A 55,657-nucleotide genomic window follows, 5' to 3' on the forward strand; every position below is an offset into this window, starting at 1 on the left:
GCGCACGACGGTCGTGAACTTCGTCAGCAGATGCTGCTTGTGCTCCTCGTCGAGCGGCAGCGCGCGCCGCACGCGGCGGCCGATCTCGCCGCCGTCGCGCAGCAGGAAGAACACGAGATACAGCATCACGCCGAAGCTCACGACGAACTGGAACGTGTTTTGCCCGATGCTGAGCGCCTGTGCGGCGACGAACTGGCTGATCGCGGCCGCGCCGTCGGTCAGCTTCTTCTGGATGCCCGCGATGTCGGTGAGCCCGTAGTTGTGCAGCACGCGATGCACGGACGTTGGCAGCGCGTGCATGAACTCCTGGAAGTACTGCGTCATGTTCGGCTGCATCGTCTTGATCTGCTGATACGCGTACGCGATTTCCTGCACGAGCGTCGCGGTCACGAACGCGAGCGGCAGGATCACGATCAGGATGATGAGCGTCAGCGTGACGAGCGCGGCGAGATTGCGGCGCTTGCCCAAGCGTGCGGCGAGCCAGCGCTGCACGGGCTGGAACAGGATCGCGAGAATGGTCCCCCAGAAGATCGCGCCGAAGAACGGCGTCAATATCCAGCAAAGACCGACGGTGACGACGAGAAGCAGCAGGTGAAAGAATTTTTGGTGATCGTTCCCGCTATCCATGATGTGCTCGGGGGAGGATGGTTGATCGGACGGGCAAGCCGCGCCGCGGCGGCCCGCCGTGACGCAGCGATTATGCCTGACGCGTGCGGCGCGGCGACCGTGCGTTGCCTCGCCCCGAGCGCATGTCGTTCGGGCTGCGATCGAAAATGCCGCGATGGGGAACCGCGGCGCGCGGCGCAGGCGGCGCGCACGCGCGAGGCGCCGCGCCGCTTCCGCCGGCGTTTCAGGTCAGAGCTTCAGGCGCGTGACCTTCGTGCCGTTGACCGACAGATCGCCCATCAGGCCGGCGTTGGTCAGCACGATGACCTCGACCGGCGCGGTCGCCGTCGACGTGTCGACCGCGCCGTTCGCGCCCATCTTGACGAGCGCGACCGACGCGTCGGCGCCGGCGGCCCAGCCTTCCGAGCCGCGGAACCTGTCGAGCGCGTCCTGCGTCATGAACAGGAAGATCAGCGCCTTCGATTGCGCGCCCGCCTGCAGGCCGACCGACAGAGACGACGTGTTGTAGTAGCCGAGCGTCGCGCCGCCGACGCGCAGCGCGCCGTTGCCGCTTTGAGCGCCGACGATGAAGCCCGCCTGCAGCACGTTCGGGAACACGAGCACGCCGCGCGACTTCGCGACGAGTTCGCGCGAGCCCGGCACCGTCGAGTAGAGGCGCGTGAGCGTCGCGTTCACGTTCGCATCGATCGCTTCGCGGGTCGACGCATTGGACGCCGCGGTCGACGGCTTGTCGGGCGTGGTGGTGCAGCCTGCGAGCGCCAGGCCGCCGAGCGCGGTCGCGATCGCGACCTTCATGACGAGAGTCTTGCGCATGATGCTTCCTCCATCTTGATGGTTGAACGTCGGGCGTGAGCGCCGCGCTTATCGACGCGCAAGGAGGATGCCCGCCGCGAACGCGAGGCCGGCGACGATGCCGGCCGCCTGCCACGGGTTGTCGTGGACGGCCTGCGTCACGCGCTCGGCCGATCGCCGCAACCGGCGCGACGCGTGCCACGACGCGTCGTCGAGCGTGTCGCGCGCGGCTTCGAGCCGCCCGCGCAGGCGCTTGCGGAGCGCGTCGGCGTCGACGTCCTCCTTCAGCAGCGCGTCGAGCTCGTCGACGAGCGAGCGCATGTTGTCCTTCACCTCGCCGTTCAGGTCGCGCGCCGCGGAACGCGCATCGCGCGCGAACCGGTGGCCTGCGCGTCGTGCTTCGGAGAGGCCGCGATCGAGCTTGTATTCGACGGTGTCGGTAAGAGCCATGATGGTCGTTCTCCTGATCGTTGAAGGGAAAATGTATGGATGCTGCCCTGATGTGATCCGTTATCAGGCCCTGAGTTTCACGCGGCGGTGGCGGCAAGCCACCGTGGCGGGGCCAAAGCCTTTGCGGGGCTTGGCTCGGCGGAAAATGCAACAGTTTGTGTGGCGGGCCGACGCAGGCGCGGCCGCGTGCTCGAATCGACGGCGGAATTTTTTACGTTTCGTTGCGTCGGCGTTCGGTCAATATGACGTCCCTCACGCTCCGACGGGCGGCACGCCTTTTTTCGATTGCTTCATTTTCTTCGCGTCTCGCTTGGCCGTTTTCCACATCGTGGCGAAGCGGCCTGGAGCCGGCTTTGCTTCGCGGGCGATCGACGAGGGGCGCGCAGCCGACGGTGCACGCGCCCGATGCCGGACGTCGCATCAGCGAACGCCCGGCATGGGTGAGTCGTCAGGCATCGCGCGCGGCGCGGCGCGTCGTGCGTGACGGCTCATGCGCCACACGTCGCCTCTCGCGCGGCGCATGGCTCACGGTGCACGGCTCGCGGCGCATCGGCGCGCGACGCGCCGCCGGGCGCGTCATCGCAACGGGCGACGGCTGTGCGCGGCAGCCATCTCCGCGCCGCGGCGCGACGCCGCGGCCGCATATTCGTCGGCGAGCGCGATGTCGATCAGCACCGGATCGTGATCGGACGAGCGATACGCGTCGGGCGCGTAATACGTGCGCTGCTGCTCGGCCGTCTTGTACGCGAGCGTGTATTGCAGGGCGATCGGCTCGTCAGCGTTGATGTGCCAGTCGTGCACCGCCTTCACGCGCCATGCGAGCGCGTTCGTCGCGAGCGCGTGGTCGAGGTAGCCGGCCTCGCCGTTGTAAACATAGCTGTACGCGGGTGCGCCGATCTTGCTCGACACGAGATTCACGTAGCCGCGCGATTCGAGCGTGCGAACCGGGTCCTCGTACGTGTAGCTGTTGAGGTCGCCGATCAGCAGCACGCCTTCGCTGTGCGCGCCGGTCGGATTGCGCGCGAGCCAGTCCGCGACCTTCGCCGCCGCACGCGAGCGCGTCGCGTTCCAGCAGCCCTGGCCGTCGCCCTGGTCGAGATCGTCGCCCGTCGCATTCGGGCAGTTTTTCGATTTCAGGTGATTCACGGCGACCGTCACCGCGCGCGAGCCGCCGAACGGCTGGAACGTCTGCGCGATCGGCTGGCGGTTCTTGTCGTCGATCGCGAGCGTCGCCGCGTTGCCGACCGGCTTTACCTTGCGGCTGTCGTAAATCAGCGCGACCGCGATCGCGTCGCCGCCGAGCCGCGCGCTGCCCGGATCGACGACGCGCCAGCTGTCGCCGAGCTTCGCCGCGAGCTGGCGCACCGCGCTGAGCGGGCCGTAGCCGTCATTCTCGATTTCCATCAGGCCGATCACGTCGGCATCGAGCGCCTTCAGCGCGCTGACGATCTTCGCGTCCTGCCGGGCGAACTCCTCATCGCTCTTCGCGCCGCGGTTGTTCGGATCGTCGAAGCCGCCGCCCGTGCCGTCGCCGTTGAAGTAGTTCAGTACGTTGAACGAAGCGACTCGCAGGTTCGCACGCGAATCGCGTGCGGGTGCGGCCGTGCGCGGATTCGCGCTCGTACCGAACGAAGGTGCGCGCGCGCCCGGCACCGGTTGCAGGCGCCATGCGCCGTAGCGCATCTCGAGCACGCCTTCGACGTTGGCCACCGTGTAGCCCGCGCGCAGCGTGTTCGAGGCGGAGAGCGCCGGCGCCGGGTACGGGACGGCCGCGGGGTTCTGCTTGTTCGAGCCGTCGTCGAGGATCAGCCGGTTGCGCGCGTTCGCGTCGGCCACCGTCTTCGCCTGCGCGGGCGGCACGACGCTCGTCGGCGTGCGCAGACGCCCGTTGCTGAGCAGCACGCTGCCGTAGCGGCCGAGCTCGTAGACCTCGGTGACGGTCAGCGTCTGCGGCAGCCGCACGAGCATGCCTTCGTACGCGGCGAACGCGCTTGGGCTGTCGACGGGCAGCGCGAGCGTCGCGGGCGTGACCGACTGGCCGCTCGCGCAGACCGCGACGGCGCCCGACAGCGTGAGCTGCGTCTGCCCATATTTTTCTTCGACCTTGCCCGTCACGTGCACGAGGTCGCCCGCTTGCGCGCGCGCTTTCGGCGAGTAGACGAACAGCCCCTCGGACACGCCGGGCTGGTTGCGGCGCTGCGGATCGGCCTGCTGGACGAAGAAGCCGCCGAAGCCGTCGGCGCCGCCGAAATCGGCCGTGACGACGGCTTCGATCGACACGTTCTGGCCGGCGAGCGGAGAAGGCGAGCTGGCCCCCTGGATTTCGGCGATCGGCGTCGCGCTGCCGCCGCAGTTCGCGCTGACGGGGGCGGCGGTGGCCGCGAACGCGGGAGCGGCGGCGGACAGGAGCGACAGCAAGGCGAGCAGAGGGGACGGAGTGCGCATGAGGACGATCCTTTACGTGGGAATCCTGAAAGCTTAGTGGCGCATGTTGACAGTTTCGCGTAAAAAATAGATGTGAATCTGTAATCTGGCCAGGTTTTTTAGGCCGAGCCGGCAGCGCATCATCGAGGCGGATCGAGCGGCGCGTGACTGAACCGTTTCCACGGCCCGCGCCGGACGCGCTCGCGCGCAGTTCGCGCGTAATTCCGTGCGAGCGGCCGCGCGGCCTCGCGACGCTCGCGCGGTCGCCGATTCCGATGGACCGCCGCCCGCCGCCCGCTCAAAATGGAGGCGCAGCCGTTCCGCGATCGGCGGCGCGACGTGGTTGCATCGTGCAGATCGGGAAGGCGTCGTCATAGGAGGTGACGCAAATGAGCTATATGTTGTTGATCGTCGAGCCGCGGGGCCAACGCGCGGCTCGTACGCAAGCCGAGGGCGAGGCGCTGTACGAGCGGATGCGTCACTTTGCCGGCGAGCTTCAGTCGCGCGGCGTGCTGATCGGCGCCGAATCGCTCGTGTCCGACGACAAATCGACGCGCGTGCAGGTGCGCAACGGCGAGGTGCGCCTCGTCGACGGGCCGTACGCCGAGGCGAAGGAAATGGTGGGCGGCTTCTTCCTGCTCGACGTCGGGACGCAAGGCGAGGCGCTTGCGATCGCGAAGGATTGCCCCGCCGCCGAATGGTGCTCGGTGGAGGTTCGCGAGATCGGGCCGTGCTTCCGGTAACCGCTCGCGAATCGACGCGACCGGCGGCCGCCGGGCATCGCGCGCCCGGTTTGGGTAGGGGTTTCCCCTGATTTCGCGCGCCGCGTGTCGAGCGGGGATCGTGCCGCACGTCGTTGTGGCAGGACGCCGGATCGCGCGTCCTGCCATCCGCGAAAGGAGAAAGCGATGCGTTTCATGATCATGGTGAAGGCCAATGCGACGAGCGAGTCGGGCGCGATGCCAGACGAGTCGTTGATCGCCGCGATGGCGACTTATCACGAAGAGCTGGCGAAGGCGGGCGTGCTGCTCGATGCGTCCGGCCTGCAACCGTCGTTGAAGGGCTGGCGCGTGCGCTACTCGGGCGGCAGGCGTGCCGTCGTCGACGGTCCGTTCGCCGAAACGAAGGAACTGATCGCCGGCTACACGTTGATCCAGGTGCGCTCGCGCGACGAGGCGCTCGAATGGACCCGCCGCTTTCCCGCGCCGTTCGGCGAGCACGAGGACGGCGAGATCGAGGTGCGGCAACTGTTCGAGCTCGACGATTTCGAGCCGGGCGATGCGGTCGAGCGGTTTCGCGAACTCGAGAGCAAGCTCGGCTGACGAGCGCGACAGGAGACGGCAATGAGCCAGATCGTGGTGAGCGCGGGCGCCGTGGCGGCTGCGCTCGCGCTGCTGCTGATGCTGTATGCGGCGTCGCGTCCGGGCACGTTTCGCGTCGAGCGCCGCGCGCGGATCGATGCGAGCGCCGCGCGCATCTTTCCCTACCTGGCGGACCTGCGCCGCTTCAACGCGTGGAGTCCGTACGAGCGCAAGGACCCGGCGCTGCGCGGCGAGTACGGCGCGCTGACATCGGGCGTCGGCGCGAGCGATGCGTGGACGAGCGAGAAGGCTGGCGTCGGCCGCTTCGAAATCACCGAACTCGCCGAGCCGTCGCGCGTGACGATGCGGCTCGATTTCGTGAAGCCGTTCGATGCGCACAACGTCGCCGAATTCACGCTGCGCCCGGACGGCGACGCGACGGTCGTCACGTGGGCGATGCATGGGCCGTCGCCGTTTCCGTCGAAGCTGATTCAGGTGTTTTTCAGCATCGACAAGATGGTCGGCGCGGACTTCTCCGCGGGGCTCGCGAACCTGAAGGCGCTTGCCGAAGGGCGCGCATGACGGACGCCGTCGTCCATCGCGCGATCGACGCCGTCTGGCGGATCGAGGCCGCGAGAATCATCGCGCATGTCGCGCGGCTCGTGCGCGACGTCGGCGTGGCCGAGGAACTCGCGCAGGACGCGCTCGTCGCGGCCCTCGAGCACTGGCCGAGCGACGGCGTACCGGAGAATCCGGGCGCGTGGCTGATGACGGCCGCGAAGCGCCGCGCGCTCGATCATCTGCGGCAGAACGTGCTGCATGCGCGCAAGCGCGAGCAGATCGGCCTCGATCTTGATGCGCTCGGCGCGCACGTCGCGCCGGACGTCGCCGATGTGTTCGAGGCGGCGCGCGACGACGACATCGGCGACGATCTGCTGAGGCTCGTGTTCACCGCGTGCCATCCGGTGCTGTCGACCGACGCGCGCGTGGCACTGACGCTGCGGCTGCTCGGCGGGCTGACGACGGGCGAGATCGCGCGCGCGTTTCTCACGCCCGAGCCGACGATCGCGCAGCGGATCGTGCGCGCGAAGCGCACGCTGTCGGCGGCGAAGGTGCCGTTCGAGGTGCCGCGCGCGCCGGAGCGCGCGGCGCGGCTTGCTTCGGTGCTCGAAGTGATTTATCTGATCTTCAACGAAGGCCATTCGGCGACGGCGGGCGACGACTGGATGCGTCCCGCTCTGACCGACGAAGCGCTGCGGCTCGGGCGCGTGCTCGCCGGGCTCGCGCCCGACGAGAGCGAGGTGCACGGGCTCGTCGCGCTGATGGAGATCCAGGCGTCGCGGATGCACGCGCGCGTCGACGCGCAAGGGCGTCCCGTGCTGCTGCTCGATCAGGACCGCAGCCGCTGGGACCCGCTGCTGATCCGGCGCGGGCTCGCCGCGCTCGCGCGTTCGGAGGCGCTCGGCGGCGCGAGCGGGCCGTATGCGCTGCAGGCCGCGCTCGCCGCGTGCCACGCACGCGCGCGCAGCGCCGACGACACGGACTGGGAGCAGATCGTCGCGCTCTACGACGCGCTCGCGCAGGTCGCGCCTTCGCCCGTCGTCGAGCTGAATCGCGCGGTCGCGGTCGGCATGGCGTTCGGGCCGGCCGCGGGGCTCGAGATCGTCGACGCGCTCGCGGCCGATCCCGCGCTCGCGCGTTATCACTGGCTGCCGAGCGTGCGAGGCGATCTGCTCGCGAAGCTCGGGCGGCGCGACGAGGCGCAGGCCGAGTTCAGGCGCGCGGCCGACATGACGCTCAATGCGCGCGAGCGCGAGATGCTGCTTGCGCGCGCGATGCAGCGGTGAGGCGGCGCGCGTGTTGGCGCGCGCGCCGTCGGCCGTCGACGGAGGATCGCGGGCGGAATGCGCGGTGTTCGGATGATGCGCGACGCATGGCACGCGATGCACGATGTGCGGCGCGCGTGACGCCATAGGGCGCATTGCGTTATCGACATGCTTTGGGCCGCAGCGCGACATGCGCGTCCCTATCCGTCGATCGGGCAGGCAACGAGCGCGGGAGCCGTGGCCGGCCTTCGCGATCCGATGGAATGACGCGGCTTGATTTCGATGCGCAGCGAGCCGATTGACATAGCCTTCCGCAAGCCGCAAGCCGCAAGCCGCAAGCCGCAAGCCGCAAGCCGCAAGCCGCAAGCCGCAAGCCGCAAGCCGCAAGCCGCAGGCTGCTCACGCGGAACGTCGACACGCTGCACCTCTTCATCGCGCCCTCGCCGCAACATCGCGTCCGCCTCGGCGCTTTCCCGCTTCCCGAAAATCCATCGCACTCCGAATCGGAACTTGCGCGCCGCCGCCGACTCCCACGCTCGCGCGTTGCGTCATCGCGCAACCTACTCGCTCGGCGCATCGCGCCGATTCTCAATCGCAAGTTACGATTCGAACGGAAGAGGGTATGGCTGAAGAACAACAAGCGAAAATCATCAACGAGGGCAGGCGCGGTTTTCTCGCGCGTTCGTCGGCATGGCCGGTGGGGATGCTGATGTTGCCGCTTGCCGGCTGCGGCGACGGCGACGGCGTCGTGCCGTCCGCGCACGCGCAGGATGCGCCGCAGCCGCCGGGCGCGGGCTACGCGATCGATCGCTCGATCCAGTCGCCGAATCAGGATTCGCGGGTGCGCACGCTCGTGCTGCATTACACCGCGCAGACGCTCGCGGATTCGATCGCCTCGCTGACGAGCCCGCAGCGGCAGGTCAGCTCGCACTATCTGGTGCCCGACGCGCCCGACGGCGGCGAGCGCTTCAAGGTCTTCGAACTCGTGCCGGAAGCGCGCCGCGCATGGCACGCGGGCGTTAGCTACTGGCAGGGCGACCGGATGCTCAACGCGGGCTCGGTTGGCATCGAGATCGTCAATCTCGGTTTTCCGCCGGAGGACGAAAACCTGCCGCTGATGAACCGGCGCTGGTATCCGTATCCGGACGCGCAGGTCGCGGTGTTCGGCGCGCTCGCCGCCGAGGTCGTCGCGCGGCATCAGGTGCTGCCGCACAAGGTCGTCGGGCACTCGGACGTCGCGCCTGGCCGCAAGACCGATCCGGGGCCGCTGTTCCCGTGGAAGAAACTCTACGATCAATACAAGATCGGTGCATGGCCGGAGACGGAGGCCGTCGATTACTACCGGACCAACCGGCCGTTCGCGGGGGACGTCGCAAGTCTGCAGTCGAAGCTGCTCGCGTACGGCTACGATGCGCCGCAGACGGGCACGCTCGACGTGCAGACCGTCAACGTCGTGTCGGCGTTCCAGATGCACTTCCGGCCGTCGCGCTACGACGGCGTGCCGGATGTCGAAACCGTGGCGATTCTCGATGCGCTGCTCGAGAAGTACTTCAACCGCGGCCGATCGATCAACAAGCAGGCGCTGCCGGGCGCGACGGCGCCGGCGGGCGAGAAGGGCAGCGACGTCTGGCCGCTCGCGCCCGCGTCGCCGCGCTGACGCGATGGGCACGCGCGCGCCGCGCCCGATGCGGCGCGGCCGGCGCCAGCCCTCGGCCGCTTCCCGCGTCGTCGTTTCCCGCCTCGCGGCTTTCCGCCTCGCCGCGACGGCTATCGGCGACATTGAAAAAGCCTATTGGGTGAGTCGCGCGCGAGCGCCTAGATTGAAATGCACGGTGCCCCAGCGGCGGCAGCCGAGCTGCGCATCGTTCCCCACAATCGTTCATCCGGCCCGGCGCCGTGCGCGCCGGCGTCGGACACGGAGGCGCAGATGGCACAGCTCAAGGGCAGCAAGACCGAAGAGAATCTGAAATACGCGTTCGCCGGCGAGTCGCAGGCGAATCGCCGCTACCTGTATTTCGCATCGAAGGCGGACGTCGAGGGACAGAACGACATCGCCGCGCTGTTCCGCTCGACCGCCGAAGGCGAAACCGGCCACGCGCACGGCCACCTCGAATACCTGGAAGCAGTCGGCGATCCGGCGACGGGTTTGCCGTTCGGCACTTCCCGCCAGAATCTGCAATCGGCGATCGCGGGCGAGACGCACGAGTACACCGACATGTACCCGGGCATGGCGAAGACCGCGCGCGACGAAGGCTTCGAAGAAATCGCGAACTGGTTCGAGACGCTCGCGAAAGCGGAGCGCAGCCACGCGAACCGGTACACGAAAGCGCTCGACGGGCTCGTCGACTGAGCGCGGCGCTCGCCGGTTCGCGCGCGCACGAGCGCTGCCGGGCCAGCCGGACGCGGCCGCGCGATCCGGCGCAACGCGCGCGGCCGCGCGCAACGTGATGGAGCCGCCCCATGTCCCACCGAGAAGGCAGTCTGGAGGCCCCGACCCGGCACCCGCTCGATTGGCGTTCGGAAGCGTTCTACGACCCGGCCGGGATCGACGCCGAGATTACCCGCGTGTTCGACATTTGCGCCGGCTGCAGGCGCTGCGTGTCGCTATGCGGCGCGTTTCCGACGCTGTTTGATCTCGTCGATGAAACCGATACGGGCGAAGCCCATGCGGCGGACCCGAAATCGTTCGGCAAGGTCGTCGACCAGTGCTACCTGTGCGACCTCTGCTACATGACGAAATGCCCGTACGTGCCGCCGCATCCGTGGAACGTCGATTTTCCGCATCTGATGCTGCGGGCGAAGGCCGCGCGCTACAAGCGCAACGAAGTCAGGCTGCGCGACAAGCTGCTGTCGAATACCGACATGCTCGGCCATTTCGCCGGCATCCCGATCGTCACGCAAACCGTCAATGCGGCGAACCGCACGCCCGCGCTGCGCGGCGCGCTCGAGGCGACGTTCGGCGTCGACCGGCGTGCGTGGCTGCCGCCGTTCGCGTCGCGCAAGTTCCGTCGCGCCGCGCGGCGCTCGTCCGTCTCTCCAGCGCGCGACGGCGAGCGCACGCCGGGGCGCGTCGCGATCTACGCGACCTGCTACGTGAACTACAACGAGCCGGGCATCGGCCACGACCTGCTCGCGGTGCTCGCGCATAACGACATCCCGTACGAACTCGTCGCGAGCGAGGCGTGCTGCGGGATGCCGCTGCTCGAGCAGGGCAATCTCGAAGGCGTCGCCGCGAAGAAGGCGGCGAACATCCCCGTGCTCGCCCGCTACGCGCGGGAAGGCCATGCGCTGATCGGCGCGATTCCGAGTTGCGTGCTGATGTACAAGAGCGAGCTGCCGCTGATGTTCCCCGACGATCCCGATGTGCGCGCGGTCGCCGACGCGTTCTGGGACCCGTTCGAATACGTGATCGCGCGCCATCGCGACGGGCTGCTGAAGACCGATTTCGAGCATGAGCTCGGCGTCGTGTCGTATCACGTGCCGTGTCATTCGCGCGTGCAGAACATCGGGCGCAAGGCCGCTGACGCGCTGTCGCTCGTGCCGGGCACGAAGGTGAACGTCATCGAGCGTTGCTCGGGCCACGCCGGCACGTTCGGCGTGAAGCGGGAATTCCACGCGCAGGCGCTGAAGATCGGCGCGCCGGTGTTCAAGTCGATCGCGGAGCAGACACCCGACTACATGTCGTCCGATTGCGCGCTCGCGGGGCACCATATCGAAGAGGGCATCGGCGCGAAAGGCGTCGAGCCGCCGCCCTTCGCGCATCCGATCACGTTGCTGCGCAAGGCGTACGGCATCTGAGCGCACCCCGGACGAGGACCACGACATGACGCTCACCCGCGATTCGCTGCTGACGCTCGAGGCGTACGCGAAAGTGCGCCGCGACGAACGTGCGCGCGTGATCGAGCACAAGAAGCGCCGCGCCGTCTCGATCGGCAATCATCTTCGCCTGCTGTTCGAAGACGAAACGACGATCCGCTACCAGATCCACGAGATGCTGCACATCGAGAAGATTTTCGACGAGGACGGCATCCAGGCCGAGCTCGATGCCTATCTGCCGCTCGTGCCGGACGGCAGCAATCTCAAAGCGACGCTGCAGATCGAATACGAAAACGAGGCGCAGCGACGCGCGGCGCTTGCGCGCCTGATCGGCATCGAGGGTCGCGTGTTTCTCGTCGTCGACGATGAGACGCCTGTCTATGCGATCGCCGACGAGGATCTCGAACGCGACACCGGGGTGAAGACGTCCGCCGTGCACTTCGTGCGCTTCGAACTCGGCCGCGCGATGAAGGCGAAGCTCAAGGCGGGCGTGCCGCTGTCCATCGGCTGCGACCATCCTAACTATCCGGTACAAACGACGAGAGTCGATCCGGACGTTGCCGCCTCGCTCGCCGGCGATCTGGACTGAGCACGCGAGCGCGCGGCGTGCGTGAACGGAGCTGGCATCGGTCGCATTCAATCAATTATGAGATTGCGTGTAATGAAAAGTATAACGATTGGAAAAGGATTTAATTACCGATCAATAAACAATTTGTCACGTATTTTCCCTTGATTTACCGATGTTGCAACGGCATCGGAAAATGCTGCCGCTCAGCGTGGGAGCTGGTGCAGAAACCCGTCTTTCGTGTAGTTTTCATCTTCCCTTCATCCTTGCTGGACGGTGCTTTCGAGCCGATGTAAATAAAACGTCATAAAAATAGAAAAGAAAAGCTGACCCTGGTTGGCGACTTTCTTGTTTCAGTGCGTAACATGATGCCGTTGTCATATTGAGATAAACCCTGATGATGGTATGCTTCATGCACAAAAAATATCGCATACGAGTGAGACAGTGGTTCGTGCGTCATCGTCGGGAGCCGCGGCACCTTGTTTGTGCTTAGCGCGCCGGCGTGCACAACCGAATAGCGTCCATGTGCAACCTGGCCGCGGTCATGAGCGCGATTCGCTCGCGACCGTGCCGCCAATCGCAGCCCGGCCTGGCTGCGTGGAGAGATCTATGTTCTTCGATGAGCTAAACGATGAGGAGTGGGCCCGTCTGTCGACGTTGATCGCCGATGAACCCATCCGACTGAACCGACGAGGACGTCCGCGTGCGGAGAATCGGGTCGTCGCGAACGCGGTGCTATGGATTCTCACCACGGGCGAACCGTGGTCGAAGCTGCCCGGCCGCTATCCGTCCGGCCCGACGTGCCGGCGCCGCTTCGAAGAATGGCTTGCGAGCGGCACGCTCGGCGAGATGGTGAGAGTGCTGTCCGAAGAGAGCGGTCGCGCGTTTGCCTACGTGCCGCCGCCGCCCGAGCCCGTCGCGCCCGTGCGGCGCGCGGAGCAGGCCGCCGATTGCGACCGCCTGCGCGGCGTGTTTTGGCAAAACCCCGAGTCGTGGCAATTGCCTGTCGCTCAGACGGACGTTTGCCGTCCGGGCGTGGGCGTGAACGTCCGCCGCTTCGCGAGCGAAGACGATGAAGACGGGCCGCGCGATGCCGAGACGCCGCATGACCGAGGCTTCACCGTGCCGGGCGCGGCCGTGCGCGATCATGCGCACGGCGGCCGCGCGCACGCCGCGTCGTTCAGCTTCGCGACGCACGCGCCGCAGACCGAAACCTATCGCGGCTATACCGTATACGGCATCGCGCAGCCGGTGCAGAACCTGATGTATCGCGCGTGGGCGGAGATCGTGCAGGACGATCGGCGCGTCGAGCGCTCGGGTCTCATCGGGCCGCGCTTCACCGATGCCGAATCGGCCGAGCAGTATGCGCTCGACTGGGCACGTCAATGGATCGATCGCCAATGCGCCGGCGCGCCGAGTGCGCGCGAAGCGTCGGCACCCGACGCCGGGCAGGCGGGCAAATCGGTGCCGACGATCGCCGGGCTGTCCGCGCTCGCGATGGCCGAAACCAACATCAAGCACTTCGCGGCCGAGCGGCGCCGTGCGCTGGCGGAGGGCCGCGGCGATGCGTCGCAAGTGCAGATCGACCGGCACGAGTACGCCTATCGCGTCGGTTGAGCGCGGCGCCGCGCCGAGCCGCGCGGCACGCTCGCGCGCGGGCCGCGCGGCCGCTTCGGCGCGGCCGTTTCGTCAGTGTCGACCATAGTTGTCTTCGAAGCGGACGATGTCGTCTTCTCCGAGATACGAGCCCGATTGCACTTCGATCAGCTCGAGCGGCATCTTGCCGGGATTCTCGAGCCGATGCGACACGCCGAGCGGAATGTAGGTCGACTCGTTCTCGGACAGCAGGAACGTTTCGTCGCCGCGCGTGATGCGCGCGGTGCCGCGCACGACGATCCAGTGCTCCGCGCGATGGTGATGCATCTGCAGCGACAGGCGCGCGCCCGGCTTGACGACGATCCGCTTCACCTGGAAGCGCTCGCCGCTGTCGACCGAGTCGTAATGCCCCCACGGGCGATGCACTTTCCGGTGTTCGGACGCTTCCGTGCCGGACTCCGCCTTCAGGCGCCCGACGATTTTCTTCACGTCCTGCACGTGCGCGCGATCGGCGACGAGAATCGCATCAGGCGTCTCGACGACGACGAGATTCTGCGTGCCGACGCAGGCGATCAGGCGTCCTTCCGAATGCGCGAACGTCGACGATGCCTGCTCGAAGCACACGCGGCCGCGGGCGACATTGCCTTCGTCGTCCTTGTCGCTGATCTGCCAGAGCGCATCCCATGATCCGACGTCGGACCAGCCGGCGTCGAGCGGCACGACGACGCCCTCGCACACCGCGGGCAGGTTCGACAGCGGTTCCATCACCGCGTAGTCGATCGAGTTCGACGGCGATGCGGCGAAGCTGTCGCGATCGACGCGGAAGAACGGACCGTCGACGCTGCCGAGCTCGACGGCGCGCGCGCACGCTTCGTGGATCGCGGGCTGGAAGTGGCGAATCGCCTTCAGCCATACCGAGGCGCGAACGATGAAGATGCCGCTGTTCCACCAATATTCGCCCGACGCGACATATTGCCGGGCGAGTTCGAGATGCGGCTTTTCGACGAAGCGGTCGAGCTTCCTGACCGCGACGCCGAGCTCGGCGTCGCTCGCGCTCGCGGCGGCCCCGACGCGGATATAGCCGTAGCCCGTCTCCGCGCGCGCCGGCACGATGCCGAGCGTCGCGATCATCCCTTGCTCGGCGCAGCGCACGCCCGCGGCGACCGCTTGCTGGAAGCGCGCGATGTCGGCGACCGCGTGATCGGCGGGCATCACGGTCAAGACTGCGTCGTCGCCGTCCGCGACCGCGCGCAGCGCGGCGATCGTCAACGCCGGCGCGGTGTCGCGGCCGAGCGGCTCGAGCAGGAGCGTCGCGTCCTTGCCCGCGAGCCGCAATTGCTCGGCGGTCGTGAAGCGATGCTCCTCGCCGCACACGATGATCATTCGTTCGGATACCGGATGAGCGCCCGACAGGCCGTCGAGGCGGCGTGCGGTCGATTGCAGCAGCGATTCGTCGCCGAGCAGATTGATCAGTTGCTTGGGATGACGCTCGCGCGACATCGGCCAGAGGCGCGTGCCCGAGCCTCCGGCCAAGACGACGGGCTGCACGGCGACGCGCGTGCCGGCGGTGCAAGCGGACCGGGCGTCCGCGGCGAGCGTGGCGTTCATGTTGACACTCCTCGAGTACAAGACTGTCCCGACGTTGTAGCACGACGTAAATCGACAATAAAAGAATCGGGCGGATTCGCCTGATCGTCGGCATGTGATCGTGCGGTGCACACAGATTGCATGAAGTGCATGCGAACAAATGAATAAAAAATTAGAAAAATATTGGGTTTCTACCAGCTCGAGCCGCGCTGGGAAAGGCTATCCGGCGGTTCTTCATATCTTCTGGTTGTCTATCCGGAAGATTGATTCGGAAAAACATGCTGGCGGAAAAGCGGCGTGCCCGCGAAAAAATTTCCGATTATTTTTAGAAATACTTGTGCGCTTGCGGGAGGAATTTTCTTGCCGGTTCAATAACGTCTTGCAATGTTTAAATCGGATGCACGTCGACGAGATGTGTGCTGCCGGTTTCCGTCTCACGAGGAAGAATCATGTTGAGCGTGCTGGCTAGGATGATCGATATCACGATGGCGGTGGCGGGCGCAATGATCGCCGCCATGATCCATCGCGGCGGCTTCGTGTGGCTCGACGACCTGCAACGCACGGTCGTCGTGTTCGACTGCATGCTCGTCGTCGTGTTTTTCCCGGCGTTCGGCATTTATCAGTCGTGGCGCGGCAAGCCGGTGTTCGGGCTCATGTGGCGCGTGTCGGTCGCGTGGCTCGTCGTCGAGGGCGCGGGCATCCTGATGAGCTTCAGCGTTCACCATGCGGGCGAACTGTCGCGCTTGTGGCTCGGCTACTGGGCGATGGCGACGATCACGCTGCTCGTCGCGTCGAAGGCCTGCGTGTACGCGGTGCTGCGGCAATTGCGGCGCGGCGGCTACAACCACAAGTCGGTTGCCATCGTCGGCAGCGCGCAGGCGAGCGCGACGAAGCGGCTCGTCGCGCACATGCGGGCGCGTCCGGACGCGGGCTTCAATCCGGTGTGCATCTATGACGAGCATGGCGACGCATCGATGGCCGGCATCGACGGCATCGCGATCGAGCGCCGCTTCGGCGACCTCGTGCGCCACGTGCGCAGCCGCGAGATCGGCGAACTGTGGCTCGTGCTGCCGCTTTCGGAGGAGCCGCAGATTCACCGGATCGTCACCGAGTTCCGAAACGATTTCGTCAACATTCGTTTCGTGCCGGACGTGCGCAGCCTGTCGTTCTTCAATCAGGAAGTGATCGAGCTGCTCGGCGTGCCCGCGATCAATCTCGCCGCCTCGCCGATCACCGACGTGCGGATTCTGCCGAAGTTCGTGTTCGACCGGCTGTTCGCGCTCGCCGCGCTCATGATGCTGTCGCCTGCGATGCTCGTGATCGCGCTGCTCGTGAAGCTCACGTCGCCGGGCCCCGTGTTCTTCCGGCAGACGCGCAAGGGCATCGACGGCAACGAGTTCGAGATCTACAAGTTCCGCTCGATGAAAGTGCATCAGGAAGCGGCGGGGAAGATCACGCAGGCGAAGAAGAACGATTCGCGCGTGACGACCGTCGGCCGTTTCCTGCGCCGCACGAGCCTCGACGAGCTGCCGCAGTTCATCAATGTGCTGAGGGGCGAGATGTCGGTGGTCGGCCCGCGTCCGCACGCGCTCGAGCACGACGACATCTACAAGGATCTCGTCAAGGGTTACATGTTCCGCTACCGGATCAAGCCGGGCATCACCGGCTGGGCGCAAATCAACGGCTTTCGCGGCGAGACCGACCGCATCGAAAAGATGATGGGCCGCGTGAAGCTCGATCTGTATTACATGCAGAACTGGTCGTTCTGGCTCGACATCAAGATCGTCGCGCTGACGCTGTGGAAGGGCTTCACCGGCAGCAACGCGTACTGAGCGCGGCATCGCGTTTTACGACTCACTGGGCAAAGAGGTGCGACAGATGAATCTGACTATCATCGGCAGCGGTTACGTAGGGCTCGTCACGGGCGCATGTCTCGCCGACATCGGCCACGACGTGTTCTGTCTCGACGTCGACAGCAAGAAGATCGACATCCTGAACGGCGGCGGCGTGCCGATCCACGAGCCGGGTCTCAAGGAGATCATCGCGCGCAACCGTTCGGCGGGCCGCCTGCAGTTCTCGACCGACGTCGAGGCGGCCGTCGCGCACGGCGACGTGCAGTTCATTGCGGTCGGCACGCCGCCCGACGAGGACGGCTCCGCGGATCTGCAGTACGTGCTCGCCGCGGCGCGCAACATCGGCCGCCACATGCGGGGCTTCAAGGTGATCGTCGACAAATCGACGGTGCCCGTCGGCACGGCCGAGCGCGTGCGCGAGGCGGTTGCGCACGAGCTGAAGGCGCGCGGCGGCGACTCGATGTTCTCGGTCGTGTCGAATCCCGAATTCCTGAAGGAAGGCGCGGCGGTGGAGGATTTCACGCGGCCCGACCGGATCGTGATCGGCTGCGACGACGACGTTCCCGGCGAGCGCGCGCGCGAGCTGATGAAGAAGCTCTACGCGCCGTTCAATCGCAATCACGAGCGCACGCTCTACATGGACGTACGCTCGGCCGAATTCACGAAGTACGCGGCGAACGCGATGCTCGCGACGCGCATCTCGTTCATGAACGAGCTCGCGAATCTCGCGGAGCGCTTCGGCGCCGATATCGAGGCGGTGCGGCGCGGGATCGGCTCCGATCCGCGCATCGGCTATCACTTTCTGTATGCGGGCTGCGGCTACGGCGGCTCGTGCTTTCCGAAGGACGTCGAAGCGTTGATCCGCACGGCGGCCGAGCACGGGCAGGCGCTGCGCGTGTTGCAGGCGGTGTCCGCCGTCAACGACGAGCAGAAGCACGTGCTCGCGAAGAAGGTGGTCGCGCGCTTCGGCGAGGATCTGACGGGCCGCCGCTTCGGCGTGTGGGGCCTCGCGTTCAAGCCGAACACCGACGACATGCGCGAGGCGCCGAGCCGCGCGCTGATCGCGGAGCTGTTGTCACGCGGCGCGCGCGTCGTTGCCTACGATCCGGTCGCGCAGGCGGAGGCGCGGCGCGTGATCGCGCTCGATCTGGGCGATCGCCCGGATGCGCTCGAGCGGCTCGCGTTCGCCGACGACGAGGCACAGGTTGCGCAGGACGCGGATGCGCTCGTGATCGTCACCGAATGGAAGGCGTTCAAGAGCCCGGACTTCGCCGCGCTCGGCAAGCGCTGGAAGACGCCCGTGATTTTCGACGGACGCAATCTGTACGAGCCGGTCGCGATGCGCGAGCTCGGCATCGAGTATTACCCGATCGGGCGGCCCGGCGCCGCGGCGCGCACCGCGGCGGGCGGCCGGAACGCCGCTCGCACCGCGCGTGCCGGCGCGTGACCGATCGGCGCGAGAGCGAGCATGTTTCGCAACATTTTGATCGTATGCCGCGCGAACGTGTGCCGGAGTCCTGCCGCGGAGTGGCTGTTCAGGTCGATGGCGCCGCGCGCGTCGCTTTCGTTCCATTCGGCGGGCGTCGATGCGAACGAAGGCGACGGCATCGATCCGACGATGTCGCGCCTGCTCGCGGAGCGCGGCGTCGACGCGGCGCCGCACCGCTCGCGGCGGCTGAGCCGCGCGCTCGTGCGCGCAACGGATCTCGTGCTCGTCACCGAGCGCCGGCAAATCGCCGAGGTCGAGGCGATCGATCCGTTCGCGCGCGGCAAGGTGCATTTGCTCGGCAAGTGGGAAGACGCGGAGATCGCCGATCCGTACGGCGGCCCGGAGGGCGATTATCGGGATAGCTACACATTGATCGAACGTCTCGTTCAAGGATGGTTGCAAAAGATATGTTGAATCGTTCGCTTAGACCCCTGGCGCTCGCCGTCGCGGCTGCCGTGCTGTTGCAGGCGTGCGCGACGGCGCCCGGCAATTATCTCGACACGTCGCGCCTCGACGACAAGGATGCGCAGCTTGCCGAGCATTACAACGTGCAGCTCATCACCGCGCAACTGGTCGTATCGCAGGCCGACGCGCAGCGCAAGGAGCGGCCGTTGCCGCCGGCGCGCTTCGTCGACCCGGCGCAGTACGTGTACCGTATCGCGCCGCAGGACATTCTCGGCGTGACCGTGTGGGATCACCCGGAGCTGACGACGCCGCAGGGACAGTCGTTCTCGAGCGGCGGCAACACGACGCAGACCGTCGCGGGCGCGCTGCAGCAGCCTTATGCGAACGCGCTGCCCGGCCAGGCCGATCCGTACGGGCAGACGGTGATGTCCGACGGCACGATCTATTTTCCGTTCGTCGGCCGGCTGCGTGCGGCGGGCAAGACGGTCGGCCAGGTGCGCGACGAGCTCGCGGCGCGGCTCGCGCGTTACGTGAAGAATCCGCAGGTCGACGTGCGCGTGCTGTCGTATCGCAGCCAGAAGGTGCAGGTGACGGGCGAAGTGAAGACGCCCGGCCCGCTCGCGATCACCGACGTGCCGCTCACGCTCGTCGATGCGATCACGCGCTCGGGCGGCTCGACGAACGAGGCCGATCTGCAGCGCGTGCGCCTCACGCGCGACGGCAAGTTTTATCAGCTCGACGCGAACGGCATGCTCGATCGCGGCGACGTCACGCAGAACGTGATGCTGCAGCCGGGCGACATCGTCAACGTGCCGGACCGCGGCGACAGCCGGGTGTTCGTGATGGGCGAGGTGAAGACGCCCGCGACGGTGCCGATGCTCAAGGGGCGCCTGACGATCGCCGACGCGCTCACGGCGGGCGGCGGCATTCTCGATACCGATGCGAATCCGCGTCAGGTGTACGTGCTGCGCGATCTGCAGGACAAGCCGAACACGCCCGACATTTTCCGCCTCGACATGACGCAGCCCGACGCGCTGATGCTCTCGAGCCGATTCCAGTTGAAGCCGCTCGACGTCGTGTACGTCGGCACGTCGGGATCGGTGCGCTTCAACCGCCTGCTGCAGCAGATTTTCCCGACGATCCAGTCGATTTACTACATGAAGCAGATCACGCGCTGATCGGTCCCGGGCCGTCGCGCGCGGCCCGCTTCAACCTCAAGCGGGAATGCATGGTGAATACGCAAGCGAAACATCCTTATGCCGACCTCGCGGTGAAGACCGACGAGGAAGACGTCGTCCTGGGCCAGATGATCCAGGTGATTCTCGACGATATCTGGCTGCTCCTCGGCATCGCGTTGGTCGTGATCGCGCTCGCCGGGCTCTACTGCTACGTCGCGAAGCCGGTCTATTCGGCCGATGCGCAGGTGCGAGTCGAGGCGAGCGACAACACGTCGCAAGCGCTCACGCAGACGCAGACGGGCGCGATGATCAACAGCGGGCCGCCGACGCCGCCGACCGACGCGGAAATCGAGATCATCAAGAGCCGCGGCGTCGTCGCGCCGGTCGTCGAGCAGTTCAAGCTGAACTCGTCGGTCACGCCGAACACGTTCCCGATCCTCGGCGCGATCGCGGCGCGGCTCGCGACGCCGGGCCATCCGGGCAAGCCGTGGCTCGGCCTGTCTTCGTACGCGTGGGGCGGCGAGGAGGCGAAGGTCGATTCGATCGAGGTGACGCCCGCGCTCGAAGGCAAGAAGCTCACGCTCACGGCCGGCGCGGACGGCGGCTACACGCTTGCCGATCCGGACGGCTTCCCGCTCGTGCGCGGCAGGGTCGGCGAGAGCGAGCAGGGCGGCGGCGTGACGATCGACGTATCGAAGCTCGTCGCGCGTCCCGGCACGCGGTTCACGGTGATCCGGCAGAACGATCTCGATGCGATCACCGCGTTCCAGTCGGCGATCCAGGTGGCCGAGCAGGGCAAGCAGACGGGCGTGATCCAGATCTCGCTCGAAGGCAAGGACCCCGAACAGACCGCGCAGATCGCGAATGCGCTCGCGCAGTCGTATTTGCATCAGCACGTGACGAGCAAGCAGGCCGAAGCGACGAAGATGCTCGAGTTCCTGAAGAACGAAGAGCCGCGCCTGAAGTCGGACCTCGAGCGCGCGGAGGCGGAGCTGACCCAGTATCAGCGCACGTCGGGCTCGATCAACGCGAGCGACGAAGCGAAGGTCTATCTCGAAGGCAGCGTCCAGTACGAGCAGCAGATCGCCGCGCAGCGGCTGCAGCTCGCGGCGCTCGCGCAGCGCTACACGGACGAGCATCCGCTCGTCATCGCGGCGAAGCAGCAGCTCGGACAGCTCGAAGCGGAGCGCGCGAAGTACGACGGCAAGTTCCGCGGGCTGCCGGCGACCGAAGTCAAGGCGGTCGCGCTGCAGCGCAATGCGAAGGTCGCGGAAGACATCTACGTGCTGCTGCTCAACCGCGTGCAGGAGCTGTCGGTGCAGAAGGCCGGCACCGGCGGCAACATCCGCCTCGTCGATGCGGCGCTGCGCCCCGGCGTGCCGGTCAAGCCGAAGAAGATGCTGATCCTGTCGGCGGCGACGCTGCTCGGCCTGATCCTCGGCACGGGCGTCGTGTTCCTGCGCCGCAACCTGTTCCACGGCATCGAGGACCCGGATCGCGTCGAGCGCGCGTTCAACCTGCCGCTGTACGGCCTCGTGCCGATGAGCGCGGAGCAGACGCGGTTCGACGCCGCGGACAAGGGCAACCGCGTGCGGCCGATTCTCGCGTGCGCCCGGCCGAAGGACCTGAGCGTCGAGAGCCTGCGCAGCCTGCGCACCGCGATGCAGTTCGCGCTGATGGACGCGAAGAACCGCGTGATCGTGCTGACGGGCCCGACGCCCGGCATCGGCAAGAGCTTTCTCGCGGTCAATCTCGCCGCGCTCGTCGCGCATTCGGGCAAGCGCGTGCTGCTGATCGACGCGGACATGCGGCGCGGCACGCTGGAGCGCCACTTCGGCACCGGCGGGCGGAGCGGCCTGTCGGAGCTGTTGAGCGACCAGGTCGCGCTCGAAGAGGCGATTCGCGAGACGCCGGTGCCGGGCCTGTCGTTCATTCCGTGCGGCGCGCGTCCGCCGAATCCGTCGGAGCTGCTGATGTCGCCGCGCCTGTCGCAGTATCTCGACGGCCTCGCGAAGCGCTACGACATGGTGATCGTCGATTCGCCGCCGATCCTCGCCGTCACCGACGCGATGATCTTCGGCGAACTCGCCGGCTCGACGTTCCTCGTGCTGCGCTCCGGCATGCACACCGAGGGCGAGATCAGCGATGCGATCAAGCGGCTGCGCACCGCGGGCGTGCAACTGCAAGGCGGAATCTTCAACGGCGTGCCGGCGCGCACGCGAGGCTACGGCCGCGGCTATGCGGCCGTGCACGAATATCTGAGCGCATGACGCCATGACGCGAGCGCTTCTTCGATCGACGAGGTGACGATGAAAATTTCCGTACTCGTGCCGACCTACCGGCGTCCCGCGGATCTCGCGCGCTGTCTGGCCGCGCTGCAGCGGCAGCGCGTCGCGCCCGACGAGGTGATCGTCGTCGCGCGCCCGGACGACGACGCAACGCACGAGCGGCTTGCCGATCCGGGCGTGCGCGGCGCACTCGCGCTGCGGATCGTGACGGTCGACGTGCCGGGACAAGTGGCGGCGCTCAATCGCGGGCTCGACACCGCGCGCGGCGAGGTGATCGCGATCACCGACGACGACGCCGCGCCGCGCGTCGACTGGATCGAGCGGATCGGCACGATCTTCGCGGCCGATCCGCGCGTGGGCGCCGTGGGCGGGCGTGACTGGGTGCACGAGAAGGGCCGGCTGCTCGACGGCGAGCGTCCGCTCGTCGGCCGGCTCACGATGTCGGGCAAGATCATCGGCAATCATCATCTCGGCGTCGGCGGCGCGCGCGAAGTCGATACGCTCAAGGGCGCGAACATGAGCTATCGCCGCGCGGCGATCTTGGGCCTGCGTTTCGACACGCGCCTTCGCGGCGCGGGCGCGCAGACGCACAACGACACTTCGTTCAGCATGTGCGTGAAGCGCGCGGGCTGGAAGCTCGTCTACGATCCGGCCGTCGCGGTCGACCATTACCCGGCCGAACGTTTCGACGACGATCGCCGCGACACCGCGTCGATGGCCGCGCTGTCGAACGCCGCGTACAACCTGCATCTGACGTTGCGCGAGCATCTGCCGCCCGTGCGGCGCGAGATCGCTTGGTGGTGGTGGACGTTCGTCGGCACCCGCGCGTATCCGGGGCTCGCGCATGTGGTGCTGAGCGCCGCGGCGAAGAACGGCGCGAGCATGCGAGCGCGCTGGCGCGCGGTGCGGCGAGGCGCGCGCGACGCGCGGCGCGTGACGCTCGCGACTCACGCCGGCGTCACGCAATGAGCGGCACGTTGGAGATTCAATCGATTCGGGCTGGAGTTTTCGCATGATCGCCACGAAGGTTCACGTTCATCTGTTTTACGGCGCCGACCCGCGCACCTATCGCAAGGGCGACGGCATCGGCTGCCTGTACGGCTATCACCATGCGGAGTCCGAAGAGTTCGCATTGACGTATTCGCGCGACGCGCGCGAGAGCCGGCTCGTCGGCTTCGGCCGCCGCGCGCTGAAGTACGCGCTCGGCTTCGATCTGATGCATGCGTGGCGCAATCGCGCCGAGCTGCTCGATTCCGATGTGATCTGGACGCACACCGAGCACGAGCATCTCGCGGCCGCGCTCGTGCTGAAGCTGTTCGGCGCGCGCGGCGCGAAGCCGCTGCTGCTCGCGCAAAGCGTCTGGCTGCTCGACAAATGGCCCGGCTACGGCTTCGCGCGCCGTTGGGCGTACCGCAAGCTGATCGGCCGCGCGGACGCGCTGACGACGCTCGCGCGCAACAACGCCGAGCTGTGCCGCCGCTATTTGCGGCGCGACGCATTGCAGGTGTACTACGGGCTGAACACGCAGGATTTTCCGATTTGCGCGCCGGATGTCTGGTCGCCGCACCGGCCGTTGCGCATCGCCGCGATCGGCAACGATCGCGATCGCGACTGGAAGACGTTCGTCGCCGCGTTCGGCGGCGATTCGCGCTACGAGGTGCGGCTCGCGACGCGCCGCCGCATTCCGCGCGCGCTGCACGCGCCGAACGTCGAGATCGCGCCCGCGTCGGGCATCGTCGAGCAGCGCGAGCTGTACGACTGGGCGGATCTGATCGTCGTGCCGCTGCGGCCGAACCATCACGCGTCCGGCATTACGGTGATGCTCGAGGCGGCAGCGCTCGGCAAGCCGATGATCGTCTCCGATGTCGGCGGGCTGCGCGACTATTTCCCGCAGGGCACCGCGACTTACGTGCAGCCGTTCGACGCGCTCGCGCTGCGGCGCGCGGCCGACGCGCTCGCCGCGCGGCCGGATCAGGCGCTCGCGCGCGCGCAGGCCGCCGCGCGCCGGTTGAGGGAGCGCGATCTGACGACGCAGCAGTTCGCCGCGCAGCACGTGCGGATCACGCGCGATCTGCTCACGCGCCGCCGCGCGCATGCGGCGGCCGAGGCGGCGCTGTCGTTCGCCGATTCGCGTTCGCGCTCGAACGGGTGAGGGCGGCTGCGATGAGCGCGACGACCTTGCCCGTTCCCGCATCCGGCGGCGGCGCGCGTCGCCGCAAGCTGCTGAGCGATCCGAAGCATTGGGCCGCGCAGGCGGGCTTGTGGAGCGTCACGGCGCTGCTGATCGCCGCGCGTCAGGGCACGCTGCTGACGTACGGTTTTCCGTGCCTCGCGATCGCGGCCGGCTTGTGGCTGTATTTCATGAGCCCGGCGCGCTACGTCGGCTTCATGTGGTGGATGTGGTTCCTGAGCCCGGAGGTGCGGCGCCTCGCCGACTGGTCGAAGGGGGCCTATACGCCGACGAGCCTGATCCAGATCGCGCCGCTCGCGGTCACGATGATCGCGGGGCTCGGCTTGCTGCGCCATTACCGCGTGCTGGCCGAGCGACGCGGGCTGCCGGTGCTGCTGATCCTGTTCGGCCTGATGTATGCGTTTTTCGTCGGAGTCGTGTCGAGCGGGCCGCTCGCGGCCACCTACGATCTCGCGAACTGGCTCTATCCGGTGCTGATCGGCTTTCACATCGCCGTTCATTCGCGCGACTATCCCGAGTATCGAAAGGTGATCCTGTCGACGTTCGTCTGGGGGATGCTCGTGATGGGCATCTACGGAATCGTGCAGTTCTTCGTGATGCCGAAATGGGATGCGCTGTGGATGATCGGCTCGCAGATGAACTCGCAGGGCGATCCGGTGCCGTATGGCGTGCGCGTGTTCAGCACGATGAATTCGTCGGGACCGTTCGCGTTCGCGATGATGGGCGCGCTCGTGTTCATGATCGCCGCGACCGAGCGCGTGCGCTGGATCGCGGGCGCCGCCGGCTTCATCTCGTTCTGCTTGTGTCTCGTGCGCTCGACATGGGGCGGCTGGGTGATCGCGCTCGCGATCCAGCTTGCGAAATCGAGCAATCGCGTGCGCGTGCGGATCATCGGCAGCGCGGTCGTGCTGGCCGCGCTGTGCGTGCCGCTGCTGACCGTCGGGCCGGTGGCGGACCGTCTCGGCCAGCGCCTGCAGTCGATCACGAACCTGAAGGACGACCGCAGCTATGACGACCGCAACAAGTTCTACGCGACGTTCGCGCAGACCGCGTTCACCGACGTCGCGGGCGAAGGCCTCGGCGCGACCGGCGCATCGACGAAGCTGTCGAGCGACAGCGGCGGCCTCGGCAAGTACGGCAGCTTCGACAGCGGCGTGATGAACGTGCCGTTCGTGCTCGGCTGGCCCGGCACGCTGCTCTATCTGCTCGGGCTTGTCTGGCTGCTCGGCCGCGCGCTGCGCGCTTCGTTCAGGTTGCGGCGCGACAAGTTCGTCGCTGCGTGCTTGAGTCTGGGTTTGTCTGTCTTCGCGATGCTCGTCTTCACCAATTCGTTCATCGGCACGGGAGGGCTGTTGCTGTTCATGAGCATATTTTCGATCTTGTCCGCGGCGCATTGGCAAAAGCTGCAACGCGCGAGCGCCGCGCGTTTTCCGGGAGCCGACCAGTGAGAATCGCCATCGTCACGCACGTCGTGCGCCATAACGACGGCCAGGGACGCGTCAATTACGAGATCGCGCGAGCGGCGCTCGCGGAAGGCTACCAGGTGACGCTCGTCGCGTCGCACGTCGCGCCCGAGCTGCTCGCGCATGCGCGCGTGCGCTGGATCGCCGTGAAGGCGGGCCGCTTCTGGCCGTCGAACCTCGTCAAGCAACAGGTGTTCGCGATCAAGAGCGCGTGGTGGCTGCGCGGGCATCGCGACGCGTACGACGTGCTGCACGTCAACGGCTTCATCTCGTGGGTGCGCGCGGATGTGAACACCGCCCACTTCGTCCACAGCGGCTGGTTCGCGAGCCGCTATTACCCGTTCGGCCTGTCGAAGGGGATGTGGTCCGCGTATCAGTACGTCTACACGCGCGCCAACACGCTGCTCGAACGCTGGGCGTACCGGCGCTCGCGCGCGATCACGGCCGTGTCGCAGAAGGTGGCTGACGAAATCCGGCGGATCGGCATTGACGGCGAGAGGATCGGCGTCATCTACAACGGTGTCGACGCGCAGGCGTTCGCGAATGCGACGCCCGATCGCGACGCGTTCAGCCTGCCGGCCGAGCCGTTCATGCTGCTGTTCGCCGGCGATCTGCGCACGCCGCGCAAGAATCTCGGCACCGTGCTGAAGGCGCTCGCGCATCTGCCGCCGAACGTGCACCTCGCGGTCGCGGGCTATTTGCCCGGCAGTCCCTATCCGGACGAGGCGCGCGCGCTGAAGATCGATTCGCGCGTGCATTTCCTCGGTCTCGTGAAGAACATGCCGACGCTGATGTCGTCGGTCGACGCGTACGTGTTTCCTTCGCGCTACGAAGCGATGAGCCTGGCGCTGCTCGAGGCGATGGCGGCGGGGCTGCCCGTCGTGACCGCGCATACCGCGGGCGGCGCGGAGATCATCACGCCGGAGTGCGGGATCGTGCTCGACGATCCCGACGACGCGGCCGCGCTCGCGCTCGCGGTCGAACGCCTCGCGCGCTCGCGCGACGCGTGCCGGGCGATGGGCGACGCGGCGCGCAGGCTGATGGAGGGATTCGGCTGGGCGCGCATGGGCGCGCAATACGTCGCGCTGTATCGGCGGCTGCGCCAGTCGTCGCAGTCGCCGTCGCTCGTCGGCGCCGAGCATGTCGTGACGCAGGAGCCATCGTGATGAAGCATACCGAAACGTCGATCAAGTCGCTGCAAATCGGCATGCACTGGTTTCCCGAACGGGCGGGCGGGCTCGATCGCATGTATTACTCGCTCGTCGGCGCGTTGCCGGGCGCGGGGGTCGCGGTGCGCGGCGTCGTCGCGGGCTCCGAGCGCGTCGCGGCCGACACGGGCGGCGCGATCCGCGGCTTCGGGCCGGCGACGTCGTCGCTGCCGCGCCGGATGATGGCCGCGCGTCACGCGTTGCGCGACGTGGTCCGCGCCGAGCGGCCCGACGTGGTGTCGTCGCACTTCGCGCTGTACACGTTTCCCGGACTCGACGTGACGCGCGGCATTCCGCAGGTGTCGCATTTCCAGGGCCCGTGGGCCGACGAGAGCCACGTCGAGGGCGCGGATTCGCTCGGACAGAAGGTCAAGCACCGGCTCGAGCAGGCGGTCTACGCGCGCTCGTCGCGCCTCATCGTGCTGTCGCGCGCGTTCGGGCAGATCCTCACGTCGCGCTACAACATCGATCCGGCGCGCGTGCGCGTCGTGCCCGGCTGCGTCGACACCGCGCAGTTCGATCTGCCGATGACGCCCGCCGACGCGCGCCGCAAGCTGCAACTGCCGCAAGACCGGCCGATCGTGCTCGCGGTGCGGCGGCTCGTGCGGCGCATGGGGCTCGAGGATCTGATCGACGCGGTGAAGACCGTGCGCCGCCGGCATCCGGACGTGCTGCTGCTGATCGCCGGAAAGGGGCGGCTCGAAGGCGAATTGCAGAAACGGATCGACGATGCCGAGCTCGGCAACAACGTGAAGCTGCTCGGCTTCGTGCCGGACCATCATCTGGCCGCGCTGTACCGCGCGGCGACGCTGAGCGTCGTGCCGACCGTCGCGCTGGAGGGATTCGGGCTCATCACCGTCGAGTCGCTCGCGTCCGGCACGCCGGTGCTCGTGACGCCCGTCGGCGGGCTGCCGGAGGCGGTCGCCGGCCTGTCCGAGGCGCTCGTGCTGCCGCAGATCGGCGCGTGCGCGATCGCGGACGGGTTGACGGCCGCGTTGTCGGGCTCGCTCGTGCTGCCGGATGCCGACGCGTGCCGGCAATACGCGCGCGCGCATTTCGACAACACGGTGATCGCGCGCCGCGTCGCGGAGGTCTACGAGGAGGCGATTCGGGCGGCGGATTGATCGCCGAGGCGGGTGCGGGATGCTCGATGCCGGATGGTTCGCGCGCCCGCATCGGCAAACTCAGTGCCGATCGCTGCGCCATCGGCCGGGCGCGAGGCCGAACCGTTTCGTGAACGCGTGCGTGAACGCGCTCTGATCGGCGAAGCCGACTTCGCTCGCGATGTCGGCCAGCGAATGTTGCGGGTTCCCCAGCAATACGACGGCGGCGTCGAGCCGCAACCGCTGCAGATAGCGATGCGGCGTTTCGCCGAACGCTTCGCAGAAAAGCTGGTGGAAGCGGCGCATGCCGAAGCCGCAGTGCGCGGCGAGATCGGCGATGCGCAGCGGCTGCGCGAGATGCGCGCGCAGCCAGCGATCGATTCGCGCGAAGTCCAGCCCGGCGGCGGACTGCGCCGGCGCGCCGCCCAGCTCGCCGACGAGCGCGTCGCACAGCCGCGCGGCCGCTTGCCAGTGCAGGCGACGGGCCGATGCGGCGTCGGCATGCGGCCCGCGCGCGATACGCGACGCGAGTTCGCCGACGAGCATCGTGAGGCCCGGGTCGATCGACATCGTTTTGGCGCGCTCGAACAGCCGCTCGGGGACCGCGAGCGAGCCGGGCGGCAAGTCGAGCACCAGTTGGCTGTTGTCGGCGAGCCCCGCGTAATCGTGCCGCGAGCCGGCCGGAATCAGCCACGCGGCGCGGCGGTCGATCCGTTCGTCGACGCCGTCGACCGTCATCGTCATCGCGCCGTCGACACCGAGCACGATCTGATGGAAATCGTGCACGTCCGACTCCCGCACGACGCCGTAACGGCGCAGCGACAGGGTGGGCGAAGCGAGGCGGGTCATGATCGGACTAGACGGCCGGCGAACGCGGGCGACCGGGCGACGCCGGCGTCAGACGTCGAGCAGTTCGACTTCGAACACGAGCGTCGCGTTGGGCGGAATCACGCCGCCCGCGCCGCGCGCGCCGTAGCCGAGTTGCGGCGGGATCGTCAGACGGCGCACGCCGCCCACCTTCATCCCTTGCACGCCTTCGTCCCAGCCCTTGATGACCATGCCGCCGCCGAGCACGAACGCGAACGGATCGTTGCGATCCTTGCTTGAATCGAACTTCTGGCCGTCGGTGAGCCAGCCCGTGTAGTGCACGCTCACCGTCTGGCCCGCGCGCGCCTCGGCGCCCGTGCCTTCGGTCAGGTCTTCGTATTTGAGGCCCGATTCGGTGGTGACGACTGCCATGAAATGCTCCTGAAGGGTCGAAATGATCCGCTATTGTAGGGGAGCCGCGCGATCTCGACCGGATTTCCCGGCGCGCCGGTTTCGCGGCGTTTCGCGATGCGGCGGAAAAACGCCCGCTTAATGACGTTTGCAAGACGGGCGATGATTCGCGCGATCGCGCCGAAACGCCCGTCGCACGGGGCTTTCGGGCTTGCCGTCCGACGCTTGCCGCGCGCCCCGCGTTTGGAAGGCCGCCACTAACTCACGCCTTGCTTATCCACCGCTCGCCGCCATATTGTTACAGTTGTCAATGTAAAAATCGGCGGCCCGATGACGGGCGCGAGCGCGTGCCGTGACCTTCGGCGCGCGATACCCGGGCGAGCGCTTCGGTGCCGGAACGGCAGAGCGCATGAACCCTGATCGGCGTGCGCGCAGCCGCCCGTCCGATTGCCGCGCATCGCTCGCGCCCGCGTTGCCCGCGGCCGCCCAGAAAGGAGACATCGATGAATCAACCCGCGAAGTCGACGGACCCGGTGTTCGTCATGCCCGTGCGCCGCGATCTGCGCTTCGATCTGCCGGTCGAGCGCGCGACGAATTGGCACGGACAGGGCTCGCAAGTCTCGCACTTCTTCAACGCGCTGTCGCTGCTGTTTCCGGCGGGCGAGCGCTTTTTCATGGATTCGGTGCGCAACTATCGCGACCGGATCGACGATCCCGTGCTGAAGAAGCAGGTGCTCGGCTTCATCGGCCAGGAGGCGATGCACACGCGTGAGCACGTCGAGTACAACGAACTGATGCATGCGAACCGGCTGCCGGCGCGTACGGTCGACAGGCGCGTCTGGAAAGTGACGGGCTGGATGAAGAAGGTGCTGCCGCATTCGGTGCAGCTCGCGCATACGGTCGCGGCCGAGCACTATACGGCGATGTTGGCCAACTGGCTGTTGACCGATCCCGCCGCGCTCGCCGGCTCGCACGAAGGCTATCAGCAGATGTGGCTGTGGCACGCGCTCGAGGAAACCGAGCACAAGGCGGTGTCGTTCGACGTCTGGAACACGGTGATGAAGCCGGGGCCGAAGCGCTATCTGATTCGCATCGGTGTGTACTTGCTGACGACGTTGACGTTCTGGCCGAACGTGTTCCTGATCCATTCGCAACTGATCCGGTGGGACCGCACGTCGGACAAGAGCGTGCGCGGCCTCTGGCGCGTGGTCAGCCTGCTGTACGGCCCGCGCCATGGCATGTTTCCGACGATCGCGCGCGAGTGGCTGAGCTTCTTCAGACCGAGCTTTCATCCGTGGGACTACGACAATCGGCACCATCTCGCGCGCGTCGACGCCATTGTCGAGGCGACGCAGGCGCGCGAAGCGCGGAAGCTGGCAGCCATCGGTTTCGACGGCGCGAAGCCGGCGTGAATAGGGGCGGCGGGCAACGGTGCTCGCGCCTCGGTTTCGCGATGTCCGGGTCTCGCCGGCCTGCTCCCCGTCCGTCCGTTTCCTGCCCGGCCGCTTTGGCCCGTCTCCGGCGCGCCCGGCGCGCCCAGGGCGCCCGGGGACGGGAAAATTCTTCCACGCATCCCCGCTGTTTTCTGCCTCGTGGGCACATGCCTGTGCTTGGCTGACCCGCGCGTCGCTTTTCCCGCGCGCGCCGAGTGACGAGGCGGGCGATTCGCCGTTGGCACGCGTGCATGGAAAGGGCGGCAGCGCGATCGCGCGACGGACGGCTGGAGTCGCCGCAGGACGAGCGTTCAGAGACGGGCTGCCATCCACGCGGCGGCCGGCGATAGCCCGGGCCGCAGCCCCCAAGCGACAGCACATTCCTCTCCGGCCCCATCAAATCGATCCCAATCCGCAGCTTATTCGGGTCCGCCATCATTTTCTTGCAAAGATCCCGAAATGGACTAATCTTGTTATTGAATTCATTTCGAGACTAACCGCCATGTCCCGTCCCGCCCTGAAGCCGTTTCCGAATCCGCCGGAGGCGACCGTCGAGCAAATGTCGGCGGCCGGCCTGCGCGCGTTCTTCAATATCGCGCGCGACTGGAATCTTTCGACCGACGAGCAACTCGTCCTGCTGGGCTCGCCCGGCCGTTCGACGTTCTTCAAATGGAAGGCGTCGCCGCAAACCGCGCGCCTCACGCACGATACGCTCGAGCGCCTGTCGCTCGTGCTCGGCATTTACAAGGCGCTGCAGATCCTGCTGCCGCAGCCCGCGGCGGCGGACGCGTGGGTCAAGCGGCCGAACGACGCCGCGCCGTTCAACGGCAGGCGCGCGCTCGACCGGATGCTCGCGGGAAACGTCAGCGATCTCGTCGCGGTGCGGCAATATCTCGACGCGGCGCGAGGCGGATGGGCGTGATTTCTTCGGAACGGCAGACGAACTGGCCCACTGCGGCGCTCGACTGGACGCCCGCCTACCGCGTGATTCCCACGCGCTTTCCCGCGATCAACCTGTTCGACCGCGTCGCGTCGGCCGAGGATTTCGACGCGCTTTACGCGCTCGAGGCGCTGACCAACGATCGCGTGCGGGCCGAGGTCGGCCTGCTCGATCTCGTGCCGCCTCAGGAGCGGCGCTTCGGGCCCGGTTACGGGCCGATCATGGCGGCGTTCACGCACCTGAATCCGAACGGCAGCCGTTTCTCGGACGGCCGCTACGGCGTGTTCTATTGCGCCCGCGCGCGCAACACGGCGATCGCGGAGACGCGCTATCACACGTCGCTGTTCCTCGCCGCGACGAAGGAGCCGCCGATGCGCCAGCAGATGCGTCTCTACACGGTGGCCGCGCAAGGCGAGGTCGCCGACGTGCGCACGTGGCGCGAGCGCGATCCGGCGCTCCTCGATCTCGTCGACTACGCGGCCGGCCAGGCGTTGGGCCGGGCGGTGCGTGACGCGGGCGGCGCGGGCATCGCGTATCCGTCGGTGCGGGACCCGGGCGGCGAATGTCTCGCCGCGTTCCGCACGACGTTGCTGCACGATTGCCGCCACGCCGCCTATCTCGAATACAACTGGAACGGCGCGGCGGTCGATGCGGTGTTCGAGCTGAATCAGGTCGGCTGAGCCAGCGGCCGGCGCTCGGCATCGCGGCATCGCGGCATCCCGGCGTCTCGGCGTCTCGGCGTCTCGGCGTCTCGGCGTCGTTGCGCTATCGCGTCGCGACCTCGGGCGCCGGCTCCATCGCCGCCTCGCATCATGGCAGCGGCACGTCGGCCGCGCCCTGGTGACGCGCGGCCGCGACCGACATCGACCAGCTTTCCCCGCTCTTCGCATCGAGCATCGTGAGCCGGCCCGACGGATCGAACGCGCCCGTGTCGACGAACGTCTGCGCGCCGATGCGCATGACGTCGTGCATCGGCGTATGGCCGCAGTAAGTGGTCGACAACCCGATCTGCCGCGCGGCCGGATCGGTGCGCCCGTACGCAAGCTCGCGGCCCCAGAGCAGCCGCGTGATCACGTCGGGTGCGTAATCGCCGCGGTCGAGATCGGCGTCGCTGCCGAAGAATTCCGCGTGCAGCACGTTGAAGCGCTCGTCGCCTTCGCCGACGACGCGCACGAGCGGCAGCTCGCGCAGCCGCCGCGCATGGCGCTCGAGCGTCTCGGTGGGCAGATCGGCCGCCCAGTCGCCGCCGATGCGCTGCCACACGCTCATCGGCAGCCTGCCGTCCGCGACCGAGCACAGTACGTCTTCGTGATTGCCGAGCACGCAGTGAAACCACGGGCGCTCGAGCAGCGCGAGCGCCGCTTCCGACTGCGTGCCGCGGTCGACGAGGTCGCCCACCGAGAACAGCCGGTCGCACGCCGGATCGAAGCGCACGGTGTGCAGCAGCATGCGCAGCGGATCGACGCAGCCGTGCAGATCGCCGACGACGAAATCGCGGCCGGCATGGTTCGCGGGATGGCGACGGATCAGGGGAGCGGTGTCCATTCGCCCATCTTAGGACACAGCCGCGCTTGGCGCAGCGGGAGAACATGGCGATAATCGCTGCGACGCGTCGCAGCAGCGGCGCGATCTTTCACCCGACTTTCGATCGTATCGACGCGCAACCATGACGTTCTATCCGCAACTGCTGCGCAATCGCCCGCGCATGGTGATCGCGGCCGCCGCCGGCGTCGCGTTCGGCCTGCTGTTCCCGTATCCGCTGCGGCCGTTCGCGCGCGTATTGATCGGCTGGGATTGCACGATCTGGCTGTATCTCGTGCTGATGTGGGTGAGGATGGTGCGAGCGCATCATCACAAGGTGCGCGAGATCGCGATGCGCGAAGACGAGAACGCGACGATCGTGCTGACCATCATCTGTTTTGCAACGGTCGCGAGCATCGCGGCGATCGTGCTCGAACTCGTCAGCGCGAAGAGCGTGGGGTTCCGCTCCGGCCTCGGCCATTACGCGGTGACGGGCGCGACGATGTTCGGCGCGTGGTTCCTGATTCCGACGATCTTCACGCTGCACTATGCGCGGCTCTACTATCTCTCGCCGAAGGAAGCGCGCGCCATGGCATTTCCCGATCGCGAACTCGAGCCCGATTATTGGGATTTCCTGTACTTCTCGTTCACGATCGCGGTTGCGTCGCAGACGTCCGACGTTTCGCTGCGCGGACGATCGATTCGGCGCGCGGCGCTCGCACAGTCGATCCTGTCGTTCTATTTCAACATGGCCGTGCTGGGGCTGTCGGTCAACGTCGCGGCCGGCCTTCTGGGCTGAGCTCGAATGCGCGGATGTTGCATGCCGCGTTAGCCGCCGTCCGCGCACGGGCGGAGCGAGCCGGCGCGCGTGGGCCGAGGCGAGCCCGGATCGCCATCGTCCATATGCAGCCATTTCATTGCGTTTCACGGGTGCGCTGCCTAATATGCGGTCAGGAGGCTGCATATGAACATGTCGACCGATCGTATCGAAAGGCGAATCGTGCTGCATGCGCCGCGCTCGCGGGTCTGGCGCGCACTGACGAACGCCGATGAATTCGGCGCGTGGTTTCGCGTCGATCTGGCCGGTCAGGCGTTCGAAGCGGGGCGGCGCGTCGAAGGCCGCATCACATACCCCGGCTACGAGCATCTGGTGTTGCAGATGAGGATCGAGCGGATCGAGCCGGAACATCATTTCTCGTATCGCTGGCATCCCGCCGCGGTCGATCCGGCCGTCGACTACTCGCAAGAAGCGCCGACGCTCGTCGTGTTCGAGTTGGCCGACGCCGAAGGCGGCCCGTTGCTTACCGTTGTCGAGTCGGGCTTCGACGCGTTGCCGGTCGAGCGCCGCGCCGATGCATTCCGGATGAACAGCGGCGGCTGGGACGAGCAGATGACGAACATCGCCGCGCATGTCGACGCGCGCTGACGGCCGGCCGCCGCGCGCACCGCTCAAGCGCGCGCAGTTGCGCGATTGCGCGTCGGTGTTCGCTGCGCTCGGCGACGAAACTCGCCTGCGAATCGTCACCGCGTTGTGCGCCGGCGCGGCGCTGTCGATCGCGCAGATCACCGCGGGCACCGACATCACGCGTCAGTCGGTCACGCAGCATCTGATGGTGCTCGCGCAAGCGGGGCTCGTGCGCGACGAGAAGGTCGGGCGCGAGCGGCTGTGGCGCTTCGATCCCGCGCGGATCGACGCCGCGCGCGCGGCGCTGGAGGCGATCGGGCGACAGTGGGATCAGGCGCTGCTGCGGCTCAAGCAAGCCGTCGAAGGATGACGGCGGCGCGGCCGTGCCGCCTTCGGGCATGAATGGCCGGCTGCGCTGGCCGATATGACCGCTCAAATGAACAATCGTCGTCGAGCCAGCCATGCCGCTGAACCCGCGCGGACAGATCCGGAATTGCGACGAGTGGCCGCCCGAACGCGGTCCGGCATCGCGCGCATCCGTTTTTTCGGCATCGCGCATATCCGAATTCATGATCGCGCTGACATGCCGCAAAGGCGGCGTGCGGGTGCTGACGGGCCGGACATGCGAAGCGCCGCCGCGCGCCCATTTTGTCTATTGCCGCAACACGGGAATCTCGCCGCGTATCGCATCGTCCTTCGATTATTGGGTGGCGAAATCAAGTGTTTTCGATTGCATTGAGAGCGCAGCGGAAACGGCGGCGGTCAAATCGGCGAATGCGCCAAGTTTGCATCGATATCCGTTAAGCCGGCGTTCGGCGCGACCGTGACGCAGCGCGACCTCGCCATTTATTCGTTGCAATACGCAGGCGCCGCGGGCAAATCAAGCGAAGTCCGCCGCACCCGCTTCGTGCGGTCAATTGATTTGGTTGCCTAAACTAATTGTGTGGCCAAAATCAATATCGCTAAGCACTTAAGTATCCGCCTGCGCGCTTATTCTCCGATTGCGATGAAATGGCATGAACATATTCCGGAAGTGATCTAAGTAATTCCTCGGAGAATTTCATTTAGCCTATCAACCAATGAATGCGGCGACGAACGACACGCATTCGAGGCGACGCCGCGCCGTACGCATCACGCATGCCCGATGTGTGTCCGCGAGCGTTGCACGCTGGGCGCACGCGAATCCGTTACATGGGCGCATCGACGGCGCGTCGGCGAGCGATTCGAAAAAGAGCAGCCAGCAGTCTGAGAGAAAGCAGCAAGCAGTCAAACGACGAGGGGCCGGTAGTCGTTGACGAACGAACGTGCAGCGCGAACGCGCATGCCGTGCCGTTCGGCCGTCTGCCGGTGCGCAATGCCGCCTGAATCTCGAAGGTGCCCGTGAAGAGACATCGCAAAGAGGATTCAGTCAGATGGCCAGACATATCGTTCAAGCAATCCAGTCTCACGCGTTCGCGACGCCGTACAAATGCGCGTTGTCCGATTCTCGCGGTGATCTCGGCTACGCCGATCTCGACAGCTTCAGCACTCGCTTCGCGATACGCCTGCAGGATCTGGGCTGCCGTCCGGGCGACCGCGTCGTGATGCTCGCGAGCCGCCGCGCGCTGCTCGTCGCGGCGATCGTCGGTGTGTTCAAGGCGGGCTGCGTGCACGTGCCGCTCGATCCGCGCATGCCGGCCGACCGCCTTCGATACATCCTGCACGACGTCGCGCCGACGCTCGTGATCGCCGACGAAGACCTGATCGACGCGATCGAGCATGCGCTGCCGTGCGCCGCGCCGATCGTGCCGCTGACCGAGCTCGAGCGGCTCCTCGCCGATGACGATTCGTCGCGGCTCGACGCGCTCGTGCAGCCGTTGCCGTTGCCGCCGCTCGACGAGGGCGCGATCGCGTATTGCATCTACACGTCGGGCTCGACCGGCCGCCCGAAGGGGGTGCTGATCAACCATCGCAGCATCGCGGACTTCTTCGAGGGGACGCGCTCGGTCTACGACGTCACGTCGCAATCGCGCTGCGCGAGCTTCTCGCCGCTGAACTTCGACGTGTACCTGATGGACATGCTGTTCCCGCTCGCGCAGGGCGCATCGCTGTACGTGCACGATGACGTGAACGCGCCGGATCTGCTGTTCGACGCCATTCGCCGGCACGATGTCACGCACTTCTCCGCATGGGGAATGATGCTCGGCCTGATTGCGCAGGCGGAGGAATTCGAATCCGCGCCGCTGGCGCATCTGAAGACGATTCTCACCGGCACCGACGTGCCCGACGTGAAGACGATCCAGCGCTGGCTCAGGAAGAACGCGGGCGTGCAGGTGATCAACGCATACGGCCCGACCGAGGCGACATGCGCGGCGACCGCGCACGTGATCCGCGAGATCGAGCCGGAGCGGCGCACGCTCTATCCGATCGGCAAGCCGCTCGAGCACGTGCGAGCGCTGCTCGTCGACGAAGGCGGCGGACGAATCACGGCGCCGGGGGTGCCGGGCGAGTTGATGATCGGCGGCACGCAAGTGATGCAGGGCTACTGGAATTTGCCGGAGGAGACGGCGGCGCGGCTCGTGCGCATCGACGGCGTGCCGTTCTATCGGACGGGCGACGTCTGCACGTATCTCGCCGACGGCAGCCTGTACTACATGGGCCGCAAGGATAACGAAGTGAAGATCGGCGGCTACCGGATCCATTTGAGCGAAATCCAGCGGGTCATCAACAGCGTGCCGCACGTGCACGGATCGGAGGTGGTGCTGCTCGAATCGCGCTATGGCGAGACGCTGCTCGCCGCCGGCGTGCTGTTCGATCGCGGCGTGTCCTTCGATGCCGACCGGAAGGTCGACGAAATCAGGCGGCGCCTCGCGGCGGAGTTGCCCGCCTACATGGTGCCTCGCCACGTTACGGTTCTCGAGCAGTTTCCGCAGTTGTCATCGGGAAAGACGGATCGCAAAGCGCTTCTGTCGATATTGCAACAACGCATCAACGAAAGTAACCAGGAGGAAGTGAATCCATGAAAACCGAAACGATGTTGATTCAGATTCTGGAGAGCGTGATCGGCGTCAAGAAGGTGACGGGCGATACTCGTTTTCTGGACATCGGCGGCAATTCGCTCAATCTCGTCGACGTGCTCAAGCAGATCAAGGCGAAGACGGGCGTCGCGCCGTCGCCGAGGCTGTTTTTCGACAAGACGCGCTCGACCGTGGCGGCGCTGAGCGCCGAGATCGATGCGCTGCGCGAAATGAGCAGCGCCGCGGCCCCGGTCGCGGGCTGACACCGCAGGGTATTGCAACAGCCGCGCGAGCGGCGGCCGCGACAAGCGGACTTTTTCAGGACATGGCTCTTTGCGCCATATTTAGGAGAACTGATATGCAAAAGCGTTTTCACCTGTCGGAAGCCGAGAAGCAATTCTTCTACGAGAACGGCTATGCCGGCCCGTTCACGCTGTATGAACCGGAAGAGATGACCCGTGTGTGGGAAGAAGTGCGGATGGACCTGCTCGACACGGCGAAGGCGGCGTTCCCGGACAGCAAGCTCAACTACGACCGCCATCTCGACATGCTCTCGCTGAACCAGATCATCAGTCATCCGAAGATCGTCGACCGGATCTCGAGCATCCTCGGGCCGGACGTGCTGAGCTGGCGCACCGAGTGGTTTCCGAAGTATCCGGGCGACGAAGGCACCGACTGGCACCAGGCCGAAAGCTTCGTCGAGTTCGAAGGCACCGAGAAGCTCGAGCCGACGGCGGCGGAGGAAGGGCGGCCGTGGGAGCTGACCGCGTGGATCGCGATGAGCGAGGCGACGAAGGAGAACGGATGCCTGAAGCTGATGCCGGGCAGCCATCGCACCTGGTTCTTCGACGAGAAGCGCAACATCCCGTTCGAGCCGGAGAACTTCAACAAGCGCGTGCTCGACGACGGCCAGAAATCGGGCTTCTACGGCTACGACTACGAAAAGCTGAAGCTCGATCCGAGCTGGAAGCCGGATGAAGCGCGTGCGGTGCACATGGAGGTGAAGCCCGGCCAGTTCTTCATCTTCACGTCGCGCTGCATGCACGGCTCGAACCCGAACACGAGCAAGGACTCGGTGCGCTTCGGCTGGGCGACGCGCTTCGTGCCGACGCACGTGAAGGTCTACGCCGGGCAGGAATCGTTCCACCACTTCGGCGAAGTGCTGCCGCTCGACCGTTACTCCACGGTGCTGGTGGCGGGCGAGGACCGTTACGGCCATAACCGCGTGACGAAACCGCTCGCCGCCGTCGCGGCGGTCGCGTAAGCGATGGGCGGCGCCGACATGAATGCATGCGAGCCCCGCTGGTTCCTGTTCGGCGCCGACGAACGGAAACCCGATGCGCGAATCCGGCTGTTCTGCTTTCACTACGCGGGCAGCGGCGGCTCGATTTTCCGGCACTGGGACGAGGCGCTGCCGGACGATGTCGAGTTGGTCGCCGTGCAGATGCCCGGCCGAGAGAATCGCCTGAACGAGCCGCTGCTGTACACGATGGAAGACGTCGCGTCCCCGCTCGTCGACGCGCTCGCGCCGTTGCTCGACCGGCCATTCGCGTTCTTCGGGCACAGCACTGGCGCGCTGATCGGCTTCGAGGTTGCGCGGGTGCTGCGCGCTCGCGGATATCCGCAGCCGCGCTTGCTGATCGCGTCCGCGCAGAACGCGCCCGACGTGAAGCCGGAAGTGATTCGGCATCGATTGTCGGACGCGGAGTTCGTCGAAGTGCTGCGCGGCTGCAACGGCACGCCCGACGCGATCCTGCAGGACCCGGCGCTGCTCGAGTTGCTGCTGCCCCGGATTCGCGCGGACGGCGCGGTGTTCGAGACGTATCGGTACGAGCGGCAGGCGCCGCTCGACTGCCGGATCGTCGTCTTCCACGGCGCCGCCGACGGTCTCGTGCATGACGCGGGGCTCGCCCGCTGGGCGGGCGAGACGAAGCACAGCTTCGCGCGGTACCGGTTCGCCGGCGATCACTTCTTCATCCACGACGAAGAGGCGTCGGTACTCGACCACATCAACCGCGAGCTCGAACCGCTCCTGAGCGATGCGAGCTCCACCCTAATCGGATGACAGACAAATGGCGCAGTGGAATTCAGATGACGAGCTGTTCGCGCTGATGCGCGCCGAGCTCTCGACCTGCCCCGTCAGTGACGTGATGGAGTTGCTCGGGTTCGCCTACCCGATGCTGCCGCCGGAGATCCGGCCGCTACGGCGGGACATGGTGATGATCGGCCGCGCGATGCCGGTGCAGGACGAGCAGCCCGTGCCGCACGGCGGCCTCAAGCGCTACGACGCGAAGCCGTTCGGACTGCTGTTCGAATCGGTCGAGGCGCTGCGCCCCGGTGAAGTCTACATCGCGAGCGGCGGCCCGACGGCGGTTGCGCGGCTTGGCGACCTGCTCGTCACGCGCGCGCGCAATCTCGGCGCAGCAGGCGTCGTGCTCAACGCGCACGTGCGCGACGCGAACGCGATCCTCGAACTGAATCTGCCGGCGTTCGCGCACGGTACGTACGCGTACGGTCTGCAAGGCCGCCACAACGTCGTCGACTACCGCTGCTCGATCACGGTCGGCAATGTGCGGATTCGTCCGGGCGATCTGATCTTCGGCGACGGGGACGGTGTCTGCGTGATTCCGCGCGAGGCCGAGCAGGAGGTGATCACGCGTGCAATCGCGAAGAACCGGCTCGAGCGCAAGGTTCGCGGCGCGATCGCCGAGGGGCGCAGCGTGGTCGATGCATTCAACCAATACAACGTCATGTGAGGAGCGCAACAACGATGAAAGCGAGCTACGTGTGGAAGAACGGCGAACTGGTGCCGTGGGAGCGCGCACAGGTGCATGTGATGAGCCATGCGCTGCATTACGGGACGAGCGTGTTCGAGGGCGTGCGTGCGTACGAGATCGGCGAGAAGGCGGCGATCCTGTGCGGCCGCGAGCACTTCGAGCGCCTGCTGTTCAGCTGCAAGGTCGCGCGGATTCCGTCGCCGATGAGCGTCGGGCAGTGGATGGAAGCGACGGTCGAGACGCTGCGCGCGAACGGCCAGCGCAGCGCGTACATCCGGCCGCTCGTCTATCGCGGCGCGGGCGAATCGCTCGGGCTCGACGCGCGCCAATGCCCGGCCGAGGCGCTGCTCATCACCACGCCATGGGGCGCGTATCTCGGCGACGAGGCGCTGCAGCAGGGCGTCGACGTGCAGGTCAGCAGCTGGCGCCGCAACGGCGGCGGGGCGGCGAGCACGCTCGCGAAGATCGGCGGCCAGTACGTGAACGGCCAGGCGATCGTGATGGAGGCGCATGAGAACGGGATGAGCGAAGGCATCGCGCTCGATGCGAACGGTTTCGTCAGCGAAGGCAGCGGCGAAAACGTGTTTCTCGTCTACAAGAACGAGATCTTCACGCCGTCGATCGGCAGCAGCATCCTGAGCGGCATCACGCGCAACTGCGTGATTCGGATCGCGCGCGACCTCGGCTACACCGTCACCGAAACGAGCATTCCGCGCGAAATGCTCTATCTCGCCGACGAAATCTTCTTCACGGGCACGGCGGTCGAGATCTGCCCGGTGCGCTCGGTCGATCGGATGCCGGTCGGCAGCGGCAAGCGCGGCGCCGTGACGAAGGCGATCCAGGATCAGTACTTCGGCATCGTGCGCGGCACGCACGCGGACAAATGGAACTGGCTCACGCCCGTGCCGGTGCCGTCGCGCGACGGAGCACGGGCATGAGCGCGCGCGAAGCCGCAGTCGATTCGCCGTGGCTGATCGTCCACGAAGCGCGCAACGCACGTGTGCGGCTCTTCTGCTTTCACTATGCGGGTGCGACCGCGTCGATCTTCCGGACCTGGCCGGGCGGCTTGCCGGATTGGGTCGAAGTCGTCGCCGTGCAATTGCCCGGCCGCGAGTATCGGCTCGGCGAGCCGCTGATCGAGCAAGCGGAGCCGATCGTCGAGGCGCTCGCGGACGTCGTGCCACCGCTGCTCGATCTGCCGTATGCGTTTTTCGGCCACAGCATGGGCGCGCTGATCGCCTTCGATCTCGCGCACCTGCTGCGCGCACGCGGCTTCGCGCAACCCTTGCTGTTCGTCGCGTCGGGCCGCAGCGCGCCGCGCTTCAGGTGGCGGGACGCGGGCATTCAGACGCTGCCCGACGATGCGTTCATCGCCGCGGTGCGCGACTACAACGGCACGCCCGAAGCATTGATCGCCGATCCCGCGCTGCGCGACTTGTGGCTGCCGCGGCTGCGCGCGGATCTGACGATCTCGGCGACGTACCGCTACGTCGAGTCGACGCCGCTCGATTGTCCGATGCTGGTGTTGCACGGCTCGAACGACGGTCTCGTCAGCGATGCCGGGTTGTCCGGCTGGCTCGCGGAAACGATCGGTGCCGTGCGCTATGTCGGATTTTCCGGCGGCCATTTCTTTATGCACGGCGAGGAAGGCGGCGTGCTTGCCGAAGTGCGCCGCGAGCTGGAGCGCGTGCTCGCGCGCGCGGCGCAGGACGGGCCGCACGGCACGCGCGAGCCGGCGGCGCGCATGGGTCATTTGACGGAGGAGAGCGAAACATGAAGAACAAGTCATCGCGCACGCGCGTGGCGATTCTCGGATCGGGCAGCATCGGGCTCGACCTGATGTTCAAGGTCAAGGCATCCGAGCACTTCGATCTGAAGTTCGTCGTCGGACGCCATGCAAACAGCGACGGGCTGAAGCTCGCGCGCAGCTGCAACGTCGAGACGTCGAGCGACGGCCTCGATTTCCTGAAGGAAAACGAAGATGCGTACGACCTGGTGTTCGACGCGACGTCGGCCGCCGCACACAAGGTCAACAACGGCTTCTTCTCCGGTGCGGGCAAGTTCGTGATCGATCTGACGCCCGCGAAGCTCGGCCGCCTGTGCGTGCCGTGCATCAATCTGGACGACATCGGCGCCGAGCAGAACGTGAACCTGATCACCTGCGGCGGGCAGGCGAGCCTGCCGCTCGCGTACGCGCTGAAACAGGCGGTCGACGAGATCGAATACCTGGAGGTGGTGTCGGCGATCGCGTCGCGCAGCGCCGGCATCGCGACGCGCGAGAACATCGACGAATACATGACGACGACCGAGTACGCGCTCGCGCAGTTCAGCGGTGCGAAGAAGACGAAGGCGATCCTCAACATCAATCCGGCCGAGCCCGGCGTGCGGATGCAGACGACGCTCTATGCACACGCGCGCTACCGCGATTTCGACCGCGTGCGCGCGTGCGTTGCCGAGATGGTCGAGAAGGTTCGCGAATACGTGCCCGGCTATCGGCTCGTCGTCGAGCCGATCGAGAGCCAGGGGCGGATCACGATCAGCCTGACCGTGCGCGGGCGCGGCGACTATTTGCCCGAGTACGCGGGCAACCTGGACATCATCAATTGCGCGGCGCTCGCGGTCGCCTCGCATCGGCACGCAACCGCCAGACTAGGAGCCACACAATGATACTGATCAGCGATGCGACCTTGCGCGACGGCAACCACGCGATTCGTCACCAGTTGAGCGCCGCGCAGATACATGCGTATGCACGCGCGGCGGACGAAGCCGGCATCGACATCGTCGAAGTCGGTCACGGCAACGGTCTCGGCGGCTCGTCGTGCCTGCTCGGGCAGACGCCGATCGGCGATCGCCTGATGCTCGAGACCGCGCGCGCCGCGCTGCGCACGAGCCGGCTGGGCGTGCATTTCATCCCCGGGCTCGGCAAGGCGGCGGACATTGCGCTCGCGCTCGAGATCGGCGTCGACGTCGTGCGCGTCGCGACGCATTGCACGGAAGCGAACGTGTCCGCGCGATTCATCGAGCAGACCCGGGTGGCCGGCCGCACGGCGTTCGGCGTGCTGATGATGTCGCACATGGCGCCGTCCGACGTGCTGCTCGCGCAGGCGAAGTTGATGGAGCGGTACGGCGCGCAGGCGGTGGTGCTGATGGACAGCGCCGGCTATTCGACGCCGTCGCTCGTGCGCGCGAAGGTCGAGCGCCTCGTCGACGGCCTCGATATCGACGTCGGCTTTCATGCGCACAACAACCTCGGCCTCGCGGTTGCGAACAGTCTCGTCGCGCTCGAAGCGGGGGCGCGCATCGTCGATGCGTGCGTGAAGGGCTTCGGCGCCGGCGCGGGCAATACGCAGCTCGAAACGCTCGTCGCCGCGATGGAGCGCGAAGGGCATGACACACGCACGACGTTCGAGCATGTGATGGCGCTCGCGCGCGGCACCGAGGCGTTTCTCAATCCGAAGACGCCGCATATCCAGCCGGCGAACATCGCGAGCGGGCTGTACGGACTCTTCTCCGGCTACGTGCCGCATATCCAGAAAGCCGCGCAGGAATTCGGCGTGAACGAGTTCGAGCTGTACAAGCGGCTCGCGGAGCGCAAGCTCGTGGCCGGACAAGAGGACATCATCATCGAAGAGGCGAGCCGTCTCGCACGCGAACGGGACGTGCAGCGCGCGACGGACGGCGTGCGGATCAGCGAGCTGTCCGCGTGAGCGCAAACGCATTTCACACGATCGAGCACAAGGAGGAAATCGTGGCCGGTTTGAACGAACGAGGTTTCGGCTCGTGGAATCGGGTCGAGCGCGAAACGCTGACCGAGCGGATCGAGCGGCAGGTCGTCTCGGGTGACGCGCTGACGATGGCGAAGCTGTACCTGAAGAAGGGCGCGTTCGTCGGGACGCACTCGCATCCGAACGAGCAGTTCACTTACATCCTCGAGGGGCGCCTGCGGTTTCGGTACGGCGAACATCTCGAGCACGAGGTCGAGGTCGGGCCCGGCGAGATCCTGCATCTTCCGGCGAACGTGCCGCACAACGCGCTGTGTCTCGAAGACGCGATCGATCTCGACGTGTTCACGCCGGTGCGCGCGGACTGGCTCGCGCCCGACGGCAATCGCTATTTCGCCGGCACGCCGGCCGCGGCTTCGCCCGCGCCGTCGGCGAGCCGATGATCCCCTTAACCGAAGCCGACGAACCGAGGAGGCGCCGTGCTCATTCAGGATGCATTGCTCAAGATGTCGTTCTACGTGTCGCTCGTGCTGATCGTGCCGGGGCCGACGAACACGCTGCTGTTGTCGTCGGGCCTGAAGGCCGGTTTGCGCGGCACCTGGCACCTCGTGATCGCGGAGGCGATGGGTTACGTCGTCGCGATCTCGCTATGGGGCTTCTTCCTGCTCTCGGTGGCGGCGAGTCGCCCCTGGCTCTTCGGTGCGATCAAGCTGTTGAGCGCCGCGTACATCCTGTGGCTCGCGGTCAAGATGTGGTCGAAGAGCCGCGCGCTGCATGAACTGTCCGCGGGGCCGATCAGTTTTGGCGATCTGTTCGTTGCAACGCTGATGAACCCGAAGGCGTTGCTGTTCGCGAGCACGATGTTCCCGCTCGAGGCGTTCCGCTCGCTCAGCTACTTCGGATGGGCGGTCATGGTGTTCCTGATCGTGCTCGCGCCGATCGGCGTCGGCTGGTCGAGCCTCGGCGGGCTGCTGACGTCGCAGCGCTCGTGGGCCGCGCATACGTCGACGTTCATGCGCTGCGCGTCGCTCGTGCTCGCGACATTTTCGGGCTCGCTCGCCTATTCGGTGTTGGGGCACTGAATCCGCTCGCGCAAGGGGTTTGCCCGCGAGCGGCCGTCGACGATCGCACGAACGGGCGGGGCGCCGTGCGCGGCGCCCCGCCTAGGGCGGTGTTCACACTATCGAAGGGCTTCGATAATCAGGGCGAAGTTGATAAAGGCAATGAACATCAAGTCGAGTTTGTCGAAGCGCGAGAAGATGCGACGAAAACCCTTCAATCGACGGAACAGCCGCTCGACTTCGTTACGACGCTTGTACATTTCCCGGTCGTATTCCCAAGGCTCGACGCGCGTACTCAACGGAGGGACGACCGGGATGAAGCCGAGATCGAGCGCGAGTTGTCGGGTTTCGTTACCTTCGTACGCCTTGTCCATCAGCAGGTGCAGCGGCCGATTCGGCGGCCCCAGGCGTTCGAGCAGTGCACGTCCCTGCGGCGCATCGCCGGCTTGACCGGGCGACAGTGCGAACGTTATGGCTGTTCGAGCATCCGCGGCAACCATATGAATCTTGGTTGTCCATCCTCCGCGAGACTTGCCGATGGCTTGAGGTCCATTTTTTTTAACGCACCGGTGCCGTCAGGATGAACCTTCACGATCGTGCTATCCAGCGATACCGCTTCAATCCGAACGCGAATGATCTGCGCGCGCTGCAACTCCGTGAACACTCGGTCCAGTACACCGTTGCGAGACCAACGGTTCATGCGCGTGTAGATCGTGTGCCAGCGGCCGAAACGTGGTGGCAGGCCGCGCCATTTACATCCGTGCTCGGCCACATAAAGGATCGCGTTGAGCACTTGCAGGTTCGACAGGCTCACATTGCCACGCTGTCGCGGCAGGCAATGTTCGATCTGCTTGAATTGGGCTTCGGAGATTTCCATCTCCGAAGCATAACCTCAAACTAATGTAGTGTGAACACGCCCTAGTCCGAGATGTACCCTTCCGCCAGAAAGCCGAACTGCTTCGCCTTGTTCGCGCTCGTCTTGATGTGGCTGCTGTTCATCTTCTTGTTGATCGACGTGAATAGCTGATAGACCGCATGCTCCTCCAGCTTCAACTCCTCGGCGACGTGGCGCGCATTGCCGCCCCTGCCGACGAGCCGCAACGCAACGATCTCGTGGTGGCTGAGCGACATCTCCCGGGCGAGCGTCTGGCGCTGCGACGTCACCTTCCACTCGAGCATCTCGGTCGCGAGGCCGCGCAGCGTTCGCCGGTTGCGCCAGATGATCTCTTCGCCTTGCTCGGGCGGAAGCGAAGAACTCACGTGCAACAAACCGATCGTGTCGTCATCGCGGCGGTGCGCAGGAAAAAACACGTTGCTGGTCAGGCCGAGAAATTGCGTCTGCTGATTCAGCCAGTGATCGGACGGCAGCGGCGCGAGCGTCGACGCGCGCAGCGGGCGCGTGTCGTTGCGCGCGTGCGCAATCGCGGGATCGTTCAGATACCAATGGCGATGCACATAACGGTGTGCCCAAACCGGCGTTCCGCCGATCAATAATTCGTGATTCTTCAAGTTCCCGGTTTTTTCGTCGATCCGGAAAAAGTGATAAAAGCAGTTTGTTGCGCCGCATTCAGAGATCGTGTTGCGCATCACCGTCAATAAACCGCTTTCGCTGACGCATTCCGACGCGAATTCGGGTTGGGTCGCTTCGTGTTCGGCGGGATTCAGCGCATCTTTCGGCATGCAGATTACTGTGCGGTACAGGCTTTCCAGCTCAACGGAATAAGGATCGTGTTCGATGAATGATGCAATCACCGCGTGATCGAACAGATTCACACGTTGCACGAACGAAGGCTCGCGCGGCGCTGCGTGATGCCGCTCGAGCAAGTATCCCTGGGTCGATTCACCGCATATCCTGAGCGATATCTGCTTGTCGCCGATGACGCTGCGGCGTTCCTGCACGACAGCCACTTGCGCGCGTTCGGGAGGAAACACTGTACGATTTCGAGCCATACGCGCCAAGCCATGCTTCGGGGACTGCCGAACTTCATGACGAATCGCCGCGACCAGCCGGAGTGCCGCGCCGATGGCGAAAGGCGCGCAAAGAAAACGCTCGCGGTGTGCGGGGTCGGATGAATGCGTTGAGATATGTCCTTTAAATTACTGCGACTGTATATTGATTGGCAATACCAACTTTTCATTGCTTGTGATGTATTGAATGATTGATTTTATTTGGTAATTAAATTTTTGGTTGCAAATGAACCCGATGGGGATCGAAGCGGAAAATTCCTAGTTGATTGTTGGGTTCGCAGAGGGGTATCAAAATTCGATAAGGCGGCCCTGTCGGATAAGCGGATGACGTCCGACTCGATCGGAGCGGGATGTTGAGCGTGCAACTACCGGCGATCGAGCCGGCGCCGTTTTCGGTGCGGCGCGATCGCAGCATCCGAGGGCGCGCGACTTCGTTGTCCAGGCGATTCGGGCACGCTGGTCCGGCCGGTGCGGACCGTTTCCGTCGTGATGCGCCGCGAACGCGATATCTGCCCGGGCAGGAGACATCGAATCAAGGAGGGTCCGCAAAAATTGTCTCACCGGTTAGTTCATGCGAAGCCTGACGGGCGCGCCGTCGGCAGCGTGCAGGATGTCGGGCGCGGCCGGGTGGGCCACGCATGCGCGTGAGCGCTTGGACGGGGACGCCGTATCCGCCTGTTGGGCGGGCTCGGCGATCGAAAGAGGCGGGGCGAGAGGTGGTCTGCCGCCGTCCGGTCGGACGTCTTTAGTAGTCTGTCTGGTGCAGCGAGCGCCGGGCGCGCACCGCGGAAATCCACGAACCCGGCGTGATACCGTAAGTACTCTTGAAGTGTCGCGACATGTGGCTCTGGTCGGAAAAGCCCGCGTCCGTGGACGCGGTCGACAGGGATTCGCCTTCCATCAACAGCCGACGCACGAGATTGAGCTGCCGTTGCGTGCGAAAGCGGCTCGGGCTCGTGCCGAACAGCCTGCGAAACTGGCGGGCGATCGTCCAGCGGTCGAGTCCTGATATGTGCTCGAGCGCGTCCATCGAAATCGGCTCGTGCGGGCAGGACGCGATGATATCGCGTATGCGTGTCAATTCCGCCATGGCGAGAGGACCTGCCTTGGGCGCGTCGCCCGTCGCGGCGGCGGCCGTCAACAGGTTCGCGATGGCGACGGCGATGTCGACGCGGGACACGTTGTCGATTTCTTCATCCAGGTTCCAGATGCCGGCCGCGAGGCCCTCGGAGACGGCGGGCGCCTGGAAGATCGGCGAGCGGACGAACGGAAGCATGCGGCCGCCGAGCGCTTCCTGGAGGAGCGCGGGATCGACGTACACGATCCGATAACCGAAGCCTTCGTCGGTTCCCGCGCGCCCGTCGTGCAATTCGTCCGGGTGCAGGATATGGCACTGCCCCGGCAGGCAGTGCCGGGTTTCGCCGAGATAGCGAAAGGTCTGCACGCCCGAGAGCGTGATGCCGATCGCGTACGTGTCGTGACGATGGGGCGTGAACGCATGATCGAGGAAGTGCGCCTCCACGCGTTCGATGCCCGTGGCGCCGGACCCGATCCGAATATGGTTTCGATCGGGCGTGGTGTCGCGTGCACAATCGTTCAAGACAGCCTCCGTGACGCTTCCATAAGCTACCTATTCAGAAAAGATGGCGCGTTGGAGCTTCGATGGTAAACCAAGTCGACCTTGTTTCGGAGACATTGCGCTCTCTAGTGGCACTGCTTTTTGCAGCGGCCGTGGTGATGGGTAGCCCCGGCCCCTCTACCGTCAGTGCGACCGCGATGGGCGCGTCCTACGGCGTGCGCCGGTCGCTCAAATATGCGTGGGGCCTCATCGCCGGCACGGTCGCGGTATTGCTTCTCGTATCGATGGGCGTGACGGCATTTGTGATGTCGATGCCGAACGGAGCGAGGGTTCTCAACATCGTTTCCGCCGTCTACATCCTCTACCTCGCGTACAAGATCGCCACGGCGCCGCCGCTCGACAAGCGCGAGGGAAACCTCTCGTCCCCCGCGTTCAAAGGGGGCTTCCTGCTGGCGGTCGCCAATCCGAAGGCGTATATCGCTATCGGCGCGGTGTTTGCAGGCACGACGCTCGTCGCCAGCAACTATGGTCTCGACGCCGCCGCCAAGGTCGTCCTGCTGAGCGTGATGATCATCGTCATCCATCTCGGCTGGCTGCTGGCCGGCGTATCGTTATCCCGGTTTCTGCACGATCCGGTCGCGTCTCGCATCATCAATATTTCTTTGGCGGCGATATTGGCGATTGTTTCGCTGATTGCGCTATTCGAATGAAATGATTGTCGTGCGGATATTATCGTGGGCTGCTCGCCGTGGCCGGAGAGGAGGAGGGCGCGGCTGGAATGGCCGATTCGGCGCCGAAGCAGATCCGGCGCTCGCCATGGTCGGAACCCGGTCCTCGCGATCGGCGGGCGCGCGATCAGGCGCCCGGCTACATGCGCCGGTGGCGGGCATGCCGTCGCGACGCGGTCTCGATGTCGCTCGGCCTCGATGCAGGCGGGATTTCTTTGAGCGTGCATCAGCGCGCGATGCTCGAATGCCTGTCCGTTCGTTGCAACGAGACGCCGAGCGTGCGCAGCAATTCCCAGCCGTCGGTTTTGCTGTATGCGACGCCGAATGCGCGCTCGATCAGCGTGCGCACTCGCTTGACCGTCCATTGCGGGCTTGTGAAGCCCTCCGCGAGTGCGTCGTCGCCGAGGATGGCACAAAGCGTCGCGCATTGTGCGGAATCCAGCCACCTCGGCCGTCCCGGCGACTTTGGGGCGCGCACGTCGTGCTCCGCCAGCCGTTTCGCCCATCTGCACACCGATTGCCGCGAGAGGATCAGCCTTCGCGCAACGTCAGCCTTCGGCACACCCATCTCGAGCAAGCGGACGCCTTCCATGCGCCGTTCGGCTATCGGCGAATCACCATCGTGCGTCGCGTCCATATGCCTCCTCCCGTTCCGAAAATTCATTGATTCAACGGACTGCTGAATGATTGAGAAGCGGTTCAAGGTCGATGGAAATCAAATTAGAATGTCGATGAGGCAGTCAGCGCGGAAATCCTGTCGAATCAGAATTGTCGCCATGAAAACGTGACCGTGGTGCGGCGGCGTGAGCGTAATGAGCTCCCGTACCGGCGCTCGCGGAAAAAAGACGAACGTCCGCCATGTGCCGGCGGCGAACGGAGAAGATTCCAGATGGCCAATGTCGGGAAGGCTTGGAGCATCGATGATTTGAGAAAAATGGCACGAAAGCGCGTGCCCAGGTATTTCTTCGATTATCTGGAGGGGGGCGCAAACAGCGAAACCACGATGCGCGCGAACGAAAACGATTTCGCGCGCTGGCGGTTGCGTCAAAAGGTGCTGACCGGCGTGCAGAGCAGCGCGGCGGGTTTGAACGCGACATATCTCGGCGCCGAGCATCGGCTTCCGATCCTGCTCGGGCCGGTGGGGTTCGCCGGCATGTATTGGCCGCGGGGCGAGATCGCAGCGGGGCGCGCGGCCGACGAGGCGGGCATCGGTCAATGCTTGTCGACGTTCTCGATCTGTTCGCTCGAGGAGGTTGCCGCCGCGCGGTCCGGTCCGCTGTATTTCCAGCTCTACATGTTTCGCGATCGCGATCTGACCGAGGATATTCTCGCGCGCTGCCGGCAGGCGAACGTCGACGTCGTCGTCCTGACGGTCGACACGTGCCATATCCCGATTCGCGAGCGCGATGCGCGCAACGGTTTTCGTGCCGCGACGCGCTTGTCGGCGCGGGGCGTGTGGTCGATGCTCAAATGCCCGGGCTGGTGCGTTGGCGCGCTATCCAATGGGGTGCCGAAGATCGGCAACGTGTTGCGCTATCCGGATCTCGGCACATCGTTGCTCGAGCAGTCCGCGGCGGTCGGCCGGATGATCGATTCGCGTTTGTCCTGGGCGGACGTCAAGTGGTTGCGCGCGCGCTGGCCCGGCAAGATCATCATAAAGGGCATCCTCGATCCCGACGATGCGCGGCGCGCGGTCGACGAAGGCGTTGACGGCATCCTGATCTCGAATCACGGGGGGCGGCAACTCGATCCGGCGCCGTCGGCGATGGACGTGTTGCCGGAGATCGCCGATGCCGTCGGCACGCGGACCGAGATTCTGATGGATGGCGGCGTGCGGCGCGGCGCGGACGTGATCAAGGCGCTTGCGCTCGGGGCCGGCGCGGTCTCGATCGGGCGCGCCTATATCTATGGACTCGGCGCGGCGGGCGAGACGGGCGTTTCGCGATGTCTCGAATTGCTGAAGGGCGAGATGCTGCCGGCGCTTAACATGATGGGCTTCGAATCGATTGCCGAACTTCGGGCAGCGGGCAAGGCGGCGTTGCGGACGGCGGTGCCCGTTCATCATGCGATGACGGCGGCTGAGAGGTCGGATGAAATGTCGCCCGGGCTGATGGAGAGTGTGCTGTAGCGTGCGATGCCGGCCGGCGTGCGCCGCTGCCTCCAACGGGCGCGCGGCGCGTAGTCTACTTGCAAACGTCGACCCACTCGGCTTCGACCAGTTCCGCCAGCCGGACCGGATCGATGCGCAGCGCCGCATGCGTCGAACCTGCGGCCGGCACGACGAAATCGTACGATTTCAGCATCACGTCGCAATAAACGGGGAGCGGCGTCGAGAGACCGAACGGACAGACGCCGCCCACCGGATGGCCGGTGACGGCGACCGTTTCCTCCGCGGAGAGCATTTTCGCCTTGCCGCCCAGCGCGGCCTTGATTTTCTGGTTGTCGAGACGGGAATCGCCGCAGGATACGAGCAGCACGTGGGCGTCGCCGACCTTCATCGCGAGCGTCTTGGCAATCTGCGCCGGCTTGATGTCCCAGGCCGCCGACAACGTCATCGTGGAACTGCTCTCGCTCAACGCGATGACGTCGATATCCGGCGCCTTCTCCGCCAGAAACTGGCGAACCGATTCAACACTCACGTTCGTGGCCCTCCGTGCAGCCGGTGTGCCTGCCTTCGTCTTATCGGCGGGAGCAAGGGCAGGCTCGGCAATCCTTGCTCCCGCATCTTTGGTGAACCCTCGGAACGGATAAGCTATCGTGCGCGGCGCGGAATGTATTGAACGATTGTGCAGGATTCGCTGGGGCGGTTGTAGGGGAATGGGGCGGGATGGGGCTTGGCAAGGGCTCTGAGCGGGCGACGTGGCTTCGGTGACCGCGCGCGCCGCCCGGTGCCCGGCCCCGGCGCGTGAAAACGCCGCTGCCGCATCGGACGTCGCGGCCCGAACCGCCGGCAAGCGCGCTCACGCGCCGCGCATCGCGATCCACGCGCCCCAGAACAGGCTCGCAAAAAAACGCACCGGCTCACGGAACCCGGCGGCGCCGAGCAGTGCATGCACGGCGTCTTCGGACGCGGGCGGGTCCGCGCCGCGCAGAATCGTGGCGAGTTTCTGCGCGACTTCGTCAGGCGTCGCGCCGTGCATTCGCCAGCGTTGCGCCCACGCGCTCAGGAGCCGCGGATCTTCGGCATAGCGGCGATAGTTGCCCGCGACGATGAGCGGCGCGCCCGGCTTCAAACGGAGCGCGATCGAGCGGAGCAGCGCGGCCTTCGCGTCGTCGCCGGGCACGTGGTGCAGCACGCCGATCAGCGTCGCGCCGTCGAAGCTGGCGTCGGCGGGCAGGTCGTCGACGTAGCCGTGGTGCGTCGTCACGCGCGCGTCGAGACCGGCCGCGGCGACGTTCGCGCTCGCGAGGTCGAGCATCGGCCGCGACGGGTCGACCGCGGTGAAGCGCCAGCCGGACTCGAGGCGGGCGAGCGTGACGATCTCGCGCGCGGTGCCGCCCGCACCCGCCGCGAGGATCTGCGCGGCACCCGCATCGGCGGAGACCGACGATGCGAGCATGCATGCGCAGAGATCGTGGCATGCGTCATAGCCCGCGAGCGCGATGCGGCTTTGTTCCGCGTATTCGGCGGCGCGCGATGAATCGAACTTGGCGGTGCCGGATGGGGTGGACATGGCGGTCGGACTCCTGATGATCCGCGCGCGGGGATCGTGCGCGAATCCGCAGCGTAAGCAGCGATTCGGCTCGTAACAAGGCGAGTGGCGATCATGGTATTGCGGCTACCGGCCATTTCGGGGTCGCTTCACGTTTAAAACCTCCCGCCGAATCTCGCATCGGGGTGCGAATCGGCGCATACTGGGTGCCCTTTCTTCGTCGGACCACGCGCGTCACGCATGCGCGCCGCACACAGCGCTTCGCCATGCCTCTGAGCGCAGGAGGAGCGCATCATGTCCGAATGTCCGCATGATCCATATGCGCAGCACCATTCGCATTGCCTGCCGTTCGGCGCTCAACCCTGCGGCGCCGCGGGCGCGACGACACGCACTCACTTTCGCGTCTGGGCGCCCGCGCATCGGAGCGCGGTGCTCGCGCTCGAAACCGCGGGCGGCCCGCTCGAACTCCCGATGGCGCCCGCGGGCGACGGCTGGTTCGAGACGTTCGCCGATTGCGGCGCGCACGCGCGCTACCGGTATCGGCTCGACGATGCGCTGACGATTCCCGATCCCGCATCGCGCTCGCAGCCGGAAGGCGTCGACGGGCCGAGCGAAGTGGTCGATCCGCGCGCGTTCACGTGGCGCCACACGTTCTGGCGTGGCCGGCCGTGGGAGGAGATCGCGCTCTACGCGATCCAGCCGGGCGCGGCGGGCGGCTACGACGGCATTCGCGAACGCTTGCCGCAGCTTGCGCAACTCGGCGTCACCGCGCTCGAATTGCTCGCGGCGCCGCACGCGCGCGACGACAGCCTGCCGTTCGCGCCGATTGCCGCATACGGCGGCGCCGACGCGCTGAAGCGCCTGATCGACGATGCGCACGGCCTCGGCCTCGCGATGCTGCTCGATCTCGACTACGCGCGCTTCGGCTGCGGCAACGACGAGATGCGGCGTTACGCGCAACCGTTCTTCGACACCCGCGACGATCCGCTACAGGCGCCGCCGCTCGCGCTCGATCATCCGCAGGTCTGCGATTTCTTCTGCGACAACGCGCTGTACTGGCTCGAGGAATATCGATGCGACGGATTGCGGATTCGCGAAGCGGACCGCATCGACAGCGCGTGGCTGCGCGAGATCGCCGACCGGGTGCACGCGGCGATGCCGACCGACCGGATCGTGCACCTCGTGCTCGGCAGCGAGCGGCATCCGTCGCATCTCGCCGACACGCATTTCGACGCGCAGTGGAACGGCTGCGGCGAGCGCGCGCTGTCCCGTTTGACGGGGCGCCGCGATCGTGCGCGCGGCGACGGCGTGTCGATGCATCAATCGATTCACGCGCTCGCTCGCGCATTGATCGCGGACGGCGCGGTGTTCCAGCGCGCGCAACCGATGGGCGACGGCGGGATGGCCGACGTCGGCTTGCCGCTGACGTCGCTCGTGCTGTCCGACGGCATCTTGCGCGACGCGCGCGAGGCGGACCTCGCGGCGCTCGCGTTGTCGCTGCTCACGCCGCAGATCCCGCTGATCTTCGATGAAGCCGCGGGCGACACGGCGCGGCGCCATTTCCTGCAATCGGCGCTCGCGGTGCGCGCGAAGCTGATCGCGCCGCGCCTCGTCGACGTGCGGCCGCGCAGCGCCGACATGCTGCACACGACCGATGGCGTCGAAGCCGATGCGCTCGTCGCCGCATGGCGGCTCGGCGACGGCGAGACGCTCAGCATCGCGCTGAACCTGTCGCCGCAATCGCTGCCGTTCTACGGCGTCCCGGACGGAACGATCGTGTTCGAGACGCCGGCGCGCGCGCGGGATCGCGTCGATGCGGGCGAGCTGCCGCCGTATGCGCTCGTCGCGTGGCTGACGGGCGACGTCAATCAGTACGCGCTGACGCATGATGTGCGCCGTTATGCGGATCTTGCGCCGCACCCGCTGGGCGGCGTTTGACCGGGTGAGGGGGGGCTCGGCGCTCGGCGGGCGTCGCGCCCACGGGCGGCGTTCGCTCTGCTTCGCTCCGTTTGATCGGGATGTCGGCGGAATGCCGGGCGCGGGCGGCGTGACGCGACGACGGGCGAGGCGCGCCCATCGCTGCATCGTTTCCTACCAGAGTCCGCGAATGCTCGCGATGCCGTGCGCGTGATGCGCGCGCGCCGTCGCCAGATGCGCGCGCGTCATTCCGCCCAACGCATAGACGGGCACGCGCGTTTGCGCCGCGTATTCGGCGAAGCGCGCCCAGCCGAGCGTCGGCGCGCCCGGATGCGTGAGCGTCGGCAGCACGGGCGACAGCGTCGCGAGGTCCGCGCCGATGCGCTGCGCATGCAGCAACTCGTCGAGCGAGTGGCATGCAGCCGACAGCAGGCCGTCCGAAGCAATCGGGCGCGCGGTCGCGGCGCGCAACGCAATGCTGCCGAGGTGCACGCCGCTCGCGCCGAGTGCGAGCGCGGCCTCCGCGCCGATCGGTCCGTTGACGATCATGCGCGCGCATTGCGCGCGGCAGCGAGCG

56 protein-coding genes (2 of these 56 cut by a window edge) are annotated in these 55,657 nt (G+C 66.4%); 41 read left to right on the forward strand and 15 right to left on the reverse strand.

All coding sequences use genetic code 11. The features are described from left to right. From BTH_RS02765 to BTH_RS02775, 3 genes are all read right to left on the reverse strand, one after another. Positions 1–627 carry the 5' portion of an AI-2E family transporter gene (locus BTH_RS02765; protein WP_009895565.1) on the reverse strand. Its footprint begins 432 nt before the window's first position, so 627 of the gene's 1,059 nt are visible here — the first part of the coding sequence; it begins with the start codon at positions 625–627; its stop codon lies beyond the left edge, outside the window. A gap of 228 nt (positions 628–855) precedes the next feature. Beyond that, positions 856–1,440, reverse strand: coding sequence for a BPSL1445 family SYLF domain-containing lipoprotein (locus BTH_RS02770; protein ID WP_009895567.1), 585 nt, complete (start codon positions 1,438–1,440; stop codon positions 856–858). 48 nt (positions 1,441–1,488) lie between these two features. Further along, on the reverse strand, positions 1,489–1,869 hold the full coding sequence (locus BTH_RS02775) for a DUF883 family protein (RefSeq protein ID WP_009895568.1): 381 nt from the start codon (positions 1,867–1,869) through the stop codon (positions 1,489–1,491). Here BTH_RS02775 and BTH_RS34755 point away from each other — a divergent pair. Continuing rightward, positions 1,868–2,353, forward strand: coding sequence for a hypothetical protein (locus tag BTH_RS34755; RefSeq protein WP_190275332.1), 486 nt, complete (start codon positions 1,868–1,870; stop codon positions 2,351–2,353). The two genes, BTH_RS02775 and BTH_RS34755, sit on opposite strands and share 2 nt — an antisense overlap. A gap of 92 nt (positions 2,354–2,445) precedes the next feature. Here the strand turns inward: BTH_RS34755 and BTH_RS02780 are convergent, their stop codons facing one another. Further along, positions 2,446–4,314 carry an ExeM/NucH family extracellular endonuclease gene (locus BTH_RS02780; protein ID WP_011400938.1) on the reverse strand — a complete coding sequence of 623 codons (1,869 nt, stop codon included), beginning with the start codon at positions 4,312–4,314 and terminating at the stop codon, positions 2,446–2,448. 368 nt (positions 4,315–4,682) lie between these two features. On the opposite strand from BTH_RS02780, the gene BTH_RS02785 reads away from it, so the two are divergent. From BTH_RS02785 to BTH_RS02825, 9 genes are all read left to right on the forward strand, one after another. Continuing rightward, positions 4,683–5,036 (forward strand): YciI family protein, encoded by a 354-nt coding sequence (locus tag BTH_RS02785; RefSeq protein WP_009895571.1) that lies wholly within the window; start codon positions 4,683–4,685, stop codon positions 5,034–5,036. 165 nt (positions 5,037–5,201) lie between these two features. Next, on the forward strand, positions 5,202–5,615 hold the full coding sequence (locus BTH_RS02790; RefSeq protein ID WP_009895572.1) for a YciI family protein: 414 nt from the start codon (positions 5,202–5,204) through the stop codon (positions 5,613–5,615). A 21-nt stretch (positions 5,616–5,636) separates the two neighbouring features. Then, a complete protein-coding gene (locus BTH_RS02795) occupies positions 5,637–6,176 on the forward strand; it encodes an SRPBCC family protein (RefSeq protein WP_009895573.1) in 540 nt (179 codons plus the stop codon). Beyond that, a complete protein-coding gene (locus BTH_RS02800) occupies positions 6,173–7,441 on the forward strand; it encodes an RNA polymerase sigma factor (RefSeq protein WP_009895575.1) in 1,269 nt (422 codons plus the stop codon). The genes BTH_RS02795 and BTH_RS02800 overlap by 4 nt, the downstream gene beginning before the upstream one ends. A gap of 601 nt (positions 7,442–8,042) precedes the next feature. Then, positions 8,043–9,077: an N-acetylmuramoyl-L-alanine amidase gene (locus BTH_RS02805; RefSeq protein WP_009895576.1), complete on the forward strand. Its 1,035-nt coding sequence runs from the start codon at positions 8,043–8,045 to the stop codon at positions 9,075–9,077. A gap of 270 nt (positions 9,078–9,347) precedes the next feature. Then, the gene (locus BTH_RS02810; RefSeq protein WP_004190903.1) at positions 9,348–9,770 is read left to right on the forward strand and encodes a rubrerythrin family protein; all 423 of its coding nucleotides are present in this window, start codon (positions 9,348–9,350) and stop codon (positions 9,768–9,770) included. A gap of 110 nt (positions 9,771–9,880) precedes the next feature. Beyond that, positions 9,881–11,218, forward strand: coding sequence for a heterodisulfide reductase-related iron-sulfur binding cluster (locus BTH_RS02815; protein WP_009895594.1), 1,338 nt, complete (start codon positions 9,881–9,883; stop codon positions 11,216–11,218). Positions 11,219–11,243: 25 nt separating this feature from the next. Next, positions 11,244–11,825: a DUF3501 family protein gene (locus BTH_RS02820; RefSeq protein WP_009895596.1), complete on the forward strand. Its 582-nt coding sequence runs from the start codon at positions 11,244–11,246 to the stop codon at positions 11,823–11,825. Positions 11,826–12,410: 585 nt separating this feature from the next. After that, a complete protein-coding gene (locus BTH_RS02825; RefSeq protein WP_009895598.1) occupies positions 12,411–13,418 on the forward strand; it encodes a transposase in 1,008 nt (335 codons plus the stop codon). A gap of 72 nt (positions 13,419–13,490) precedes the next feature. On the opposite strand, the gene BTH_RS02830 is transcribed toward BTH_RS02825, so the two are convergent. Next, positions 13,491–15,005, reverse strand: coding sequence for a mannose-1-phosphate guanylyltransferase/mannose-6-phosphate isomerase (locus BTH_RS02830; protein ID WP_009907278.1), 1,515 nt, complete (start codon positions 15,003–15,005; stop codon positions 13,491–13,493). 428 nt (positions 15,006–15,433) lie between these two features. On the opposite strand from BTH_RS02830, the gene BTH_RS02835 reads away from it, so the two are divergent. The 10 genes from BTH_RS02835 to BTH_RS02880 are packed head-to-tail and all read left to right on the forward strand — an operon-like array spanning position 15,434 to position 28,183. Next, positions 15,434–16,816 carry an undecaprenyl-phosphate glucose phosphotransferase gene (locus BTH_RS02835; RefSeq protein ID WP_011400941.1) on the forward strand — a complete coding sequence of 461 codons (1,383 nt, stop codon included), beginning with the start codon at positions 15,434–15,436 and terminating at the stop codon, positions 16,814–16,816. 46 nt (positions 16,817–16,862) lie between these two features. Next, a complete protein-coding gene (locus tag BTH_RS02840; RefSeq protein ID WP_009907281.1) occupies positions 16,863–18,284 on the forward strand; it encodes a UDP-glucose dehydrogenase family protein in 1,422 nt (473 codons plus the stop codon). A gap of 21 nt (positions 18,285–18,305) precedes the next feature. Continuing rightward, positions 18,306–18,740, forward strand: a complete 435-nt coding sequence (locus BTH_RS02845) for a low molecular weight protein-tyrosine-phosphatase (protein ID WP_009895608.1) — start codon at positions 18,306–18,308, stop codon at positions 18,738–18,740. Next, positions 18,734–19,909 (forward strand): polysaccharide biosynthesis/export family protein, encoded by a 1,176-nt coding sequence (locus BTH_RS02850; RefSeq protein ID WP_009895610.1) that lies wholly within the window; start codon positions 18,734–18,736, stop codon positions 19,907–19,909. Before BTH_RS02845 ends, BTH_RS02850 begins: the two co-directional genes overlap by 7 nt. A 50-nt stretch (positions 19,910–19,959) precedes the next feature. Continuing rightward, positions 19,960–22,179, forward strand: a complete 2,220-nt coding sequence (locus BTH_RS02855; RefSeq protein ID WP_009895611.1) for a polysaccharide biosynthesis tyrosine autokinase — start codon at positions 19,960–19,962, stop codon at positions 22,177–22,179. Between the two features lie 39 nt (positions 22,180–22,218). Continuing rightward, on the forward strand, positions 22,219–23,166 hold the full coding sequence (locus tag BTH_RS02860; RefSeq protein ID WP_011400943.1) for a glycosyltransferase family 2 protein: 948 nt from the start codon (positions 22,219–22,221) through the stop codon (positions 23,164–23,166). A gap of 43 nt (positions 23,167–23,209) precedes the next feature. After that, positions 23,210–24,349, forward strand: coding sequence for a glycosyltransferase (locus BTH_RS02865; RefSeq protein WP_009895613.1), 1,140 nt, complete (start codon positions 23,210–23,212; stop codon positions 24,347–24,349). 11 nt (positions 24,350–24,360) lie between these two features. Further along, entirely contained in the window at positions 24,361–25,836 is a 1,476-nt protein-coding gene (locus BTH_RS02870; RefSeq protein WP_009895619.1) for a glucose-6-phosphate isomerase, read from the forward strand. Further along, positions 25,833–27,017 carry a glycosyltransferase family 4 protein gene (locus BTH_RS02875; protein ID WP_009895620.1) on the forward strand — a complete coding sequence of 395 codons (1,185 nt, stop codon included), beginning with the start codon at positions 25,833–25,835 and terminating at the stop codon, positions 27,015–27,017. Before BTH_RS02870 ends, BTH_RS02875 begins: the two co-directional genes overlap by 4 nt. Continuing rightward, positions 27,017–28,183, forward strand: coding sequence for a glycosyltransferase family 4 protein (locus BTH_RS02880; RefSeq protein WP_009895621.1), 1,167 nt, complete (start codon positions 27,017–27,019; stop codon positions 28,181–28,183). Before BTH_RS02875 ends, BTH_RS02880 begins: the two co-directional genes overlap by 1 nt. 60 nt (positions 28,184–28,243) lie before the next feature. Here the strand turns inward: BTH_RS02880 and BTH_RS02885 are convergent, their stop codons facing one another. Together BTH_RS02885 and BTH_RS02890 are read right to left on the reverse strand one after the other, a co-directional pair. Beyond that, complete coding sequence (locus BTH_RS02885) at positions 28,244–29,011, reverse strand: AraC family transcriptional regulator (protein ID WP_009895622.1); 768 nt, start codon at positions 29,009–29,011, stop codon at positions 28,244–28,246. A 48-nt stretch (positions 29,012–29,059) separates the two neighbouring features. Next, a complete protein-coding gene (locus BTH_RS02890; RefSeq protein ID WP_009895623.1) occupies positions 29,060–29,401 on the reverse strand; it encodes an FKBP-type peptidyl-prolyl cis-trans isomerase in 342 nt (113 codons plus the stop codon). 482 nt (positions 29,402–29,883) lie between these two features. Here BTH_RS02890 and BTH_RS02895 point away from each other — a divergent pair, with 482 nt between their 5' ends. From BTH_RS02895 to BTH_RS02905, 3 genes are all read left to right on the forward strand, one after another. Then, positions 29,884–30,792: a metal-dependent hydrolase gene (locus tag BTH_RS02895; protein ID WP_009895624.1), complete on the forward strand. Its 909-nt coding sequence runs from the start codon at positions 29,884–29,886 to the stop codon at positions 30,790–30,792. A 523-nt stretch (positions 30,793–31,315) separates the two neighbouring features. After that, positions 31,316–31,735, forward strand: coding sequence for an MbcA/ParS/Xre antitoxin family protein (locus BTH_RS02900; RefSeq protein ID WP_009895626.1), 420 nt, complete (start codon positions 31,316–31,318; stop codon positions 31,733–31,735). After that, the gene (locus tag BTH_RS02905) at positions 31,726–32,433 is read left to right on the forward strand and encodes an RES family NAD+ phosphorylase (protein WP_009895628.1); all 708 of its coding nucleotides are present in this window, start codon (positions 31,726–31,728) and stop codon (positions 32,431–32,433) included. Before BTH_RS02900 ends, BTH_RS02905 begins: the two co-directional genes overlap by 10 nt. A 130-nt stretch (positions 32,434–32,563) precedes the next feature. On the opposite strand, the gene BTH_RS02910 is transcribed toward BTH_RS02905, so the two are convergent. Further along, positions 32,564–33,298, reverse strand: coding sequence for a metallophosphoesterase (locus BTH_RS02910; RefSeq protein WP_009895630.1), 735 nt, complete (start codon positions 33,296–33,298; stop codon positions 32,564–32,566). Between the two features lie 121 nt (positions 33,299–33,419). On the opposite strand from BTH_RS02910, the gene BTH_RS02915 reads away from it, so the two are divergent. From BTH_RS02915 to BTH_RS02985, 15 genes are all read left to right on the forward strand, one after another. Then, positions 33,420–34,073 (forward strand): DUF1345 domain-containing protein, encoded by a 654-nt coding sequence (locus BTH_RS02915; protein WP_009895632.1) that lies wholly within the window; start codon positions 33,420–33,422, stop codon positions 34,071–34,073. 165 nt (positions 34,074–34,238) lie between these two features. Beyond that, entirely contained in the window at positions 34,239–34,700 is a 462-nt protein-coding gene (locus BTH_RS02920; RefSeq protein ID WP_009895634.1) for an SRPBCC family protein, read from the forward strand. Next, positions 34,684–35,049, forward strand: coding sequence for an ArsR/SmtB family transcription factor (locus tag BTH_RS02925; RefSeq protein WP_009895635.1), 366 nt, complete (start codon positions 34,684–34,686; stop codon positions 35,047–35,049). The genes BTH_RS02920 and BTH_RS02925 overlap by 17 nt, the downstream gene beginning before the upstream one ends. Positions 35,050–35,140: 91 nt before the next feature. Further along, complete coding sequence (locus BTH_RS02930) at positions 35,141–35,506, forward strand: hypothetical protein (RefSeq protein ID WP_009895636.1); 366 nt, start codon at positions 35,141–35,143, stop codon at positions 35,504–35,506. A gap of 585 nt (positions 35,507–36,091) precedes the next feature. Next, entirely contained in the window at positions 36,092–37,681 is a 1,590-nt protein-coding gene (locus BTH_RS02935; protein ID WP_009895637.1) for an amino acid adenylation domain-containing protein, read from the forward strand. Continuing rightward, entirely contained in the window at positions 37,678–37,938 is a 261-nt protein-coding gene (locus tag BTH_RS02940) for an acyl carrier protein (protein ID WP_009895638.1), read from the forward strand. The genes BTH_RS02935 and BTH_RS02940 overlap by 4 nt, the downstream gene beginning before the upstream one ends. Before the next feature lie 95 nt (positions 37,939–38,033). After that, positions 38,034–38,939: a chlorinating enzyme gene (locus BTH_RS02945; RefSeq protein WP_009895639.1), complete on the forward strand. Its 906-nt coding sequence runs from the start codon at positions 38,034–38,036 to the stop codon at positions 38,937–38,939. Between the two features lie 3 nt (positions 38,940–38,942). Then, positions 38,943–39,740: a thioesterase II family protein gene (locus BTH_RS02950; RefSeq protein ID WP_009907288.1), complete on the forward strand. Its 798-nt coding sequence runs from the start codon at positions 38,943–38,945 to the stop codon at positions 39,738–39,740. Positions 39,741–39,747: 7 nt separating this feature from the next. Beyond that, positions 39,748–40,431, forward strand: a complete 684-nt coding sequence (locus tag BTH_RS02955; RefSeq protein ID WP_009895642.1) for an RraA family protein — start codon at positions 39,748–39,750, stop codon at positions 40,429–40,431. A gap of 14 nt (positions 40,432–40,445) precedes the next feature. Beyond that, the gene (locus BTH_RS02960; RefSeq protein ID WP_009895644.1) at positions 40,446–41,390 is read left to right on the forward strand and encodes a branched-chain amino acid transaminase; all 945 of its coding nucleotides are present in this window, start codon (positions 40,446–40,448) and stop codon (positions 41,388–41,390) included. Further along, positions 41,387–42,229 (forward strand): thioesterase II family protein, encoded by an 843-nt coding sequence (locus tag BTH_RS02965; protein WP_009895645.1) that lies wholly within the window; start codon positions 41,387–41,389, stop codon positions 42,227–42,229. The genes BTH_RS02960 and BTH_RS02965 overlap by 4 nt, the downstream gene beginning before the upstream one ends. Next, the gene (locus BTH_RS02970; protein WP_009907290.1) at positions 42,226–43,119 is read left to right on the forward strand and encodes an acetaldehyde dehydrogenase (acetylating); all 894 of its coding nucleotides are present in this window, start codon (positions 42,226–42,228) and stop codon (positions 43,117–43,119) included. Before BTH_RS02965 ends, BTH_RS02970 begins: the two co-directional genes overlap by 4 nt. Beyond that, complete coding sequence (gene dmpG / locus BTH_RS02975; RefSeq protein WP_009895647.1) at positions 43,116–44,159, forward strand: 4-hydroxy-2-oxovalerate aldolase; 1,044 nt, start codon at positions 43,116–43,118, stop codon at positions 44,157–44,159. The genes BTH_RS02970 and dmpG overlap by 4 nt, the downstream gene beginning before the upstream one ends. A gap of 50 nt (positions 44,160–44,209) precedes the next feature. Further along, entirely contained in the window at positions 44,210–44,617 is a 408-nt protein-coding gene (locus BTH_RS02980) for a cupin domain-containing protein (RefSeq protein WP_025370128.1), read from the forward strand. Between the two features lie 36 nt (positions 44,618–44,653). Further along, a complete protein-coding gene (locus tag BTH_RS02985) occupies positions 44,654–45,256 on the forward strand; it encodes a LysE family translocator (RefSeq protein WP_009895650.1) in 603 nt (200 codons plus the stop codon). 98 nt (positions 45,257–45,354) lie between these two features. Here BTH_RS02985 and BTH_RS33140 read toward each other — a convergent pair. The 3 genes from BTH_RS33140 to BTH_RS03000 form a co-directional block, all read right to left on the reverse strand. Further along, a protein-coding gene (locus BTH_RS33140; protein ID WP_099005207.1) for an IS5 family transposase occupies positions 45,355–46,112 on the reverse strand; the annotation gives its coding sequence in 2 pieces (ribosomal slippage) (positions 45,355–45,797 and positions 45,797–46,112; 759 coding nt in all). Between the two features lie 41 nt (positions 46,113–46,153). Then, positions 46,154–47,185: an autoinducer binding domain-containing protein gene (locus tag BTH_RS02995; protein WP_011400949.1), complete on the reverse strand. Its 1,032-nt coding sequence runs from the start codon at positions 47,183–47,185 to the stop codon at positions 46,154–46,156. 763 nt (positions 47,186–47,948) lie between these two features. Next, entirely contained in the window at positions 47,949–48,803 is an 855-nt protein-coding gene (locus BTH_RS03000) for an AraC family transcriptional regulator (protein ID WP_009895655.1), read from the reverse strand. A gap of 95 nt (positions 48,804–48,898) precedes the next feature. On the opposite strand from BTH_RS03000, the gene BTH_RS03005 reads away from it, so the two are divergent. Further along, positions 48,899–49,492, forward strand: coding sequence for a LysE family translocator (locus BTH_RS03005; protein ID WP_011400950.1), 594 nt, complete (start codon positions 48,899–48,901; stop codon positions 49,490–49,492). 244 nt (positions 49,493–49,736) lie between these two features. Here the strand turns inward: BTH_RS03005 and BTH_RS03010 are convergent, their stop codons facing one another. Further along, entirely contained in the window at positions 49,737–50,147 is a 411-nt protein-coding gene (locus BTH_RS03010) for a helix-turn-helix domain-containing protein (RefSeq protein WP_025404161.1), read from the reverse strand. 252 nt (positions 50,148–50,399) lie between these two features. Here BTH_RS03010 and BTH_RS03015 point away from each other — a divergent pair, with 252 nt between their 5' ends. Next, positions 50,400–51,638, forward strand: a complete 1,239-nt coding sequence (locus tag BTH_RS03015) for an alpha-hydroxy acid oxidase (RefSeq protein WP_009895665.1) — start codon at positions 50,400–50,402, stop codon at positions 51,636–51,638. A 55-nt stretch (positions 51,639–51,693) separates the two neighbouring features. On the opposite strand, the gene BTH_RS03020 is transcribed toward BTH_RS03015, so the two are convergent. Next, positions 51,694–52,149, reverse strand: coding sequence for a YbaK/EbsC family protein (locus BTH_RS03020; RefSeq protein WP_009895667.1), 456 nt, complete (start codon positions 52,147–52,149; stop codon positions 51,694–51,696). A gap of 321 nt (positions 52,150–52,470) precedes the next feature. Further along, on the reverse strand, positions 52,471–53,184 hold the full coding sequence (locus BTH_RS03025) for a class I SAM-dependent methyltransferase (protein ID WP_009895669.1): 714 nt from the start codon (positions 53,182–53,184) through the stop codon (positions 52,471–52,473). A 273-nt stretch (positions 53,185–53,457) separates the two neighbouring features. Between BTH_RS03025 and BTH_RS03030 the strand changes: the two genes are divergently transcribed. Further along, the gene (locus BTH_RS03030) at positions 53,458–55,101 is read left to right on the forward strand and encodes a DUF3459 domain-containing protein (RefSeq protein ID WP_009895671.1); all 1,644 of its coding nucleotides are present in this window, start codon (positions 53,458–53,460) and stop codon (positions 55,099–55,101) included. A gap of 153 nt (positions 55,102–55,254) precedes the next feature. Here the strand turns inward: BTH_RS03030 and BTH_RS03035 are convergent, their stop codons facing one another. Further along, positions 55,255–55,657, reverse strand: partial view of a thiamine phosphate synthase gene (locus tag BTH_RS03035; RefSeq protein ID WP_011400953.1) — the 3' portion only. 188 nt of this gene lie beyond the right edge of the window; only the last 403 of its 591 coding nucleotides appear in the window; its start codon lies off the right edge, out of view; it ends in the stop codon at positions 55,255–55,257.

Origin of the sequence: Burkholderia thailandensis E264, assembly GCF_000012365.1 — a bacterium.
GTDB lineage: Bacteria > Pseudomonadota > Gammaproteobacteria > Burkholderiales > Burkholderiaceae > Burkholderia > Burkholderia thailandensis.

Excerpts from the sequence above, each read along its gene's own strand:
- BTH_RS02770 (WP_009895567.1), bottom strand. The coding sequence starts at position 1,440 with ATGCGCAAGACTCTCGTCATGAAGGTCGCGATCGCGACCGCGCTCGGC.
- BTH_RS34755 (WP_190275332.1), top strand. The coding sequence starts at position 1,868 with ATGATGGTCGTTCTCCTGATCGTTGAAGGGAAAATGTATGGATGCTGC.
- BTH_RS02775 (WP_009895568.1), bottom strand. The coding sequence starts at position 1,869 with ATGGCTCTTACCGACACCGTCGAATACAAGCTCGATCGCGGCCTCTCC.
- BTH_RS02780 (WP_011400938.1), bottom strand. The coding sequence starts at position 4,314 with ATGCGCACTCCGTCCCCTCTGCTCGCCTTGCTGTCGCTCCTGTCCGCC.
- BTH_RS02785 (WP_009895571.1), top strand. The coding sequence starts at position 4,683 with ATGAGCTATATGTTGTTGATCGTCGAGCCGCGGGGCCAACGCGCGGCT.
- BTH_RS02790 (WP_009895572.1), top strand. The coding sequence starts at position 5,202 with ATGCGTTTCATGATCATGGTGAAGGCCAATGCGACGAGCGAGTCGGGC.
- BTH_RS02795 (WP_009895573.1), top strand. The coding sequence starts at position 5,637 with ATGAGCCAGATCGTGGTGAGCGCGGGCGCCGTGGCGGCTGCGCTCGCG.
- BTH_RS02800 (WP_009895575.1), top strand. The coding sequence starts at position 6,173 with ATGACGGACGCCGTCGTCCATCGCGCGATCGACGCCGTCTGGCGGATC.
- BTH_RS02805 (WP_009895576.1), top strand. The coding sequence starts at position 8,043 with ATGGCTGAAGAACAACAAGCGAAAATCATCAACGAGGGCAGGCGCGGT.
- BTH_RS02810 (WP_004190903.1), top strand. The coding sequence starts at position 9,348 with ATGGCACAGCTCAAGGGCAGCAAGACCGAAGAGAATCTGAAATACGCG.
- BTH_RS02815 (WP_009895594.1), top strand. The coding sequence starts at position 9,881 with ATGTCCCACCGAGAAGGCAGTCTGGAGGCCCCGACCCGGCACCCGCTC.
- BTH_RS02820 (WP_009895596.1), top strand. The coding sequence starts at position 11,244 with ATGACGCTCACCCGCGATTCGCTGCTGACGCTCGAGGCGTACGCGAAA.
- BTH_RS02825 (WP_009895598.1), top strand. The coding sequence starts at position 12,411 with ATGTTCTTCGATGAGCTAAACGATGAGGAGTGGGCCCGTCTGTCGACG.
- BTH_RS02830 (WP_009907278.1), bottom strand. The coding sequence starts at position 15,005 with ATGAACGCCACGCTCGCCGCGGACGCCCGGTCCGCTTGCACCGCCGGC.
- BTH_RS02835 (WP_011400941.1), top strand. The coding sequence starts at position 15,434 with ATGTTGAGCGTGCTGGCTAGGATGATCGATATCACGATGGCGGTGGCG.
- BTH_RS02840 (WP_009907281.1), top strand. The coding sequence starts at position 16,863 with ATGAATCTGACTATCATCGGCAGCGGTTACGTAGGGCTCGTCACGGGC.
- BTH_RS02845 (WP_009895608.1), top strand. The coding sequence starts at position 18,306 with ATGTTTCGCAACATTTTGATCGTATGCCGCGCGAACGTGTGCCGGAGT.
- BTH_RS02850 (WP_009895610.1), top strand. The coding sequence starts at position 18,734 with ATGTTGAATCGTTCGCTTAGACCCCTGGCGCTCGCCGTCGCGGCTGCC.
- BTH_RS02855 (WP_009895611.1), top strand. The coding sequence starts at position 19,960 with ATGGTGAATACGCAAGCGAAACATCCTTATGCCGACCTCGCGGTGAAG.
- BTH_RS02860 (WP_011400943.1), top strand. The coding sequence starts at position 22,219 with ATGAAAATTTCCGTACTCGTGCCGACCTACCGGCGTCCCGCGGATCTC.
- BTH_RS02865 (WP_009895613.1), top strand. The coding sequence starts at position 23,210 with ATGATCGCCACGAAGGTTCACGTTCATCTGTTTTACGGCGCCGACCCG.
- BTH_RS02870 (WP_009895619.1), top strand. The coding sequence starts at position 24,361 with ATGAGCGCGACGACCTTGCCCGTTCCCGCATCCGGCGGCGGCGCGCGT.
- BTH_RS02880 (WP_009895621.1), top strand. The coding sequence starts at position 27,017 with ATGAAGCATACCGAAACGTCGATCAAGTCGCTGCAAATCGGCATGCAC.
- BTH_RS02885 (WP_009895622.1), bottom strand. The coding sequence starts at position 29,011 with ATGACCCGCCTCGCTTCGCCCACCCTGTCGCTGCGCCGTTACGGCGTC.
- BTH_RS02890 (WP_009895623.1), bottom strand. The coding sequence starts at position 29,401 with ATGGCAGTCGTCACCACCGAATCGGGCCTCAAATACGAAGACCTGACC.
- BTH_RS02895 (WP_009895624.1), top strand. The coding sequence starts at position 29,884 with ATGAATCAACCCGCGAAGTCGACGGACCCGGTGTTCGTCATGCCCGTG.
- BTH_RS02900 (WP_009895626.1), top strand. The coding sequence starts at position 31,316 with ATGTCCCGTCCCGCCCTGAAGCCGTTTCCGAATCCGCCGGAGGCGACC.
- BTH_RS02905 (WP_009895628.1), top strand. The coding sequence starts at position 31,726 with ATGGGCGTGATTTCTTCGGAACGGCAGACGAACTGGCCCACTGCGGCG.
- BTH_RS02910 (WP_009895630.1), bottom strand. The coding sequence starts at position 33,298 with ATGGACACCGCTCCCCTGATCCGTCGCCATCCCGCGAACCATGCCGGC.
- BTH_RS02915 (WP_009895632.1), top strand. The coding sequence starts at position 33,420 with ATGACGTTCTATCCGCAACTGCTGCGCAATCGCCCGCGCATGGTGATC.
- BTH_RS02920 (WP_009895634.1), top strand. The coding sequence starts at position 34,239 with ATGAACATGTCGACCGATCGTATCGAAAGGCGAATCGTGCTGCATGCG.
- BTH_RS02925 (WP_009895635.1), top strand. The coding sequence starts at position 34,684 with ATGTCGACGCGCGCTGACGGCCGGCCGCCGCGCGCACCGCTCAAGCGC.
- BTH_RS02930 (WP_009895636.1), top strand. The coding sequence starts at position 35,141 with ATGCCGCTGAACCCGCGCGGACAGATCCGGAATTGCGACGAGTGGCCG.
- BTH_RS02935 (WP_009895637.1), top strand. The coding sequence starts at position 36,092 with ATGGCCAGACATATCGTTCAAGCAATCCAGTCTCACGCGTTCGCGACG.
- BTH_RS02940 (WP_009895638.1), top strand. The coding sequence starts at position 37,678 with ATGAAAACCGAAACGATGTTGATTCAGATTCTGGAGAGCGTGATCGGC.
- BTH_RS02945 (WP_009895639.1), top strand. The coding sequence starts at position 38,034 with ATGCAAAAGCGTTTTCACCTGTCGGAAGCCGAGAAGCAATTCTTCTAC.
- BTH_RS02950 (WP_009907288.1), top strand. The coding sequence starts at position 38,943 with ATGGGCGGCGCCGACATGAATGCATGCGAGCCCCGCTGGTTCCTGTTC.
- BTH_RS02955 (WP_009895642.1), top strand. The coding sequence starts at position 39,748 with ATGGCGCAGTGGAATTCAGATGACGAGCTGTTCGCGCTGATGCGCGCC.
- BTH_RS02960 (WP_009895644.1), top strand. The coding sequence starts at position 40,446 with ATGAAAGCGAGCTACGTGTGGAAGAACGGCGAACTGGTGCCGTGGGAG.
- BTH_RS02965 (WP_009895645.1), top strand. The coding sequence starts at position 41,387 with ATGAGCGCGCGCGAAGCCGCAGTCGATTCGCCGTGGCTGATCGTCCAC.
- BTH_RS02970 (WP_009907290.1), top strand. The coding sequence starts at position 42,226 with ATGAAGAACAAGTCATCGCGCACGCGCGTGGCGATTCTCGGATCGGGC.
- dmpG (WP_009895647.1), top strand. The coding sequence starts at position 43,116 with ATGATACTGATCAGCGATGCGACCTTGCGCGACGGCAACCACGCGATT.
- BTH_RS02995 (WP_011400949.1), bottom strand. The coding sequence starts at position 47,185 with ATGGCTCGAAATCGTACAGTGTTTCCTCCCGAACGCGCGCAAGTGGCT.
- BTH_RS03010 (WP_025404161.1), bottom strand. The coding sequence starts at position 50,147 with ATGGACGCGACGCACGATGGTGATTCGCCGATAGCCGAACGGCGCATG.
- BTH_RS03015 (WP_009895665.1), top strand. The coding sequence starts at position 50,400 with ATGGCCAATGTCGGGAAGGCTTGGAGCATCGATGATTTGAGAAAAATG.
- BTH_RS03025 (WP_009895669.1), bottom strand. The coding sequence starts at position 53,184 with ATGTCCACCCCATCCGGCACCGCCAAGTTCGATTCATCGCGCGCCGCC.
- BTH_RS03030 (WP_009895671.1), top strand. The coding sequence starts at position 53,458 with ATGTCCGAATGTCCGCATGATCCATATGCGCAGCACCATTCGCATTGC.